Genomic DNA, 57,671 nt, shown 5'->3' with positions numbered 1-57,671 from the left:
ACGGTCATACAATTATTACCCTTTTAGAACACTATTCCTATCAAGCACCAAGCCTAGCAAATTTAAGTAGAAATAAACGAACACTAAAAAGGAGAATTGTTATGATTAAAAAGTTTCAAAAGAAATCGTATCGTCTTTCTTTACTTGGATTTATTGTTATAGTTGCTATAGCATCCCTTTCTTTATTCAACGCACGCGCAACGGAAGGGAAAGAAAAGCAAGAGGATAAAGTAGAGCAGTCAAAGGATGCTTTCCAAAATGCTATAGATATGCTGTATGGTACAGAAGAAAATGCGAAAAAAGAATATCATTATTCAGCAAGAGTGTATGAACAAAAGACAGATTATATATATTTAGCTGAAAAGGCTTTAACAAAAGATGAATTCCAGCAGTACATAAAATTATCTAAAGAAATTATTAATATACAGAAAAAAGGGGCTCCGAGAGATTCTGACTACGAGTCAACATTTTTTAGAGAAGAGCGTTTATCAAAAGCCGATCGTGACAAATTATATGCACTTTATGATCAAGCAAAACCATTTGATGACAAAGTATACGAATCTTTAAATTACACGGTAAAGGAAGCACAGCAACATGTGGATTTTCAAATTAAGAAGCCGACGTACACAATTGAAGGATACAATCTGAAGAATGAAAATGTAAGTTATTTTATTAAGAGAAGACCTGAATTAATTATTAATTTAGAATATAAAAACGGAAAAGGAAATTATGCAATTTCTCAATCACAAGTTTTTGGGGAAAGCAAAGACACATTTAGCCACCAATTTATCTTGCCTGAAAATATTGAACAGTACGAATTAGAAGGGAATCAAATATTCTACGCTACTGATCACTCGGATAGTAATTTACAAGGTATGAAGATGATTGTTCCAGCAAAAGGGAAAGATAGTGCATATCAAATTGTCATTATTAATCATAGTTTAGAGAAGCAAGGAGAAGCAGTATTTGATAAGAATGTAAATAAAGAAGAGTTAGAGAAGGTTATGCTTTCTATGTTGAAATAATAAAAAGGTGTTCTTAAGATGTATATCTCAAGAACACCTTTTCCTTTTCTCTTTTCTTCTGATAAACTATGGACAGTATGATATACACTGACTGAAATTTTTTATACTGGAAATAATAAAAAAAGAGAACTTGTATAGAATGTAAGCGTGTGGTAATATCAAAGATGTACTGATTGACTATATTATCCAATTGGTCATTTTTGGAGGTGATGATGTGGCAATAGATCGAAAACGTTCTATTATTGAGGCTGCAACAAAGTCTTTTTCAGCGTTCGGTTATAAAGCAACAACGATGGATCAAGTAGCGAAGTTAGCGAATGTAGGAAAAGGAACGATTTATACTTTTTTCAAAAATAAAGAAGAGCTATTTGGTGAAATTATTTCTAATTTAATTACAGAAATGAAGCAAGTTGCAGAAAGTGCAATTCGTTCAGATGTTTCATTTTTTGAAAATGTACATAGAGCATTATATAGCATCTTGGAATTTAGAAAAGAACATCAGCTCATGATTAAATTAATTCAAGAAGAGCGCGATATGGGAACGAAAGAAGTACAAGAAGTCATGCAACAAGTTGATGTGGAAATCGTTTCTGTTATTCAATCGTATTTAAAGATTGCGATTGAAAAAGGTGAAATTAGCAAATGTGATCCAGAAATTACAGCATTTATTATGCTTCGTCTATACGTATCGCTTATTTTTGATTGGGAAAAAAATCATGAACCGCTAGAAAAAGAAAAAATTGCAGAGTTATTTGAACTGTATTTACTAAAAGGATTGTCAAACTAAGATAATCCTTTTAATTTTATAAAAAAATGACCAAATGAACAATGTGGTCATATATTTAATTTAAGGGGGGATATAGAAAAAGTATAATCAAAATGAGAAAAAGTTGCATAGTAATAAATTCGGGGATAAGGCATATGTATGAACAAGTATAGCCTTTTTGTTTGGGTAAAAATGACCGCATGAACGTTTTGGTCATTTTATAAAAGGGGGAGAAATTATGAAAGGGAATCAGTTACTTCGTAAAGAGTTCACGGAAATTATAAAAAGTAAAAAAATATTAATTCCAATTATCGCGGTTTTATTCGTACCGATTTTATATGCGGGGATGTTTTTGTGGGCCTTTTGGGATCCGTATAAACAGTTAGATGACTTACCAGTTGCAGTAGTCAATTTAGATAAAGGCGCAGTATTTGATGGGAAACCAATTGAGGTTGGAAAAGGGCTCGTTGATAATTTAAAAGATAATAAAAGTTTTAAATGGGAGTTCGTAAGTGAAAAAGAAGCGAAGAAAGGAATGGAAGGTAGAAAGTATTACATGTTGGTTCGTATTCCTGCTGACTTCTCAAGTAACGCTACAACGTTACTAAAAGACAATCCAAAGCCATTAAACTTAGAGTACATTCCAAACGAAAGTTTAAACTTCTTATCTTCACAAATTGGCGGAACAGCCATTGAAAAAATTAAAAGTGAAGTATCAAGCACGTTAACGAAAACATATGCAGAAAAAATGTTTGATTCCATTAAAGACGTCTCAAAAGGATTAGCAGATGGAGCAGAAGGGGCAAGTAAACTACACGACGGATCAAGTGAATTGCATGATGGTTCAAGTAAAGTGACGGACGGTCTTCATACGCTTCAAGGGAAGTCTGGGGAGATGAAGGATGGAGTTCAGAAATTAGCAGACGGATCTAATAAATTAATAGATGGCTCCGGAAAAGTGACAGCGGGTTTAAATACGTTAAATAGTAAAACAGGTGAGATGCAGACAGGTATAGGGAAATTGCAAGATGGCTCCGGAAAAGTAACAGGCGGTTTAAATACGTTAAATAGCAAAACGGGTGAATTGCGTGATGGATCTGAGAAAGTGACTGGTGGCTTGAACAAACTAGTAAGTAAATCCGGCGAATTACAAACAGGAACAACTAATCTATCAAATGGTATGGGAAAACTTGTTGAAGGGCAAAGTCAATTAGAGAAAGGTTCTCAAGCGATTCAAAAGGGATTGCAAGACTTAAATAGTAATGTACAAAAGTCTGCTGCAGGATTAGAGGAAATGCAGGCGAAAGTTCCTTCTATATTAAATACAGTAAATGAGAAAATAGATGGAGCTGGGGCGAATGTAAATCGGTTAAATGAACTTACACAATCAACAGCAGGAGATGCCAAAAATGCAGCACAAGAGGTAGCGAATTTACAAAAGCAAATTGAAAGTTTACCGAAAGAATATCAAGAGCAGTTACAACCATTCATAACAAGTGCTGTAAAAAGTACAGAGACAGTTCAGCAAAAAGCTGCCGGAGTAGCAGGTGGAACAAATAAATTAAATGAACAAGTAAAACAATTAAAAGGCGAAATAGATCAAAAAACAAGTGGATTGCAAAATAAATTACCAAATTCAGAAGGAGTAAAAACTCTAGCAGATGGTATTGAGAAACTAACAAATGCTCAAAATGAATTTGTTAGTAAGTTTTATGGATTTGGTGAGGGATTAGATAATGCAAAAATAGGTGCCGATAAATTAAAAGATGGATCAGTTCAATTAATTGATGGAGTAACGCAATTACAAAGCGGATCAGGAAAGGTGACAGCAGGATTAGGTCAATTATCTGCAGGAGTAAATCAATTAGTAGATGGCTCAAGCCAAGTAACCGGCGGTTTGGGTACATTATCTGTAGGAACAAGCCAAATGACAGGTGGCATAACGCAATTAGCAGACGGTTCAAGCCAAGTAACAATTGGCTTAGGTACTTTAAATGGTGGCTTAAATAAAATGTCAACGGGCTCAACCCAGCTAATCGACGGCGTAAATAAACTAGCAAACGGATCAGGAAAAGTAACTGATGGACTAGTGAAAGTAAACGATGGTTCAGGTGAACTTGCTGAGAAACTTGGTGAAGGGGCAGAGAAAACTGGGGAAGTGAAAGGGACAGATAAAACGTATGATATGTTTGCAAGTCCTGTAAAAGTGAAGACAGAGAAAATGGCGGAAGTTCCTAACTACGGAACTGGATTTACGCCGTATTTCTTATCACTCGGTTTATTTGTTGGGGCATTATTATTATCTATCGTATACCCATTACGTGATACAGTAGGCGTTCCAAAATCAGGATTTAGCTGGTTTATTAGTAAGTTCGGTGTTTTATTATCAGTCGGTATTATTCAAGCGATAGTAGCAGATGTCATATTACTGTTCGGATTGGGTGTAGAAGTACAAAGCATTCCATACTTCATACTCTTTAGCATCATTACAAGTTTAGCGTTTATTGCATTAATTCAATGTTTAGTAACAGCATTCGGTGATGCAGGGCGTTTTATCGCCATCATAACATTAATTATACAGCTTACAACAAGTGCTGGAACATTCCCACTAGAGTTGATTCCGAAGTTTTTACAACCATTTCATGCTTGGTTACCGATGACATACTCTGTATCAGGATTTAAAGCAGTCGTATCAAGTGGAGACTTTAACTTCATGTGGCAAAACATAGGAATACTCATGATTTTTATCGTTGTATTATCACTTGGAACGATCGTTTCCTTAACTTTGATGCACAAACGAAAATTTAAAAATGTGGTTGAAAATCAATCGGTTGAAGCGTAGAAAAAAGCATCTTTTTGGTGCTTTTTTCTTTTAATAGAGGGCATCTTCTCCTTAGTTCATCTATAAATCTTTCTAAAAGCTATAGAAACGAAAGAAAAGGAATTACAACAATTTACAGAGAAACATAGGGTAGAGGAGCTGATATGATGAGAGGAAATCTTACTTATTATTTTATCGTAAATCCGCTAATAATCTTTCTTGTTTATGCCCTTTCACCTATCTTGTTTCATAAAGAAAAATATACAAGTATGAAAGATGCAATAGGGATACTTGTATTTTACTATGTGTTAATTAGTGGATATTACTTTATTGATATTTTAAGTGAAAGAATAAAGAAAAACGGTAAAGAAAAATAATAAAGTTGTATTACATAAAAGCTGATGGAGGATAACAAAATGACCGAAAGCGAAATGAAATTTAGGGATACGACCATTCGTAACTTTTTTGATAAAGAGAATCGTTTAAAATCGATTCCAGGTCAAAAGAAGAAAAAACTAGTATTGTTAGAGCATTTAGTTAGCAAGTTAAATGCTGAAAATCAATATACAGAAAAAGAAATTAATACATTCATAAAGCAATATCATGATGATTTTTGTACGATTAGACGCGAATTTATTGTGCATGGATTTATGGACAGAGATGATAATATGTACCGTATAAACGTGAGAGAAGTGTGGACGAAGTGGGAGGAGTTAAAATAATGAATCAGTGAGGGGGGATCCCCACTGATTATAAGTCTGTGCTAGTCTTGCTGTTTCTTTGTAGTAAGTCTATGAACGCTTCAACATTCGAACTTGTAATGTATCCAAGCGTTATATATTCATCTTCATAGTAAAATATTATTTTTTTGTCAAAGATTCTTCTCTTCGTTTCTATGGATAGAATTTTTTCATAATCAAATTCGGCAATGAATGTGTTTTTATATTGGCTAAAAAAGAGAAGTCTTTGATTAGTAGCAAGTAACATGCCAGGATAAGGCACATTATGTGTAATTATATAGGCAGTAAGTGAACAATTTAAAGTAGATACAATAACTTCGTCTTTATGTAATAGTTGTTTTGCAGCTGTTAAGATTGGATTCATTGCATACATTCCTTTTATTTTGATGTATGAATATTGTATCAAGAGTAAAAAGATTCTCAATATGTAATATTGCATATTGGGCGTTTTATAGTTTTAATATTATTTTTTAAAAGAAAAAGTACGAGGTGATTCAGTGATACGATTAGCAAAAGAGAGTGATGCAGAAGCAATAATGAATATTAGAAAAGAAATTATATTATCGGAAACTACTACAAAGTTTTTCATAGTATCTCCAAAGAAATTACCAAATGATATTGATGTAGAAAGAGAAAAGGTACGGAAAAGCAATGAGAAAGGTAATCTTTACATCGTGTATGAAATAGATAGTAAGGTAGTCGGCTTTTTACTCTTTAATCGATATGAACTAGAAAGGTTACGACATGCAGGCACAATGGGAATGGGGATTAAAGAGGCGTACTGCAATCAAGGCATTGGTACGAAGTTAATTGAATTTCTTATTAGTTGGGCTAAAGAGCAGAAAGATTTAGAGAAAATTTGCTTAGGCGTAGTTTCTGTTAATGATAGGGCGATTAAGGTGTACAAACGTATGGGATTTGTAGAAGAAGGCAGACAACGAAAGCAAATAAAGTATGAAGATGGGTCATATGGAGATGATGTATTGATGGGGTTTTATATTGAATAAAGGAGATATGGTATTAAGGAAATGAATATACCTGCTGTAAGTTGTTAAAAGCAGTATATTTCCCTTCCCATTAAACAGACTTTTACCTATGTATAATATCAATATAGTAAAATCATAAGAACCTGTATTGCAGTTTCCAATAATATACTATATAATCAATTTAAGAAAACGTTTTCATGCAAAGGGGGAGAATTTCGTGTCGACTATAGAGGACGTGGCGAAATTAGCGGGGTTATCAAGAACAACGGTTTCTAGGGTGATTAATAATCATCCATATGTTTCAGATGAGAAGAAAAAAAGGGTACAATTAGCAATGAAGCATTTAGGCTTCGTTCCTAATTCTGCGGCGAGAAGGCTTCGTAAACAAAAGACGGAAACAATTGCGGTGCTCGTTCCAAGGATTACAAATCCTTTCTTCAGTAGATTTATCGAAGCAATCGAGATTGCTGCTTCTGAACATAAATATAAACTGATTATTTGTCAAACAAGATATTTACCAGAAAAAGAGATGGAGTATTTACAATTATTATCTACGAAACAAGTAGATGGGATTATTCTATGTTCACTAGAAAATCCGTGGGAAGATGTAGAGCCATACTTACAGCACGGTCCAATCGTGTTATGTAATGAATATATTGAGGAAGCAAATATTCCAACAGTGAAGTTTGATCATGCGCAAGGAGCATACATAGCTGCGAAGCATGTGTTAGATCAAGGGTATCGTAATCTTATTTTTTGCCGTGGTAACGAAACCAAATTAGTTAGTCAGCAGCGAAAAATGGGCTTTTTACGTGCAATAACTGAGAAGAGCCGCCAAGTAGAAGCGATTGATTTTCTTGAAAACGCTTTCTCTTGGGAGGATGGAAAACGAATATTCCATGAAGTATTAAAGGACAAAAAAAATCCTACCGCGATTTTGGCAGGAGGCGATGAGGTAGCAGCTGGAATTATCTCAGAGGCGAAGCACCATAACTTGAGCATTCCAGATGATCTCGCTGTTATCGGTTTTGATAATCAAATATTATCGCAGATTACAGAACCAGGTATTACGACAATTGAACAGCCAATTGATGAAATGGCCCGAAAAGTTGTCGACCTGATGATGGATAAAATCCATACGAAAAATTATCGAAAAAAAGAATTGTATGAGTTTGAACTGGAGCTCTTGGTGAAAGGTTCAACGATGAAGGATAAGATGTTATTAGCCTAGTAGACTATGTCTGCTAGGTTTTTTTACGTTCACAAACTACTATTCTTCGTGAACGCAATCGTCACATTTGTTATGGTATGCTTCGTGTTGCTCATCAATTTCTTTCCCGCAGTGTGCACAAGTTTTCGTCGGTAAATTTCTGAAAAACTCCATTGGTTGATCGATCATGTCAATCCCTCCATTTCCATTTCTTACTATCATTGTATTAGTACAAAAAATAAAAGTCAACAACTGTTTTATAACAAAATTGAAAATTAATGAAAAAGTTTAGGAAATGGATTATAGTTAACAATGTAGGATGTAAGTAAAAAACTTTCTTAAGTACGGAGAAAAACTGCATTCCTACTCGGTTTTAGAAAGGATGGATACATATGAAAATGACTGTTGTCGGCTTTTGGGGCGGCTTTCCAGAAGCGGGAGAAGCAACGTCGGGGTATTTGTTTGAACACGATGGTTTTCGTTTACTTGTAGACTGTGGTAGTCGTGTACTAGCACAGCTTCAAAAATATATAACACCATCTGATATAGATGCAGTTGTACTGTCACACTATCATCACGATCATGTTGCAGACATTGGGGTATTGCAATATGCGAGATTAATTATGAGCGGGGCGAAGGGACAACTACCGGAATTACCAATATACGGTCATACGTTTGATGAGAATGGATTCAATTCTTTAACGCATGAACCACATACGAAAGGAATCGCGTACAATCCAGAAGAAACACTTCAAATTGGACCGTTCTCCATTTCATTCTTAAAAACTGTTCATCCTGTTACATGCTTTGCGATGCGTATTACAGCAGGTAGTGACGCTGTAGTATACAGCGCTGATTCAAGTTATATTCCTGAATTCATTCCATTCACGGAAGATGCTGATCTTTTCATTTGTGAGTGTAATATGTATGCACATCAAGAAGCTGCAAAAGCAGGGCATATGAATAGTACAGAAGTAGCAAGTATTGCAAAAGATGCGAATGTAAAAGAACTTTTATTAACGCACTTACCGCATACAGGCAACACATCTGATTTAGTAACAGAAGCAAAACAAATTTTCAGTGGCCATATTACGCTAGCGCATAGTGGTTACGTTTGGAATTCATGAGGTGATACGATGTTATTTATTGATAATAAAGGGATTACAGATCCTACGATAAACTTAGCAATTGAAGAATATTGTGTGAAGAATCTAGATATTAACGAAACATATTTACTGTTCTACATTAATGAGCCTTCGATTATTATTGGTAAAAACCAAAACACAGTAGAAGAAATTAATGCAGATTACGTAAAAGAACAAGGTATTCATGTTGTTCGTCGTCTATCAGGCGGAGGCGCAGTATATCATGATTTAGGAAACTTAAACTTCAGCTTTATCACGAAAGATGATGGAGATAGTTTTAGCAACTTCAAAAAATTCACAGAGCCTGTAACGAAAGCACTTGGTAAATTAGGCGTAAATGCAGAACTAAGTGGTCGTAACGATATTTTAGTTGAAGGAAGAAAAATTTCAGGTAACGCACAGTTCTCAACGAAAGGTCGTATGTTCAGTCACGGTACGTTACTATTTGATTCTGAAATCGATCACGTTGTATCAGCATTAAAAGTAAAAATGGATAAGATTCAATCAAAAGGAATTAAATCAATCCGTAGCCGCGTTGCGAATATTACAGAGTTCTTAAACGAAAAAATGACGACAGAAGAGTTTAGACAACTTCTTCTAGAAACAATTTTCGAAGGTGAAACAGAAATTCCAACGTACGAATTAACAGAAGAGGATTGGAAAGAAATCTACAAACTTTCTGAAGAACGCTACCGCAATTGGGACTGGAACTACGGAAAATCTCCGAAGTTCAACTTACAACATTCACACCGTTTCCCAGTTGGACAAGTGGACGTTCGTCTTGAAGTGAAAAAAGGAACAGTAACAGAATGCAAAATTTACGGTGACTTCTTCGGTTCATTAGACGTTCATGACATTGAAGAACGTCTAACAGGCGTACAGTTTGATAAAGATGCATTCACTGCAGCTTTAGAAGGCGTAGATATCGCACGCTACTTCGGTAATATTACAACAGAAGATTTCTTACATTTATTCTTCTAAAAATAAGGGAGGCTGCCATAAAGGCAGCCTCATTCTTTTTGTAGTTTTGTCGATACAATTCCATTTACCACAAAATGTATACTTACAGGACATCTGCCTCTTATAAAGGAATATATATATGAAAAGGAGGCGAATCGATATGAAAAGGGTTATACACATTGTAATATTGCTTGGATTCGTCATTGGGATTGCAGCGTGTAACAGTGAAACTTCCTCAAGTCGTACCCTTTTATCTATCGGAAAGCCAGCGCGGGATAATGTTATATATTATACGCATACAGATAACAAACGAAAGATACATGATATACAAGACATGTTTCAAAATAAGAAGTGGAAAAGAAATGAAACATTCAGCACTGTTAATAAAACACCAGATGTCGTCTTATCAATAGATGAAAACAACAAAGGGTTACCGACGTTATATGTTACCGTGTATTTTCATGAAAATGGAGCGGGCGTTTTGAATTTGTATGGGGAGTATACGAACTTAAATAAAGAGGAACTTGAAAAGCTTAGAGAAAAGATAAGTGCATATTATCCTAAAATGATTTTGGCCCACGTTTCATAATTTGCGGGTGAATAAATTCACCTTATCCTTCCAAAGTAAACTAAGAGGAGGTGATTCGTGTATATGCAGTTAATAGAATATCACTTGCCACTTTAATTTTCTTTTAATATAATTAATTTAGAATTTTTAAATATTCTAAATTTTATAAAGGTGGGGTTTTTGTGAATCTCGTTCAATCTTTGGCTGAAACGGCAAAAAAGAAGGGGGATAAACCGGCTTATATATTTATGGATCAGTCGGTCTCATATGACCAATTAAACAAAATGGTCACAAGGTTTTCTAGCAATTTAGCAGAAATGGGCATTGGAAAAGGGGACAATGTCGCATTAGTTGTTGGGAACTCACCACATTTTTTGGTCGGTTTATACGGAACAATGAAAGCTGGAGCAACTGTTATTCCAGTTAATCCAATTTATACAGCAGACGAAATGCATTACATTTTACAAAATGGAGATGTAAAAACAATCATCGTACTCGACGTCCTTCTACCTGTTATACAATCTCTTACAACAAGACTTCCTTCATTAGAAAACATCATCATATGCGAAACCTCATCAGATTTTAACCATACAGAAACCAAAAAAATGAAAACGTTTACTAGTTTTGTGGGGGCTGGAGATTTACAATACGAAGGCCCTGAACTAGATGAAGAAGATGTAGCAGTTATCCTATACACTTCAGGTACAACTGGAAAACCAAAAGGCGCTATGTTAACACATAAAAATTTATATAGTAATGCGAATGATGTTGCGTCTTATTTACAATTTACTGCTGATGACCGCGTCGTTGCGGCACTACCAATGTTCCATGTATTCTGTTTAACAGTTGCGGTAAATGCACCGATTGTGAACGGAGCAACGATTTTAATGTTACCGAAATTTAGTCCGAAAGAAGTATTCCGGATTTGTCGCACGTACGAACCAACGATTTTTGCTGGTGTACCGACGATGTACAATTATTTATATTTATTTGAAGAAGCAAGCGCAGAAGATGTGAAGACGCTTCGCCTTTGTATTTCCGGTGGTGCATCTATGCCTGTTGCCCTTCTGCAAAACTTTGAAAAACGTTTTAACGTTATTGTTTCAGAAGGATACGGTTTATCAGAAGCATCACCAGTTACTTGTTTCAATCCGCTAGATCGTCCACGTAAACCAGGATCAATTGGTACAAATATTTGGCATGTAGAAAATAAAATTGTGAATGAACTTGGGGAAGAAGTACCTGTCGGCGCAGTCGGTGAATTAATTGTTCGCGGACCTAACGTTATGAAAGGGTACTATAATGCACCAGAAGATACAGCTGCGACGTTAAAAGATGGCTGGCTATATACAGGTGACTTAGCAAAAATGGATGAAGAAGGTTACTTCTACATCGTTGATCGTAAAAAAGATATCGTCTTAGTTGGCGGTTATAACGTATATCCTCGTGAAGTAGAAGAAGTATTATATACGCACGAATCTGTGGCTGAAGTTGTTGTAATCGGTGTCCCGGATGAAAACTTAGGAGAAGCCGTACGAGCTTACGTCGTTTTGAAGCAAACGAACGTAACAGAAGAAGAACTAATGCATTACTGCACGTTACATTTAGCGAAATATAAAGTGCCGAAAAGCATTGAGTTTTTAATAGAATTGCCGAAGAATACGACGGGTAAATTGTTAAGAAGAGCATTGAGAGAGAAAGCGATGCAAGTGTAAAAATGAGGCAACCATCTTTGAAGGTGGTTGCCTCATTTTTTTGTGTATTGATTAAGCGGTGGTGCCATATCTTATTTATGACATTATGGATGAAATGAACTCTGAAAATGAGAAGAACGATAATTTTAATCCAAATGGAGTAATGAACCGTGAATCAATGGCTACGGTGTTAGTAAATGCATATAAATTAGAAAGGAATGAAAATAGTAAGTTACCAAAAGAATTTGCTGATTTGAAAAATCATTGGGCGCGGAGTATGCCAATATTTTAGTTTAGTAAGAAAATTTAAATTCCAAGTTGACACATGTGAATTACAGAATTAAAATGAAAAGAAATCGAATAGAATACATTAGAAGCTAATCAGATAAACTGAAGGCGCACAATGTTCACATTTGTGAATATATTGTGTGCCTTTTTCTATTGTATAAACTAAGGGGGCTTAACGATGAAAAAGTGGGGTAAGACAGCGTTTATGAAAAGTACAGGTGTTTTATTATCAGCAGTTGTACTTTTATCAGGGTGTGGTTCGGCAACATCCACTAGTAATTCTGAAGGAAGTGGAGATAAAAAAACAGTTGAGCTTTTAAATGTTTCTTATGATCCAACGAGGGAGTTATATCAAGATTTCAATAAAGATTTTGCGAAGTATTGGAAAGAGAAGCATGGGCAAACAGTAAATGTAAAACAATCACACGGGGGATCTGGAAGTCAAGCGCGCTCTGTTATTGATGGCTTAGAAGCAGACGTTGTTACACTAGCACTTGCTTATGATATTGATGCCATTAGCAAGAAAAAACAACTAGCAGAAGATTGGCAGAAGCGACTTGCGAATAATTCCACTCCATACACGTCAACAATTGTATTTCTTGTTCGAAAAGGAAACCCGAAAGGAATTAAAGACTGGGATGATTTAACGAAAAAAGGTGTGTCTGTCATTACACCAAATCCAAAAACATCAGGCGGAGCACGTTGGAACTATTTAGCGGCGTGGGGATACGCATTGAAAAAATATAATAATAGTGAAGATAAGGCGAAAGAGTTTGTTAGCCAAATTTATAAAAACGTAGAAGTATTAGATTCAGGAGCGCGCGGAGCAACGACAACATTTGTTGAAAAAGGAATTGGTGACGTATTAATTGCATGGGAAAATGAAGCGTTATTATCTCAAAAAGAGCTTGGAAAAGATAAATTTGAAATTGTAACCCCTTCTATTAGTGTACTTGCAGAACCACCAGTAGCGGTTGTAGATAAAGTCGTTGATAAAAAAGGAACGAAAAAAGTAGCAGAAGGGTATCTTGAATATTTGTACTCAGAAAAAGGACAGGAAATTGCGGCGAAAAACTTTTATCGTCCGCGTAATGAAAAAGTAGCAGAAAAATATGCATCCCAATTTCCGAAAGTTCAATTATTTGCAGTAGATGAACTATTTGGTGGCTGGAAAAAAGCACAGGAGAAACACTTTAATGACGGCGGCGTATTCGATAAAATTTATCAAAAATAATGAGCGCTGCTAAAGGGGGATGAGGTGAAAGAGGATGAGGAAGAAACGTGTTTTACCAGGGTTTGGATTATCGCTTGGATTTACAATGCTGTACATGAGTTTATTCGTACTTATACCACTTTCTATCGTATTTATTCAAACTTCACAGTTAGGCTGGAAGAAGTTTGCTGGGGTTATAACGAACGAGCGTGTGTTGCATTCCTATCAAGTTAGTTTTACAACTTCATTTGTAGCGGCTGTTGTAAATGCCATTTTCGGTTTATTAATAGCTTGGGTGCTCGTACGCTACAAATTTCCAGGGAAACGACTATTAGACGGACTCATTGATTTACCGTTTGCACTTCCGACAGCTGTAGCTGGTATTACACTTACAACGCTTTATGCGGAAAATGGATGGATTGGGAAAATATTGAGCGTATTTCATATAAAAGTAGCATTCACATCACTCGGAATTATCGTCGCGCTTACTTTTATCGGCTTACCGTTTGTCGTTCGAATGGTGCAACCAGTGCTGCAAAATATTGATAAAGAAGTAGAAGAGGCGGCCTCGAGTTTAGGTGCATCTCGCTTGCAAATATTTGTGAAAATCATTTTACCAGAGATCTTTCCCGCTCTTCTTGCAGGTTTTTCACTCGCATTTGCAAGAGCATTAGGAGAATACGGATCTGTCGTTTTCATCGCAGGTAATATGCCGATGAAAACAGAAATTGCACCACTGATGATTATGACAAAACTAGAACAATATGATTACGCGGGGGCAACAGCTGTAGCGACCGTGATGCTTATTATTTCTCTCCTTTTCCTTCTGCTTATTAATATGATTCAAAGCTGGAGTAGAAGGCATGAACTAAAAAGTGAATAGGAGGAGAGAAAATGGAACCAACAGTATTAGAAAAGAAAATAGTAAAAAACGTGTCACCTAAAAAAGAATCTAAGCTTGTACCAGGCTTATTAATTACGATTACAGTTTTATTTTTATCTCTCTTTCTATTACTGCCGCTCATAACTATTTTTCTAAAAGCTTTTGAAAGAGGGATTGATGTATACATTGCCGCTATTACAGATCAAGAAGCATTTTCAGCAATTAGGTTAACGCTTTTCGTTGCGTTAATCGTTGTGCCGCTTAATACGATATTTGGGATAGCGGCCGCATGGCTTATTACAAAGTTTCAGTTTAAAGGAAAACAAGTATTACTATCCCTTATTGAATTGCCGTTTGCTGTGTCACCAGTAATCGCGGGATTAGTGTTCGTTTTACTTTTCACACCGCGTGGGGCTCTTGGCGAATGGTTACTCGAACATGGAGTGAAACTCATTTTCTCTGTACCAGGCATTATTATCGCAACAATCTTTGTAACTTTCCCGTTCGTTGCACGTGAACTAATTCCGATTATGCAGGCACAAGGGAAAAGTGAAGAAGAAGCAGCTTTATCACTTGGCGCAAGTGGCTGGAAAATGTTTTGGCGCGTTACGCTTCCAAATATAAAATGGGGTCTTTTATACGGCATGATTCTATGTAATGCCCGTGCTATCGGTGAGTTTGGAGCCGTTTCTGTCGTATCAGGTCACGTGCGCGGTATTACGAACACGATGCCGCTTCATATTGAAATTTTGTACAATGAATATCAATTTTCAGCAGCATTTGCAGTAGCGACGTTAATGTCATTAATTGCAGTGTTTACACTCGTTATAAAAAACTGGATTGAATGGCGAATGGAAAAACGACAATAAGGGGGATTACGGTGAGTATTCAAATTCAAGGTGTATCAAAGCAATATGGTACATTTCAAGCACTAACAGACATTCATTTGGATATTCCAAAAGGTGAACTTGTGGCCTTATTAGGCCCATCAGGTTCTGGGAAAACGACGTTATTACGCATTATTGCAGGATTAGAAGAAGCGGATGGAGGCTCTATTTCATTTGATGGGGAAGATTTAACAGACATTCACGTGAAAAACAGGCAAGTCGGTTTCGTCTTTCAGCACTATGCGCTCTTTAAGCATATGAATGTATTTGAGAATGTCGCTTTCGGTTTAAAAGTAAGAAAGAAAAGCTTAAGACCGTCAGCAGAAGCGATAGAAGAAAAGGTAACAGAATTATTAAAGCTCGTAAAAATGGATGGCTTTGCTAAACGTTATCCAGCGCAATTATCTGGTGGACAACGTCAACGTATTGCACTAGCCCGGGCACTTGCAGTCGAACCGAAAATTTTATTACTCGATGAACCGTTCGGTGCACTCGATGCAAAGGTGAGAAAAGAATTACGAAGATGGCTCCGGAAATTACATGACGAATTTCAAATTACGAGCGTATTCGTAACGCATGATCAAGAAGAAGCGTTAGACGTTGCAGACCGCATCGTTGTAATGAATGAAGGCTGCATTGAACAAATGGGAACACCGGAAGAAGTATATGAAAACCCAGCAAGTCCGTTTGTATATGACTTTTTAGGAAATGTAAATTTATTTCACGGCCGCGTTCATAAAGGAAAGCTAAATGTAGGATCGGTCGAACTAGAAGCACCAGAGCATAAGCACGTTTCCAACGTAGAAGGAATAGCCTACGTAAGGCCGCATGACTTATCAATCTCTCGTACGAAACAAAGCATAGATGCAATCCCAGCAAAAGTATCTTATTCTCACGCAGTCGGACCTGTCGTATATGTAGAATTAAAACGAGACGAAACAGATGAATATTTAGAAGCAGAAATTACGAAAGAACAGTTCAAACAGCTGAACATTCAAGCGGGTGATTTCGTATACGTACAGCCGAAAGAAGTGAAAGTGTTTATTCCGGAGGATTTTGTAATTTAAGAGTGTTTACTCTTAAATTACAAAATCTATTAATAAGAAAAGGTCTCCTAAAAGATATTTTAGGAGACCTTTTCTTTGTTTATCGTAATAACTTTTTCTCATATGAAATGTAGTCGGAAGTTTGCATATATAATAGCGGAGCGTGTTCACACAACTATTTGATACGAGTAGTAATGAAGATATTCTTCCTACTTTCTTACATAAAATTTTTAATTTTGGATATTTGTATCATATGTTTCTGCAACAAACACAAAGTCTACATGCTCTTTATTAATAAAAATACTTGTTTTAGATGGAAGACCTGTTATGGTAGAAACAATATCAACCTCAACAAGGTCAAATCCTACACGATAAGCATCTTCAATTTCAATTCCACCAGTTAGAAAATGTAATCCATCCCCAAATGACTTAAATACAAATACATTTTCTTTCAAACTTTTATTATCCATTTCAATCCATTCTTCGTTAATATAAATCTTAAATGTCGTGCACTTTGGAACACATTCGATGTGATGTATCCCTTTATAACTATTAAGTGAAAACATATAGGTATGAGTTTCTTTAAAGTTAATATCTATCCCGTATTTAAAAGCAAAAGTTTTATATACCATCTCATAAAACAATGGCATTACAATATCATCCCATGCGTCATAGGCAAAAGCATGAATTGGTATTAGATGAGGATATAAACTTACAATCGCTTTTTGAAAATTAAGTAAGATGGTTGTATCTGTAATTTCTTTTAAAGAATCATCTATTTCATGATCATAATCTTTCGAAATTCTGTTATCAATCATATGACAAACTCCTTACATAGTCTTCTATATACTACGTTTTTCCGCATCATCAGTTTGTTCCTTCTTCAACTAAATTGCAAGTTTAACCGATGATTCCAAAAAGGCCCTTGTCTTATTTTATCAATCGTTAAATGGGGTGGAAAAAATATAAGAAACAATGCTATTACATGGGGCGGGATTTGGAGTAGGGAGGGTTCCTCTTTGGTTCAAAGAAAAGTAAATAAACAAAGAGGATAATAAAATATTGTTAATTGATTAAAGAGTTTCGCAGATGTAAAATAACTTTAAAAATGTAAGAATGTATTTTGAGAACGTATAATTATATATTATATCTATTGATTTGAATATTTAAAAGGAGGGGGAACATGGGGAAAATAATAGGGATTATTCTGATTATAGGTGGTATGATTCCATTAATTTATGCAATGATGCAAATCTATCGTCAATGGAAAGAAAAAGGGCCTTCTTTTGCTCTTAAATCAATAATTTTCCTAGTCGTAAGCATTTTGCTAGATACTGCAACAACTATTATATTGTGTATAGTAACAGTATTCATTGGTATTTGTTTAATTATCTACACATAATAAGTTCAAGAAGGCTAACTTATCGATTGTTACTAATTGGAGGGATTGGATGAACTTCATTTTACATGGATCTAAACATACAGTTTTAGCTTCCGTTTTTGACGCATTTCAACGTAGGGAAAAAGAGTATAATTGGCTTATAACAGACATGGAGATTGTCGCACATCAGGAAGAGAAACTTATCCGAGATTATCCTAAAATGTCGCATCCAATAGTTTGGATAGCAGGTGAAGATCTTTCAAATCTCGTAAAGAAATATAATCCTCAATTTATTTGGGGCGTACTATCTGCTTTTGATAAGTCTATAAACATTGATATTAATAACTTGCTTGTAGAACCCTATGCAAATGGAAACGAAGAACTCTGGGTACCAAGTCCAAAGATTCAGCATCCCCAAGCAACAATTGAGATTGTTTGTTGGGATTCGTATGTAACGCTTTTTTTTAGTAAAGATGAGGACATCGATGATAAATTTCAAGAATATTTCAAGTCCGCTAAAAAATTGGATTGTTAAATAGGTCGTCCTTAAGTAATAAAATGAATGTATGAATAATAATCTCTTTGATGATTATTGGAATATTAGCTAGTATTTTTGAAAAAGTAACTTGTAAAATTTCGGAGTGAATTGTTAACTTTTGATGCGATAGGAAATCGTAAATAAATTTATGAAGGAGAATTTAGAGTTGATAGAGTTTTTGGGATTTATTATGATTTTGGTTTTGAATATTTTAGTAGCATCTATTATTCTTTTGCAAGATTACTATGTGGGTAGTATAAAACTATTTTATTATCAGAAAATCGGTGCTATGTTTGTAATTATACGTTCGTTGTTGAGTATATGGATTACCTATTCTATGATAGCCACACTATTGGGGACATTAAAAATTTTAGCAGTTCAATCAGTTATATTACTTTGCCTTTGGGGGCTTGTGCAGTGTGTAAAGAAGTACGGAGGAAAGTGGTATATTACAATGATTGCACTTATTATTTATGGTCTTAGCTGTTATTTTCATATTATGTATGCGAAAACTGTATAGATAATGAGAGGGTATTTGTAGACCTAGTTACATGATAGTAAGAATCTTTAATGAAAATTAAAAATGATGTCAAAAGGGAGACTAAAAGTGCTTATAGAATTTTTAGAATTCATTTCTATCTTGGCTTTAGTAGTTGTATTAACATTAACTGTTATGTTGCAAGATATATTTTTTATAAATATAAATAAACAATATACTGAAACACGTATTGGGGCGATTATTTTTTGTATTCGGATGTTGTTCGGGACATGGGTAGTATTTGTTACAGAAACTACTATAATTGCTGTCTCAAAAGTGATTGCAATTCAATTAATTATTTTACTTCTTTTTTGGGCATGCTCGAAGTATGTACAAAAAACTCGTGAAAATTGGCTAATTACTATAGTTGCTTTTGTTATTTATGGTGTTGGTACATACATGTATATTCAGTTTGCTTTTAGAGGCTATTAATATATCACCAGAAAAGTTAGTGGTTAGAAAGATCTATTCATTAGATGTGTGTATGAAGGAAGAGCGAATATACGCTCTTCTTTCTTTATATATGTCAGGGTGATGACGAACTATAAGTAGTATTTCTAATAACCTAAAATCATCTAGATAGGATGTAAGCTTAAATTAGGGAAATATCAAGCGGATTTTCAGTAAGATTACCATAGTGCTTTTATAGGTAAAAGAGAACAGCTAAGAAATTATCATGTAATTGTTAAAGGGAAAAAACGAAAAAATAAAAAGGAGATGTTTCATGTTAACGCCAAAACTTTTTGATTTGTTAATTTTGGAAGAAGAATGGGGAAATGAGAATGAATTTAAAATCAGTATTATTTAATGAATTGAATCATACGTTACAAATCGGGAAAATCCGTATGTTTATACCAGATTTTAGTTCAAAGGAATATATCATTTTAGAGGATTTAGCTGAGCTATTAGATTTAGATACAAATTATGATGCAATGAAATTTGTAAGGAATCGAGTTAAAGAAACTGGAATAAAAGGTAAGGTTCGTTTTGATTCAGAGAGCGATTGTGTAGAAATATATTCAACCAATGGAAAGACGTTGTTACAAGTTGCGATTTTAGTGAATGAACTTATAGACGAAGAATTTACATTTGCGAATAAAAGAGAGTATGAACAGTTCATTGGATCTTGGAAACGACCTAAAAAGCAAAAATGGAAAGTTGGAGATGTATTTTCTATCTCATTACCAAATGAAACGTACTTCTTTGGACAAATTGTTGAGTTGATGGAAGATGTGTTTCCTTTATGTGTTATATTCAATTTGCAATTAACAACATTGCCTACTAAAGAGGATATAGATAATGCAGACATTTTAACAGCATTGATGCTTAATGGAATGGTATTTGACGATTATGCTCTTAAGGTTATTTTTGAAATGGAAATAAGGGGAGAGATAAATGAAAATACTAGGAGAAATCCAGTTCGAAATGTGACTTGGTCTATTTCTCATTTAGTGGATTTCTGTATGGAATATAAATTAGAAGAAAAACATGAATTTGTAGAAAAGATACTTGCTAATAGAAATTTTGTAATTGAGTATAAATGAGGATAGTAACTTTTATCCGTACTATAAAGTGATTTAAGGGAGATTTATAAATAACAGAAAAAATTCATGAAAGACAAGAACGAGAAAATCAGGATATAGAAACATTAGTAGCTTTGAAGGATGCAGGATCTAATTTAACGAAAGTACACTATCTAGAACATTACTTTTTAGTAGATACAATAGAGATTGCAGAGAAAATCGCAGATGTACTACATGGAAAAGGTTATGATATTTATGAACCGTCTGAACAAATATCAGAAGATGGGTTAAGTTTTTATGTATTTATAGTCGGAAAAAATTGTATACCAACAAAAGAAAATGTTTGGGAAGAAACAAAGCAAATGGCGGAGTTAGCGATTTTACATAGTGGAACAAGGTATAGATTTTAATAAAAAACACATAGTAGATTTCTTTGTTGCAATTCCTGATCAAGGTAATGGAGAAAAAATAATTGGTAGAGTACAAGCGCTGGGCTTAAATTGTGAGTTAGATTATAATGAAGAATTTGAAGATTGGACATGTACTTGTTCTAAAGAAATGTTCTTAATTTATGAGGATATCGTAGAGATGCAAAAGGAGTTGAATAAACTGGGTGAAGAGTTTGGTGGATATACAGATGGTTGGGGTGCATTTGTGTAATATTGAATTTATTTATCGTGATAAAATAAATTGGACTGAGTAAAGAAACTATTTATGGAAACAAGAGCTTATATAAGCTCTTGTTTCTTTGTATATATTAAGATAGCTTAGTGGTAGAAACGTATATGATATGTGGGGGGCGGGCTGCCTGTAAAAGCCCAATTGGTAAGGGCTGATTAAAGTTTCACTTTATATAGGTTTTGAGAGAGTAAGATATATTGTTTGTAGCGAGGATCTTGAAGGAAGGAAGCGTGTGATAATTGGCAATGACGGATGAACAATTCGAGAATTATCTTGTTATGTGTTATGACAAATTAGAAAGTAAACAGCAAAAATTCATTTCGGATTATAATATCGATAACTTTGATGAGTATTGGTATGATCAAGATCAATGTATATTACAGTTTAAAAAAAATGGTCAAGTGTTACTTGAATTTAGTGTTGTTTTTATAGGGTCCTGGTCTGGAAAGAGTAACAGTTGGATGTGGTCTTGGGCTAATGAGAATGTGGCTGATTATACAAGAAGTAAGTCTAACTGTTTGAAAGATTTACAAAAGATTACAGGAAGTGAGGTTTTTATAAATCCACTTTTTGAATGCGATCAAGAAATGGCGTATGAGCTAGCAGCCTTTTCCATTGAATATTTAGATGCAGAAGGAGTGTATATAGCACCGGATGAGAGAAGTGATATATTTATGGCTGTTATGTCACCGCGTGCATTGTGAGTAGAGGATATTAAAAATATAGATAAGGTAGAATGAAAAAGGAGTACAGTTTAATAAATTAATAAAAGGTATTATAGTGACCGAATACCATGGTGATAAATGTAAGGGGGATTATATTGCTTGAAGTAAAGTTTTACGATTGGAAAAAAAAACGTCCTAAAAAACATTATTTGCTTGTACATGAAATTAGAATTTTTGAGCTAATTTTCTCAAAGAAAGTTAGCGAGTTTGAGATGGGATTAAGAGAGATTGAAAAAGTAACTGTCTTTTGTTTAGCTAATGAAAACACTGATATTTCATATGAAGTGAATAGAGCTTTGGGTGAAATTCGTATATATGTTCCATATGATTTTATGGACTTTTTAGCATTAAATTCAGTTGAAGAGAAATACAAAGAGTTTTGCAAATTAGTACGCCAATATGTTGTCCCTGGACTTGAAGAAAACTCTACTCTTTCATCATCTATTGTTAAAGGGTATATAGAGGAAACTTTAGAAGAGATTGTGAAGCAAAACTATGAAGGGATATTTTTAGTTGGGAAGACACCTAAGAAAAGCCCAAGCCGTAAGAAGATAGCGATATTAAAAGGAATTCATCGTGTTAAAGGTTTCCAGCTACGATGTGAAGTGTATGATGAAAAGGGATTAAAGATTCGAGATCAATTATTGGTGGAAGAGGTAGGGAATGAAATGGTATATTCTAGATTCTTAGGGACATTAAAATGGGAAAGTGAAAATCTAATAGTAGTTCAATCTAAATCCAGTAGTTGGAAAGAAGAAATCTATCTTTAATAACAAGGTTGTATAGTAGAAAGAGGATTGTAGAGCATAAATGAATTTTTTTCGGAAAAATAAATTAAGTGACATTCAGAAAAAATACTATGAACATTTTGGAGAGCCTAGTCAGATTTTTGAATATACCTGGGGTGAAAGAGGCGCTAAAAGAGTAGAATTAGATAATACCGCTCTAAAAAAAGGAATGCTATACGTTTTAGAATTCCCGAAAAATGAAGATAGGCCAGTATGGACATATGTGACATTAGGGATGTCAGCTGAATATATGACCAATGGTGCTAAAGGAGAATTAATTTGGTTAAATGCAAATCAAAATGATGAAATGATTGATTTGCTTGCTGGATTGGCACACTATCCATTTATAGATGAAACCTCATTTGATTACGGGGATACAATTTCTAATGCGGATGCTGAATCTAATTTTTCAATGAATGTGCTTTTAGTAAGCCCGGCAGTTATTGAGGCAGGAGAGTCTCCAGAGCTAATGGAGTTTTTTGAAGAAAAAGAGCTTGATTTATTTTGGTTATTGCCTATTCATCAAGAAGAGAAAGAGTATATGTTGGAACAGGGAGATATTAGTGCGCTCTTTGACCTTTGGCTGGAAAAAGAGATTGATACAGAAACTTTCTGTGATCCACATCGTTTATCTACGGTTTGATAAAAATATTTTAAATAATAATTGTGAGTAAGCATCAAACTTATTAATATTAAGGAAGTTTGATGCTTATTTTTTATGTTTAGAATAAACGGGAGGTTTTTGATATATATGAAAGATATTGTATGTAAAGAATTAATAAGTTTTAAATCTATTGTTGAAGCCTATCAATTTAAAAAAATGAGTTTGGATTATAAACAAAATGTAATTTTACTAGTACAAGACGATCAGAATCGACCTTGTATTATTTATTTAGATAAAAATAATAAAAATATTTTCAATTTAAATGTAGATATTGATGTTGAATCAGTGTTATGTATGCAACGAATCGGCGAGAACTGGTTACTGATATTTCATTATGAAGATGATAATGCGGTTATTTACAATGCGGATGGGAGTGAACATGTTAAGTTCTATATCGGGGAAGGGGTTCAAGATTGTCAGGTTGATGTGAATGAAGATATATGGGTTAGTTATTGTGATGAAGGAATTTTTGGCGAGTCCCCAATTGGAGCAAATGGTATAGTTGCTTTTGATTCTACAGGTCAATTAATTTTTGATAGCTATGATCAATATGTAGAAAAATATAATATACCGTATATAGATGATTGTTATGCAATTAATGTTATAGATGGAGATGTTTGGCTTTATTATTATTCCGAATTTCCTTTAGTTCAAATGAAAGATAAAAAATTTCATATGTCGTGGAATGAAATACATGTAACGAGGGAAATATGGTCGAAAAGTTTTGCGGTTGCTCAAGGTAAAGTAGTATTCATTACTCAAGATAAAAAATTGGTTGTTTATGATTTAAACAATAATCAAGTGTATGATAGTAATCTTTGTAATGAACTAGGAGAGCAGGTTCAATTTGTTAATTATTATAGCCGCGGATCGGTTATGTATTTTCAAACGGATGATACGCTTTATTATGTTAATTTACTGAATGTATGAGTTAGCTAATGGTGTAGATTCAAAAGAAAAATTAGTAGAATTCCTGTTTTATTTTCAAAAAGATTTCAAAGAAAATAAAGATGAGTGGGAGAATATAACATTAGAAGATTATTTAGAATCAATGGAAGCATGGCTAAATGATTGTGATAGTGCTTTTCAAAATAAAGATGAAGAGATGCCTAAAAATATATCATGGAATTTCATAGCGACGGTATTACTCGCGGGATCTTATTATGAATAAGTAAAAAAACGAAGAGTCTAAATAGTCCCTTCGTTTTTTTACTTATTTTTTCTCTACTAACTTTTTATTCTTCCAATCTAGTGTAAATGATTTATTAAATGTTTTTTGATCAACGTCTTTTACGTTGTTTCCAACCCAGTTTGCAGTTCCGAATGTGTAGCCTGGACGAAGTTGGTAATCGTCAGCGTGTTTTGTATAAGCGACTTGTAAGTTAGATTGATCTGTATTTTTTTCAGAGATAACAACAGCGATCATACCAGGAGAGAAACCGCTATTTGCTAATGCTGGAAGTTGATCCATCGGTATTAAATTACCTTTTGCATCGGATTCATATAGGTATGTGCGAGAGTACATGAACAGTTGGTTTCCATATAAAGAATGATAGGAGTCACGTGTGTAAATACCCCAGTTTTGATTGTTATATCCGTTAAAGAATACGTTCCATTTTACGTTTTTGTTTGTTTGGTCAATTAAATTTGTTTTATAACTAGTTTGTTTATAGCTTACAGAGTCCGACCAAGTGACTTGACCAGTTGCACCAGCTTCACCGCTAGGGCCATTAGGCGTTACAGAAGCCTTAACAGAGCCACCAAGTTGATAAGATACGCTAGATGTTACAGTCGTTTCTTCTACAGCATTTGTAGGTGCTACGTTAAAGAAACGAGCGCTGTTATCTTGAAGGTTAAATGCAACATCATATTGTGAAGGATAACGTAATGTTGCACTAGCACCAGGGATTGGGTAGTTATCAATAGGTGCATCACTTATAGTAGGATTTGCTTTTAGAAAACTACCAGTTGTATTAATAACGGCAATCTGTTTATCTGCGCTTGGATCATCGATAAAAGTTACTTTTAAAGACATTGTCATATTATCAGATTGATCATTATTAAATGTATTATAGCTCGTATGTGTTTTTGCGTTTTGTCCGATATCTGTTACAACTTGTGATGTTGTTTGAGCATAAGCAGCAGGTGTTGAAAGAGTTACAGCGCTACTAGCAAAAACAGCGGATAATGCTAAACATTTTAAGTATGTTTTAGAACGTTTCATACAATCACTTCCTTTTATCTTTGTCGATATATGTCGTATTGTATTTATATCGTAACATGAAAATAAAGCGGAATGGATGCATATGCATAATTGCATAGGTGAGTTTTGAAGGATAAAGATAATAGAATTTCATCCAACACGTAAGACTCTAAAATACCCATTACAGCCGTTCCTAAAAATGTAAAGACGATATGTTTATCAATGTTTTTATTGGGAAGATTGAAGTGCTTAATATTTACGTTATAAGTGCATAACAAGTTATAATAGAAGAAATCAATAAGGAGGCTGGCTGTGAAGAATCTTCGTTATTTCAATATATTTACTATGTTACTTGTATACACACTACTTATGTTTTACATAGGCTGGAACGGATGGGTTTGGCTTCATGCGGTATTCGGCTGGGAATCTTGGGGATATTACGCTTTCGTAGTCGCATTTATTTCATATGCGTATATTCTCGTGCAAGTGTTTAAGTTTTTGCCATTTCTGCGAACGATTGGTTCAATATGGTTTGCGGTAATCCAATATGCGCTTATGTTGTTGCCACTGGCTGATATTACAGTTTTCCTTTTTCAATTTTCGATGGAGAAAGAAACAGCAATAATTTGGACAGGGGCGGCTGTGATAGCTGCATTTATCTTTATCTTTGCGTATGGAGTATTTAATGCGTATAGTCCAGTAGTAAGAAAATACGAAGTGCACATACCGAAAAAGGTAGAGGGGCGTAAAAGTTTACGTATTGCGATGGCTTCTGATATGCATTTCGGTAAACTGTCTGGCGTTTCGCATTTGAAAAGACTTGTTCGTCATGTAAATGAAATGGAACCTGATATTATTTTACTGCCAGGTGATATTATCGATGATCATCCAGGAGTATTCATTCAAAAAAACATGGGTCATATTATGAAACAAATGAAAGCTCCATTAGGCGTATATGGTGTTTTAGGAAACCATGAATACTACGGCAGAGCGGTTCCAGAGTTTTTACAAGAGATGGATAAGATTGATATTCGTATTCTTTTAGATGAAGTGATCACAATTGAAGATGACTTTTATCTCGTTGGAAGAAGAGATAAAACAGAGCGAGATCGCCAAAGCTTTGAACAATTAATGAGTACGGTAGATAAATCGATGCCTGTTATCGCAATGGATCACCAGCCATTCGAGTTAAAACAAGCAGCAGCGGCAGGGGTAGACTTATTATTATCCGGTCATACGCACCGCGGACAAATGGCGCCAAATCATATTGTAACGAGAAGAATGTACGAGCTAGACTGGGGATACGCACAAAAAGGCGCGTTCCACGCGATTGTTTCTTCTGGATTTGGATTTTGGGGACCGCCGCTTCGACTTGGTAGTAGGTCGGAGATTGTGCAGGTTGAGGTTACTTTTGAATAGGGGTTATGAAATAGAGAGCTGACGGCTCTCTATTTTTTTCAATAAAAACAAATAGCAAGAAATATTTCTGTTGTAATTTCATAAAAGAGATACGATTATAAGACTCGATTAAAATAAAGGGGGATTGTAAGTGATCATATCAGATGTACTATACGGAGAATTTGAAGTGGATCAAGTGTTAGAAGAATTAATCTTAAGTAAGTCTGTGCAAAGACTAAAAGGGATCCATCAAGCGGGCGCAAGTTATTTAATGAACGAGAAATGGAATGTAACACGCTTTAATCATTCAGTTGGTGTTATGTTGTTAGTGAAAAAACTTGGTGGTTCAGTAGAAGAACAGATTGCTGGTTTACTGCATGACGTATCGCATACTGCTTTTTCCCACGTAATTGATTACGTTTTTGATAATGAAGATGAAAGTTATCATGAAGAGATATTTAGTTCTGTTGTGAAAAACTCAGAAATTCCAGCGATCCTTGCGAAGCATGGTTATAACTATGAAGATATTTTATTAGATGATTTGAAGTGGACATTACTAGAAAGGTCAGCACCAGAATTATGCGCAGACCGAGTGGATTATACATTACGAGATATGTATACATATGGGTATATTTTTTTAGAAGAAGTTCACAGTTTTTTAGAGGATGTCATTGCAGTAGAGGGGAAAATGGTTCTTCAAAGTATTGAAATGGCAGAGTGGTTTACAGAAACGTATTACAAAGATGTAATCGATTTCTTTATGAAGCCAATTAATATTTACGGAAATGAGATGTTAGCGAAAACGTTAAAGTTAGCTCTTCATAAAAAGGTCATTCATGCAGATGATTTTCTCCTTGAAGATGATGAGCTTATTTCGAAATTGCAGCAATGTAGTGAGCCAGAAGTGCATGCTTTATTAAGTAAAGTTCATCCGAATGTAATAGTAAAAGAAGATAGAAACGATTATGATTTACATCAGAAAAATAAAGTGCGTCTTATTGATCCGCCGTTACTTCGTGAAGGGAAAATCGTTCAGTCGTCTGTTGTGTCAGAAAACATAAGACAGATGAGTGATATTGCTTATGAAAAAGCGGTGAGAGGGATGTGTGTGAAAGTGATTTCGAATTAAAAAAGAAGTAGCGCATCGTTTTTAGAGCGCTACTTCTTTTTTATTAATTATCAAACCAATTCCAAATCTCAATATCTCCAAGAGTCGCATAACGTACGTGCGGGGAGTTTTGTAATTTTAATAACTCTTTCGATGGGCCCGTAATAACAATTCCGTATACTTTTACACCGTTATCTTTTACATATTGATAACGTTTATCTAAGTTTAATTCTTTCTCAGAAAGCGCTGCTATTTTGCTTACCGTTTTTTTATGGATAGAAAGGATGCGCATCATTTCGGTTACTTTGTCTTCTTGCGTTTTCTGCCCGTCAGTTTCATTATCGAGGAATCTTACATGTTCTGGAAACCCTATAGCTTCTCCGCCATGTAGGATATAGTCATCTACATTTTTTCTTTCTTGTCCTGTATCTAAAGCATACCATAAAGGAGTTGGAGGGAGTTCTTGTGCCTCGAATATGCTATATAAAAGCGGTTCTAATTCTTTTAAAGTGTAAGCTTTATCAAAAGAAATTGCTACTTCTGCAACGGTTCCATCATGTACTTTTGCAAGTGTATCCCATACTTTTTTTGATGAATCCTTTAAATAATCACCCTGCTCTGTTTTTGGATGAACAAAGAAGAGTTTTGGTTGATAGAACGGATTCATCCAAGTTCGCTTCGTAACATCTACAGATGATAAGAAGCTTTTTGTTTCTATTGTACCGAGGGGCATTTCTTTTTTTCCGACGGTTCGTACTAAATCAAATTGGCTATTCGTACGGAAAAAAGCTTCTACACTTGTTCCGCCTCCCATAACACGGCTATTTGGGATCGTTGCTTCAAGTGCAAGCGAAGGAACCTCTCTAATTTCTTCTAGCTTTTTATCATTATTAGCTTGAAAATAAAAGGCTGATAATACCCCGCCGATTATATATATAACAATGCAAATTGATAATATAAAACCAAACGTGTGTAAACGATGTTTCCACTTAATTCTCCAAAAAGGAATTTTAAAATCTTTTGGAGGTAACTTTTTCTTAATGGGTTCTGTCTTTGTTAACAGCTCATCTAAGTAAGCTTCACACTCTTCACAGGTCTCAATATGATTTTCTAACTGTTCTTGTTCATTATGGGTGAGTGTCCCTTTTTCATATTTCTCCCACAGTTTTTTGAATTCTGCACAACCCATCTGTATCACTCCTCTATGTTTCTCGCTTCTTTCCGTCCGCGGTGTAATTCAATTTTCACTTTCGCTAATGAGAGAACGGTCATTTCTGCTATTTCCTTATAGGAGAATCCGTAGTAATCTCGTAGTAGTAGGACATTTCGTCTTTCGAGCGGAAGAGAAGATAAACTGTCTAACCAACTAGCAATCTCATGTTTTACGAAATATTCATGTTCTGTACTTGGCACGTTTGGTAAATGGAATTCTTCCACTTTAGTTGTTTTATATTTTTTTCTTTTCGATACCAATCGATAAAGGCGTTGTAGGCTATTGTAAATAACCACGGCCTAATTTCTTCGCCTTTATAATAATCAATATGGACGAGCATGCGGTAAAAGGTTTCCTGCATAAGATCTTCCGCATAGTGGGAATCTCCGGCTAGGGAGGGAAGATAGCGAAATAAAGTGAAACTTTAATCAGTGGGGGGGTTCTTCATCCCCCACTGATTATTAGTTGAACCAATCGGACTTTTATGGGCAGTTGATCCCCACCTAACTTCTTTGCTTTCGCTGCATTTTAAGGTGGGGGTCTTACTGCCCATTAAAGCGGGATAAATCATGCATATGATCTGAATAAATGTCTTCTAATGACTGTTTGCGTTTCACTAATTTCCCTCCCTTCATACATAACAACGAAATACATATAAAAAAGTTACAATTTTTTATGGAATTATAGTAAAAAACGTCAAGAATTGGATTGCGTTCTCTTTTATCATAATACATATAAGGCGGGTGAACAGAGATGGAAAGCTATGAAACACAAATTCAAAGGTCAATTGATTATATTGAGGAAGATGTAATGGAAAAACAAACGCTGCGTAAGTTAGCGCAAGTTGCAGGTTTTTCTGAGTCGCATTTTCATCGTGTATTTCAGGCGTTAGTAGGTGATACAGTAATGGAGTATGTTCGAAAGAGGAGGTTAGCCCGGGCAGCTTATCAACTTTCTCATACGGATGAAAAAGTTATTGATATCGCATTTGAACATGGCTTTCAATCTCACGAAACGTTCACGAGAGCCTTTAAAAAATTATTTCAAATGACACCGAGTGAATATCGAAAACAAGAAATCGAAACACCGATGTATTACAGCGTGAATGTAAAGCAAAGAAAATTAAATCCGTATTTAGGAGGCATACAAATGGAATATCGTATTGTAAATAAACCAGAATTTTTAGTGGCGGGTTATGAACTGAAGACGACAAGTAAAGAGGGGAAAAACCATCAAGACATTCCAGTATTTTGGCAAGAATATTTACAAAAAGATCTTGGAACGACGATTCCGAATCGTAAAGATACGAGTCAATGGGTAGAGCTTGGATTATGTACTGATTTTAATTTAGAAACAGGGGACTTCACTTATATTATCGGAATGGAAGTTACAGACTTTGAAAATGTACCAAATGAAATTGCGAAGCGTACTTTCCCGGCAGCAACATATGCAGTATTTACAACGTCGAAAGTTCCTCATGAAGAAATGGTATCGTCTATTCACCAAACTTGGAATGCAGTATTCTCAGAATGGTTCCCGCATTCAGGCTATGAACATTGCGGCGTTACAGAGTTTGAACTGTACGATGAGCGTTGCCACGAAGATAAGAGTGAGTTCGCCCAAGTAGAGCTTTGGATACCGGTGAAGAAAAAATAATAGGGTAAGAGCGAATCATTGGGAGATGGTTCGCTTTTTCATAAGAGGGGAAATGGGAGAGAAGACATAGTGAAAATTAACATGGAACTTCGTCAAAAGCTTGAATATTTAAAAGAAGCGTTAGAAATACCATACCCATCAGAAGATATAGAAAGAATAGAAGAGGAATATAAGACAGGTTCTTTTATAGATGATTTTTACAGTTATACGTCATTAATAGATGGAAGTTTGAGTTATGTCCTTTCTTCTAAAAAAATTCCGGAATTGCAAAGAGAGTTGTTGTATAAAAGTTTTTTACAAGCGTATCCGGAATATTTATAGGTAATCTGGAACAATATGTGGAATTGAATCGTCAACTAAGCATATATGAACAAACCCGGAAGTTATTAATTGTTATCATAGAAGAGTATTAAAAAAAGGTGCTTTTTAAAGCACCTTTTTTACGAACGAAACGGAAACACAAGAATAATCGTCGTTCCTTTTCCGAGTGCACTATCAACGGAAATTGTCCCATTATGTGCATGAACGAGCTGCTTTGTAATGGCTAAGCCAAGCCCAGTTCCTATATTGCTTTCTTCTGTATTTGTTCCTCTGTAATATCTCTCGAATAGAAGCTCTTTCGTTTTATCATCCATTCCTTTTCCGTTATCTGAAATAGAAAGTGTGAATGAAGTAGCGTTTTGCGAAAGTTTTACGATTACGTTCGTCGTTTCATTATTATGTTTTACAGCGTTTACGAGCAAGTTTTCGATAATACGCTGGAACCATTTTTCTTCAATGAAATATTGAATTTTATTTGAGCTCGGTATGAATTCAATATTTTGATTTTGAAGTGTTGGATTATTAATAAATTGTAATAATACTTTTTGGACGAACTGATTGATTTCAACGTTTACGTGCTGGGCAGGGAGGCTGTTATTTTTTAATTGATACGTTAAGCTTAAATCATCAATTAATGTAGTCATATATTGAGATTTCTCTTTCATAACGCTGCCAAATTGCTTAATGTCACGATCAGTCCAGTTGTATTGATTTGATTCTAGTAATAATGCGTAGCCATATATAGAGCTAAGTGGTGTTTTTAAGTCGTGCGTTAGACCGGTAATCCATTCTTCTCGTGTTTGCTGGAGTACTTGTCTCATCGCGTCATTTTTTTTGAGTGTAATAGAAAGGTGTTCTAGTGAACTTGTCACATCTCTAAATAAGCGAAATGACCATTTTTCTTTACCAGACTTTCGGAATCGAACAGGTCGCCCTTTTTTATTAACAGGTTCTTCATACTTTCCACCAGCGATATTTTTAAGCCAGCGCATCGCATGTAATAACGGTTTCCCAAATTTATTACCGTACCAAATAGAAAGAATGACTAAATAAACAAATACAATAAGAAGGATTAATCCGCATCCGATTAGAAACTTTTTAGCAAATACATCTTCTATTTCATCATCTGGATAGTAGTGCTTATTTTTTGTAGTTACGACAAGAAGGTGTCCGCTATTTGCATCGTAAAAACTAGATGTGTTTTCTTTATGATTCCATGGCTCTTTTTCGTTAAGAGCGGCTTGTATCGCAGAAAAAGTTTTTTTCTTTCCATTTGGATAGGAAAATACTTCTTCACCATCATGATTAAATATTTGTAGCGTTGCTTTTTCTTTAGAGAGCAGCTGCGTTTCTTGATCTGTTAATGCGAACGCATCCATTGTTAAAGAAGGATGTTCTTTTTGAATGGTTTTCAGTAACGCATTGCTTTTTAACATACCACCATAAATAACAAGTACTTTCTTTTCTTCTACTTCAATTTCCCAATATGTAAATTTATAATTACTTTCGATATGATGTTGTATATATGCGACTAAAGATGTTTTCGTATAAGAATTTGGAACATCATTTGGTGTATTAAAGTGGTAGAGGACTTTTCCGTTTTCATCTACAACTTGGAGCCAATCATTCTTCTCTTTCATTAAATCTTGCACTTCAGATTGTAACGAAATATGACCATCTTCTGAAGAGATGTATCTTGAAATTGTGAAACTATCAGAATCCGGAATGTTAGGTTCGTATAAAGTACTAGTAAGGAGGAAAATTAAATAAGTGAAAGCAGCTACTACAGCGATAAGTAATGTAACTAAAACAAAAACGTGTTGTATTATAAATTGGATGATAAGTCGTTTATTAAAATTCATATCGTCACCCTACTTTGTAACGAACTTATAGCCAAGTCCGCGAACAGTTTTTATATATTCTGGTTTACTTGGGTCTTGTTCGATTTTTTCACGTAGTTTTCGAATGTGGACCATAACGGTATTGTCATCGCCGTTATAGGCAGGTGCTCCCCAAACTTTTTCATATATTTCTTCTTTCGAAAATACGTAGTTCGGATTCTCGCAAAAGAAGAGTAGTAGTTGAAAGAGTTGAGCGGAACATTCGACAATGTGACCATCTACTGTCAGTTCAGCAGAGTGTTGATCAATTTCAAATCTTCCAAATGAAATAGAGTGTGATTTTTGTTCAGGTGGTATTGTTTGTTTCATATGTCTACGAAGTTGTGCTTTCATACGTGCTACTACTTCTAATGGATTAAATGGCTTCGTAATATAATCATCTGCCCCGTAGGAAAATCCGGATATTTTATCTAAATCAGATGCTTTTGCTGATAGGAAAAAAATCGGACAATCTGTTTGTTGGCGAATGATTGGACAAATATCAAAACCAGATTGTCCAGGAAGCATTACATCTAAAATAATTAAATCGTAATTGTTTTGTTCAGTTAGAGATAAAGCTACTTCAGCTGATGTTGCAGTTGTAATTTGAGAAAAACCTTCTTTTTCAAGAATGGTAGTTAGTAATTGTAAAATTGCTGTTTCATCATCAACAAGTAAAATATTTGCTTGGTACATAAACATCCCTCCTAATTTCCTCGAATATCATATCATCATTTTGTAACTTATGGAATTTTTAAGGAAATTTTAAGGTTTTCTTTCTCAAAAAATTAAGAATCAAATGATATGATAAAAGTAACGTGGGGGAGGAGATGAGTGTGAATCCGTTTCAAATGATGCGAGCTAGATATTTTTTAATTGTATTTGCACTATTAATTTTAATAGCGAGAAGTAGTGGCGAGTTGCTAACAAGTACATTTCATATACAAAATTCTTCTTTTATAAATATCCTCATATTCTATATCCTTCCGATGGTATGGATTTTTTATGAGTATAGAAAGCATCGCATTTCATTTTCATTGTTTGTTAATAAAAATGAAACATTTAACTTGGTGCAAGTTTTATACATTGCGGTTATGTTATGCATGTTTAGTTACGGATATCTTATTTTGTATATGTATAGTTTTGCATGGATTACACCGGACTTTATTATGAATGCCCTGCATGAACCGATTGTAGATAGTGCTGGGGGATATGTATATCAAGTCATTATGGTCGTATTCATCGCACCAATTATCGGGGAGTTTGTTTTTCGGGGGTTTTTACTTCAACGCTTTGCAACAAAATGGGGAACGAGCATAGCGATGATTGCGGTATCCTTTTTATTTGCGATGTTACATATCGATTTCCTCGGTGCAGCCATATTCAGCATCGTATTGTCGATCGTATATATTCGTACGAAAAGTTTACTCATGCCAATTGCAATACATATGTTAAACAATGCATTTGTAATGGGTGCGTCTTTTCTAATAAGTAGAGAAAAAATTATGAGTTTTGCAGATTTCTCAAATTATACGACATTCTTTCCTGGACTTATTATTTTTATAACAGGATTAAACTTAGTACTCATCTTCTTATTTGTTAACCGCAAATATTGGAGTAAAGAAATGCCAGCTATATATGTAGAGCAGGAAAAGAGCTTTTCAGATGTAGTGGGGAGTAAATGAGATGAAGAAGACGATTGAAAAAATATTGAAAGACATTATAGATGCTACGTCTATTACAGATATGTGTGATAGAAACGTTTGCCATTGGCTTCAACCTGTAGTAGATACGATTGTGTTTCCAGAGTATTACTTATTTTCTAGTGCTCATTTAAAAGAAAATATTATTTCTCTTCTTATTGTGTTCGGGGTTTTACTAATATTTGGTCTAATTGTAGAAGAAATGATGAAGCGCATCTTCAGAAAAAATGAAGAGAAGTATATGTGGGTTCATAAAGTATTCGAGAAAGTAATAGTGGCTTTCCTTTTGTTTTATAGTATGAAAACAATCATTTACTTTATAGCTTTGAAACATCATTAATTCTAAATTTGAAAGGGATGTATAAAATTATATGAATGAAACGATATCATCAAATAAGTTTTTTTATTTGATTTTACTTAGTTTAGTGTTAATAACGACAGTGAATGTTATTTTGCGCTGGGAGGAAGCCTACTTTTTCATGTATTTAGCGCTTCATTTGTTAGGGATTTTATGTATAAGTGGTGGAGTGGTTACTGAAAAAAAGAGTGAAGAAAGTGTTAACTATATGTGTGTGATCGGTCTTATTTTACTTTTAGCTGTACAGGGTATTATGAAATATAGTTCTTTCTCTTTACAAGATTTTAGTTTGTTAATGGATGTACTTCCTTAAGGGGATACGTACTAGTTTTAATCGTATTTTTCACGTTATTTTGTCAAGACTATGAATATATACGCTAAGTAAAAAGCGCTGGTTTGCAAGTGCAATCCCTATTCCGGATTATGAACCGAGGAAAGTGCTTAAAGATAGGTAAAACTCTTCTTATGTAGAAGAGTTTTTTTATGTAAATAAAAAGATCTAGAGCAATTCACATAATAAGCTTGTTCTAATTTAGCGTGTACGAACTTACAATAATAATAGATAGGCAGCATAGAGGAGGGAATAGCGTGAGGAAGGTTATCGGTTGGTCGCTTTTTTTGTACGTTGGATTTGCGTTACTTATATATTGGTATTTATTTGGATGGAGTCATGAACTGATTCCGGACATGTATAAAGGAACGAGTGCAGATCCAGAAACGTTTATGAGTGCGAGAGAGCTTACGCTAAGCCAAGATTATTCGCGCATGAAAAATTTACTATACTTTTTAGCGACGCCTCTTGAATGGATTATTTTATTATTTGTACTTGTGCTCGGTATTTCAAAAAAGTTTGAGAAATGGTCGAAGGAAACGACGAAAATAAGTGTCCTGCAAGTTGCGATTTATTTCTTTTATTTATCATTACTCACAACAGTTCTTGCCCTGCCGATGCAATGGATTAGCCGAAAAGTGTCCGTTGATTACGGCATTTCAACGCAAAGTACACAAAGCTGGATAAAAGATCACGTTATCGGTTTTTGGGAAAGTTATGCGACTATGTTAATCGTAGTTACCGTTCTATTATGGCTTATACGTAAATTCCCGAAGAGATGGTGGCTAGCAGGCTGGGCACTCTCTGTTCCATTTACAATCTTTCTAACATTCATACAGCCTGTCGTTATTGATCCACTTTATAACGACTTCTCGACGCTGAAAAATAAAGAATTAGAAACGAAAATTTTAGAGATAGCAGACAAAGCTGACATTCCTGCTAAACACGTATATGAAGTAAATATGTCAGAAAAAACGAATGCATTAAATGCTTACGTAACAGGAATTGGGCCTAACGCCCGTATTGTAATGTGGGATACAACGCTTAAGCAGTTAAAAGATAAAGAGATATTATTTATCATGGCTCATGAAATGGGACATTATGTTATGAAGCATATATACTTTGGCGTTGCAAGTTATGTGTTGCTATCGTTTATAGGTATGTTTTTAATTAGTCGTATTATAAATATGTGTATTCGCAAATGGGGAGATACATTGCAAATTTCAAAAGTAGCATGTTTCTCCATTTTACCTTTATTTTTCTTAATTTCTTCTGTACTCTCTTTTGCGGCACAACCAGCAACAAACTACGTTTCACGTATAGAAGAAAGAGCGGCAGATCAATATGCTTTAGATATGACAAAAGATGGGAAGTCTGGTGTGAAGACCTTTCAATATTTATCAAAAACAAGCTTAAGCCAAGTAAATCCACCTGCTTTAGTGAAATTTTTCTTATACACACATCCACCAATTTTTGAAAGAATTCATACGTTTGAACAATATGAGAAACAAAGAAAAAAGGAGTAGCTATTATGCTACTTTTTTTTATAGAAATATAAGTTTTATATTGGAAATATTTATCCATTGCTTTTTATTGCGATTTTGTAAATAATAAACTATAAAATTCTAAAAATCTATATATATAAAGGAATAAAGGTGAAAAAATGTATTTTTTACAAAATTTAAAAGTGAAATATAAATTATTATCGCTTATTTCATTAGCAGTTTTAGGTATGGTAATTATGAGCAGTGTAGCAATTAATTCTATTAATAAGATTAAGCATGATACAGGAATTGTAGTAGAGGATTATCAAAATTCTGCAATTTTATTAGAAGGAATGCTTCGTACACAAACTTCACTAGAATATAACTTACTAGAATTAATTACGGCGTCACAAAATGAGAGGGCAAATAAAGAGGGGATTATTGATAATATTGAAAAGGATCTTAAAAAATATGATTCTTTATTAAAAGAATATGATGATGGCGTTAATTTAAGTAAGCAAGAGGATGAGTTGTTTCAAAAGATGAAGAAATCTTTGCCAAGTTATATGGAGACATATAAGAAGTTGTTTGACAAAGCGAAGGTAACAAATGAATCTCAAGTGGTAAACGAATTTCAAAAAGACCTAAAACCAAAGGGAGTAGAGTTAGCTGGTTATGCTGTAGAATTAGAAGCATATGTTTCTAATTTAGCTGACCAAGTATTTAAAGATTCTCAAAAAATGATTGATCGGTCCGTTATTACCTTTATCATTCTTGTAGTAGTTACTACAATCGTTATATGTATAGTAAGTTATATTATTAGCAAGCTTATAGTTGCTCCTTTACAAACGGTTAGTCGTATGATGGAAAGAGCAAAAGAAGGAGATTTAACTGTACATGGTGATTATAATGCTAAGGATGAATTAGGTGTATTAGTAAGTGATGTTAACGAGATGATTGCAGGGCTAAGAACAAATATGCAAGAAGTAGAGAATAATATTCAGCTTTTATTCCAACATGCGGACGGAGTAGTATCTGCATCAGAAGTATCTAGTAGTGCAGCGAAGAAAATCACAATGGATATTGAAGAAGTTGCAAATGGTGCAGAGAGTCAAATGCAAGCAATGGAACAAACTGCGGGTGCGATGGAAGAGTTGACACAAGGAATGCAGAGTATAGTCGATACATCATCCTCAGTAAATGAATTGTCTGCGCAATCAGCATTAGATGCAGAGAGTGGTAACAAATTAATGAAACAAATGATTCAACAGATGGATACAATCCAAAGTTCAGTACATAGCGGTGTTAAACAAGTAGAGACTATGAAAGAACAATCAGAAGAAATTGTTAAAATCATTGATGTTATGCAAGGTATTACCTCTCAGATTAATTTACTAGCATTAAACGCCGCAATTGAGGCTGCACGTGCTGGAGAAAGTGGTAGAGGATTTGCAATTGTGGCAGATGAAGTGAGAAAATTAGCAGAACAATCTAGTGATTCTGCAAAACAAATTGAGAATCTTATTACTCAAGTTATGGGAACAACGAACCATACGGTAGATATGATGGGGAAAGTAGATAATGAGGTACAGGCAGGTACACAAGTAGTAATGCACACAGAAAAAGTATTTGGAACAATTACAGAAAAAGTGCAGCAAGTATCTGAGCAAATTCAAACGGTATCTATGTCAACAGATGAAATTGCAGCGAGTAGTGAGGAGATTTCTGCTTCTGCAGAAGACATGGCTCAAATTTCCCAAAGGTCATCTGACCGAACTGATAGGGTAAAAGAGTCTATTCAACAGCAAGAGAAATCTGTTCAAGAGATCTCGGTTTCAATTGAACATCTGCACAGTGTAGCGGGAGGATTAAAACAGATAGTTTCCCAATTTACTCTTCAAAAGTAGTAGCATATTTGAGTGTTAATAAATATAAAAAAAGCATCCTCTTTTAATAAAAAAAGGATGCTTTTTTTATTGCTACTATTCATAGATTTCGGGCATTTTCAAGGTGATGATCTATACATACTAGATTTGTATATTACTTATTTTTTGACAGTTTAAGAGATTTATCGACGAGAATTATTTCTGTATTAGTGTTTTTAGATTCTGCTGTTGCAAAACTATTAGATACTGTCTTGACCGGATTTATACCAACTAGTATGCACGTAATAGGGATTATCCTTATATTTGTAGGAATGGCAGTAAATTTTCGCAAGGGAAGAGAAGGCGAGTTATCAGTGAAGGGGAATGCTATCTCTGAAATATAAATTATGAATATAGTAACTTCAATAACGAAACAAAAACATACATGTAAAGATATTCCAAAAGGCCACTGGGCAGAAGATGCAATTAGTGCGTTACAATCTAATAATGTTGTGAGAGGAACTGGGAATGGCATGTATGAATTAAATCGCCCTGTACCTAGAGAACAATATGCTCAGTTTATCAATAATGCGATTATTAATTATCATTTGAAAGAGGACTGGAAATAGAGCGAAATATGAAAGCAAAAATAGAAATATTTGTGCTTTTTGTTTGTGTAAAAAAGAATTATTATTCGTTTTTGTGTATTTTTAATGTTATACACAAACTTTATAATCAACCCCATGAAAAAGACATGATATGTAATATGATTCACAAAACCGTCACGAAATGTGTCGAAAAATATGTTGTTACTATATCATTTGTTATGTATATTTAAAAAAACATATACATAGCGGGGGGATAATGTAATGAGCAAAAAATTATTAAAAACAGCTACAGCATTAACAATTATGGGTGGGGTGTTATTCTCAGCAGAGAGTAACAATGTAAAAGCGGAAAGTGCACCGTTGCAAAATGCGAATACAATTGTATTTAAAGATGTACCAAAAGGACATTGGGCATATGAGGCAATTCATGAATTAGCGAAACAAGAAATTATTTTGGGATATGGCGATGGGATATTCGGTTTTGGGGATAATGTAACACGTGAGCAAGTTGCAGCTTTAATTTACCGTGTGTTTGATATGGAAGAACAAGATGAATATGAAAACCCATATGGAGATATCGATGAAAATTCAACAAGCTTTATCGAGGAGATATTGGCTTTAACGGAAATCGGAATTTTCCAGGGAGACGAGAATGGAAACTTTAGACCGAAGGCGACGTTAACGCGTGCGGAAATGGCACAAGTTCTTACGAATGCTTTTGACTTACAGGCAAAGGGATCTCATAACTTTAATGATGTTTCAGCAAATTCATGGGCAACGAATGCAATTAGTGCAATACAAACAAATGGTATTACAATGGGAATCGGAGAAGGTAAATTTGGTCCGTCTATGAAAGTAACAAGAGAACAATACGCACAGTTTTTACATAGAGCAATATTGCATGATATGGAACAAGGGCAGTAATAAAGTTTAACTAGTCAAAGTGAAATTTAAAAATAATACAAAAAAGGTCGTTGTTGTATAACAGTGGCCTTTTTTGTATGAAATAAAGCGCGAAAGCATGACGTTTTGAAAAAAAGCGAAATGAATTTTCAAAAAAAACTTCCTTTTCTGAAGATTTGTTATATAATATAAAACATGAAATCAAATCTGTTATAAAACAGTTTAAGAAGGGGATGCTAATATGTCGACGCAAACTTCACGGGTTACACTCGTTGGAGAAATGTTACCAGCGTACAACGAAATATTGACACCTGAGGTGCTTAGTTTTTTGAAGGAATTACATGAGAATTTTGATGAGCGCCGCATAGAACTTTTACAAAAACGTGTAGAAAAACAAAAGAGAATTGATGCAGGGGAGTTTCCGAAGTTTTTAGAAGAAACAAAACACATACGTGAAGCGGATTGGACAATTGCCAAGCTGCCAAAAGATTTAGAGGATCGCCGCGTAGAGATTACTGGACCGGTAGATAGAAAGATGGTCATTAACGCTTTAAATTCAGGAGCGCATCTTTTTATGGCGGATTTTGAAGACTCGAATTCACCAACTTGGGAAAATGCGGTTGAAGGTCAAATCAACTTAAGAGATGCAGTAAAGGGAACGATTTCACATGAAAATGATAAAGGGAAAGAATATAGATTAAATGAGAAAACAGCTGTACTCATTGTACGTCCAAGAGGATGGCATTTAGAGGAAAAGCATATGCGAGTTGATGGGAAGAATATGTCAGGTAGCTTAGTAGATTTCGGATTGTACTTTTTCCATAATGCGAAAGCTCTTTTAGCAAAAGGGAGCGGCCCATACTTTTACTTACCAAAAATGGAAAGTTATTTAGAAGCGAGATTATGGAATGATGTATTCGTATTTGCTCAAAAATATATCGGCATTCCAAATGGAACGATTAAAGCAACTGTGTTACTGGAAACGATTCACGCTTCGTTTGAAATGGATGAAATTTTGTATGAGCTAAAAGATCATTCTGCTGGCTTAAACTGCGGAAGATGGGATTATATTTTTAGCTTTTTGAAGAGTTTCCGTAATCATAATGAATTTCTACTACCAGATAGAGCACAAGTCACGATGACGGCGCCATTTATGCGTTCATATTCTTTGAAAGTAATTCAAACATGTCATCGCCGTAATGCACCAGCAATTGGAGGGATGGCGGCACAAATTCCGATTAAAAACAATCCAGAAGCGAATGAAGCAGCTTTTGAAAAAGTGCGTGCTGATAAGGAGCGCGAAGCTTTAGATGGTCATGACGGGACTTGGGTTGCCCACCCTGGACTTGTACCGGTTGCAATGGAAGTATTTAATCACATTATGAAAACACCGAATCAAATTTTTAGAAAACGTGAAGAAATATGTGTAACAGAAAACAATTTACTAGAGGTACCGGTGGGAACGATTACAGAAGAGGGCTTTCGCATGAATATTAGCGTAGGTATTCAATATATTGCATCTTGGTTAAGCGGACGGGGAGCAGCACCCATTTATAACTTAATGGAAGATGCGGCAACTGCTGAAATTTCAAGAGCACAAGTATGGCAATGGATTCGTCATGAAGGTGGAAAACTAAATGATGGTCGTAATATTACGCTTGAATTAATGGAAGAGCTAAAAGAAGAAGAATTAGCAAAAATAGAAAGAGAGATTGGTAAGGAAGCCTTTAAGAAAGGGAGATTCCAAGAAGCGACAACGTTGTTTACAAATCTCGTTCGAAATGATGAATTCGTACCATTTTTAACATTACCGGGTTATGAAATTTTATAAAAATGAAAAGGGGATGGAACAAATGAAAAACGAAAGAATCGAGAAATTACAAGAGAGCTGGGAATTAGATGAGCGTTGGAAAGGGATCACACGTCCATATTCGGCAGAAGATGTAATTCGCCTGCGCGGATCGATTGATATTGAACATACATTAGCGCGCCGCGGTGCTGAGAAGCTTTGGACATCGCTTCATACAGAAGACTATATTAACGCACTTGGCGCATTAACAGGAAACCAAGCGATGCAACAAGTAAAAGCTGGGTTAAAAGCGATTTACTTAAGTGGTTGGCAAGTAGCAGCTGATGCAAACCTTTCTGGACATATGTATCCAGACCAAAGTTTATATCCAGCGAACAGCGTACCTGCTGTAGTGAAACGAATTAATCAAACACTTCAACGTGCGGATCAAATTCAGCATATGGAAGGAAGCGATGATACAGACTATTTCGTACCGATTGTAGCAGATGCAGAAGCTGGATTTGGTGGACAATTAAACGTATTCGAACTGATGAAAGGTATGATTGAAGCAGGTGCATCAGGTGTGCATTTTGAAGATCAATTATCTTCAGAGAAAAAATGTGGCCATTTAGGCGGAAAAGTACTACTACCAACGCAAACAGCAGTACGCAATTTAATTTCTGCACGCCTTGCAGCAGATGTAATGGGAGTGCCGACAATTATCGTTGCAAGAACAGATGCAGATGCAGCTGATTTAATTACGAGCGATATCGATCCTGTTGATAAAGCATTTATTACAGGAGAAAGAACACCAGAAGGATTTTACCGTACGAATGCAGGTCTTGATCAAGCAATTGCGCGCGGTTTAGCGTATGCACCGTATGCAGACCTCGTTTGGTGTGAAACGTCGGAACCAAATGTAGAAGATGCAAAACGATTTGCGGACGCAATTCATAAGGAGCATCCGGGAAAGCTACTTGCTTACAACTGCTCTCCGTCATTTAACTGGAAACAAAAACTAGATGAAAAAACAATTGCGAGCTTCCAAAAGGAAATCGCATCTTACGGTTATAAGTTCCAATTCGTAACGCTTGCTGGATTCCATTCATTAAATTACGGTATGTTTGAACTAGCACGTGGCTATAAAGAGCGCGGCATGGCAGCATACTCTGAACTACAACAAGCAGAATTCGCAGCTGAAAAACATGGCTACTCTGCAACACGTCATCAACGCGAAGTAGGAACAGGTTACTTTGATGAAGTTGCACAAGTAATTACAGGCGGAACTTCATCAACGACAGCGTTAAAAGGATCTACAGAAGAAGCACAGTTTACGAAATAAAAGGAAGGGCACCTTTTTGAAGGGTGCCCCTTGTTATTTTGTGAACGATTCGAAAAGAAATATCGATTTATCGGCAAAAAACGATACTAACTTTTCTTTATTACTAAATCAACTCCACTCAGCTCTATGCTCACGAATAAACTCCATATCTTTTTCATAATGCTCTAAATGTCCCTCATCAATCATTCTTTGGAAATTCACATCGCCCTCTTGAGCTTTTCTTTTCATATATGTACATAACCCTTCTAACCGAAGCAACACCATTCCTAAGTAATCTTCATCCATATTTTTACCATAGGACTGAACAAACAACTTCATTCTCTCTTTAATACGACCTGCATGTTGTGGTGAGTCATAATGAACTGCTTCACCTGATTCTGTATAATATACTCTACTTAAAGGTACACAAGTATAAAGTGTATAAGCGATATCCCATAGTCTTGGACCAGGAGCAGCAACATCGAAATCAATAATGCCTACTGGCTTCTCATTATTAAAAATAATGTTATATATGGCAAAATCATTGTGGCATAAAACCTCAATGTTATTTGGCGTGTGATTCATCGGTTTCCAATCATCTAATAAAGGAAAATCACTTACAGCATCATGGTAAAGGCGGAGCATCTTTGCGATTTCTTTTAATACATCATTAGATCGCATATATTCTTTTAAAGGATAATTGCCAGCTTCTCCTTCAATAAAGGATAAAATCTCTCTATCTTTTTCATCTACACCTAAAAACTTTGGCGCATGATGAAACCCTTTGTTTTCTAAGTGTTGTAATAGCTTATGGATCTTTGCACTATCTGGCTTTAACTCTCGACGAACAGTATTTTTAGAACGATATACGTTCGAAACGTTTCCGCCTGTTAGCTTTTCTTCGTTATCGTAGTTTGACATGTGAAAATTCCCCCTATAATTAAAAAATCCAATTCCAAATAGTGAATAGACCAACAATGGCAGAAAAGAGAAGGGAAGCAAGCAATGCTAGACAGCCAAAAGGGACTAGCTTATCTTGCCATGTTTCTTTATACTCATAAATTAACTCCTCTGCTACTTTCTTCTGCACTGAAGATGAAGTTTGATCTTTATACAAACTTTTTATATGGTTAGAATCGCCTTTAAACTTTAAAGCACGTGCAATATGATGAGGACTATTTCCCATTGATTTTTCAAATAATAAACATGATTTATGCATAATATCTGTTTTATGCTCCTCTAGATACCAGTAACGTCCAGCCATTTCTGGATATTGTAATTTATAATAAATATCTCCGAGTTGTTTTCGAAGGTGTAATTCATTTGGGTATGTAAAGATGAGGCCATGCAATCTGTCTCTTGCTTTTCCAAGATCATTATTTTCAATATCCTTTTCAATTCTTGTTAATGTTTTTTTAGGAATTTTGGCTGTCATGAATACCTCCTTATTTGGAATAGAGATAATTATATTTTATAAGAAATACTAAAAATTAGAAATTCCATTTTCAAAAAAGATTGTACATTTCATTTTAAGTATGCTATGATGATGTCAGTTGAATAGTTAAATTAAGCAATCCATATGTTATCAAGTGCTGAAAACGAACGAGAAAAAGTATGTGAGAACTAGTTTATGTTTCGTATTTGATAATGTGTGGATTCTTTTTTTAGACAGGAAGACTAAAAAAATTAAATTTGTATTTTCTTAGGAGGAAATAATCATGGCAGTAACAGGACAAGTAAAATGGTTTAACAACGAAAAAGGCTTCGGTTTCATCGAAGTTCCAGGCGAAAACGACGTATTCGTACATTTCTCTGCAATCGAAACTGAAGGTTTCAAATCTCTAGAAGAAGGCCAAAAAGTTAGCTTCGAAATCGAAGAAGGTAACCGTGGACCTCAAGCTAAAAACGTAATCAAACTATAATTTTATAGTTGATGATGGAAAAAAGGATGGCTAATGCCATCCTTTTTTTGTTGTGGAGAAAGTTTTTCCAGAGCCTGTTTTTATATCTAAATCTCTTTTTTTATGTTAAAACTGGTGAAAAATCATCGGGAATGCGTATTCGTTTCTGTAGAAGAATTAGTTCAGCAAGAGCATTTGCTTCGTAGGATAGTAAATAACTATAAATTTGTATTCTTTATTGAAATGGAGAAATCTTTTCCAGATAGACCTTGAGTAACATTTTTTTTGTTAGCATTGTTGTTGGAATTTTGTTCGTTTTGAGATGATGTTTCTAACATTTGTTCTTGTTCCTTACTAGGGGTATTCAGAGCATCTGAGGGGATGCTATTAACCTGCTGGCTTAATAGATTTTCTTTATCCATAGTATACAGCTCCTTTTTGGAATTCGATAAAACGCAATGTAATTATACATAGCCACTTATATATATTGTGTTTTTGAATGAAATGATATACAAAACTTATATTACAAATCAAAAAAGATGTAGAGAACCTTTGAAGAAAATATAGTTGGTTCTTTTGAGGGTGAAGAAGAATAAATAAAATGATACTACAAATGTAAAAAGGCATTCCATAAAGGAAGGCCTTTTATTGTTCTTGCCCTGATTTTTTCTTCTCACGTTTTTTACATTCTGGACATTTTGATTTACGAAACGGTTTGGCGAAGAATAGCAGGATGAAAAATAAACCGAATATAATACTAGCTGAGTTTTTCACGATAATGACGCTACTATTTTTCATTTGAATCGATGGTTGGATCTCTTTTTCTTCCATAATGGCCCTCCATATATTGGATTTATATTTTAATTATAGCAAAGTTAATTGTTTTAATGATGTGAAAATAGGAAGGGATAATAAATATTTATAGGTAGTATAAATGCTGCTTTTATAGTTTTGAAATTATTTTATTTCTATATTTTGATTTTTATATTTGACAAATGTTTAATAAATGATAAAAAATTGTAAAAAAGCGGAACTTGTAAGCTATTTCTTTTTCATAGGTGCTAAAATTATATATGCAGCTGCTAATATAAATGGAAAAAAGGAGATAATGGAGTATGGAAAGTAAAGTGGAACGCTATGTCGAAAATTATGTTGTAACGAAAAATACGATGGCCTTACTTCCTGTTATTCTAAGTGAAAAGAAAATTGTTACGCGAGTCGTTGAAATGAATGATTCTTTTTTCGTATTTCAAAAACCTCTAGATATTATAGAAAGAAGTTGCCGCAAGCATGGCTCTAGTTTCTTAGGCAGAAAAGAAGGAACGAAAGAGTTAACTCATATTACACATAAAGCACCGATTGCGATTAGTCCAGCAGATCAACTTTATTTTTTCCCTACCTATTCTTACTCTAGAAAAGAGTGCGCTTGGTTGTCCCATTTTTATATTGAAAGTAACAAAGAATTAAAAGATGGAAATCTAATTATTAGATTTATAAATGGTTTTGCTGTGAAATTAGAAATATCAAAAACTAGTTTTGAAAATCAACAAAATCGTACAGCGAAATTGCGTACTGAATATGAAGATCGTAGGAAAAAACAAGGGAGCCCTTGTTTTAAAGAGATTGATAAAAAAGCGGAATCAACATTAAGACCCGCTTATGAGAGAGTGTATTTTGTGAAGGAAGGCGAAGTGTGAAAGGATGGGGGAAACCCCATTCTTTTTTTATTTATCAGTCTTTGCCGATAAGTCGATATATGAGAAAAATCGAGTTGTAATTGATATATTTAGAAAAGTGCCTATATAATTTCATTTATCGATAAAAATATTGGAAAAACCACCTGAATAACAAAACGAACGACATGTCCTGTCGAATATTGATAGATTATCATAGCTAAATAATGAAGGAATTCTTATGAATGATATGGAAACTTTAATAAATACATCTCCATATGTCGTATCTACCATTTCCTCTTTCATATAAGCAATGATACAGTAGGGATAGTATTTAGAGTAAAGGGGTAAAGTGTAGAATGGATTTTCAGACAATCAAAGAATATTTTTCACCAGAAAATATGGATCATATTGTTGAGAGTTATAAAGCGTTCGGACCACTTCTTGGTATTGGTTTACCGATGATAGAAGCGTTGATTCCAGCATTACCGCTTATTGTATTTGTACTGGCGAATGCTGTTGCATTTGGGTTTTGGCTCGGTTTTCTTTATTCATGGCTTGGATCAGTAATGGGTGCCTTACTTGTATTTTTCATCATCCGCCATTTTGGCCGCAGTCGTTTCTTTTCATTTGTAAATAAGCATGAGAGAGTACGAAAAGCAATGGGGTGGATTGAAAGGAAAGGGTTCGCACCGATTTTTGTTATATTTTGTTTTCCATTTACACCGTCAGCGCTTATAAATGTTGTCGCTGGTTTATCTCGAATTAGTGTAAAACAGTTTGGGCTAGCGTTAGCATTCGGAAAGCTTGTGATGATTTTTATTTTAACGTATATCGGTCATGATTTAATGTCGTTTATTCATAATCCGGTGAAATCGGTCATTGTAGCGATTGGTATTTTTATTTTATGGTATGTCGGTAAGAAAATTGAAGTAAAGTTAGAACTACATTAAGAATAGTCTTCTTTGTAAAGGAAAGCTTCATTATTAAAGGATAAGGGGAGAAGCAGATGAAGAAAACTTTGAAAAAAGAAGGCATAGAGTGGATACGAACAATTTTAATTGGGGTATTATTAGCTGTATTTTTTCGAACGTTTTTCTTCTCAACGTACGTTGTAGAGGGGAAGTCAATGATGCCGACATTGCAAGATGGCAATATGCTCGTTGTAAATAAGGTGAGTTATCAAGTTGGGGACTTGAACAGATTTGACGTTGTGGTGTTTCATGCGAATAAAAAAGAGGACTATGTAAAGCGAATTATCGGTTTACCTGGAGATCATATTGAATATAAGCATGATAAGCTATATATAAATGGACAATTTATTGATGAGCCGTATCTAGAGAAGTATAAGAAAGAGATAAACGGAAGGCAACTAACAGGCGACTTTAAATTAGAAGAGTTAACGAAAGAAAAGCTTGTGCCACCTGGGTTTATTTTTGTAGTAGGTGATAACCGGCTCGGGAGCTGGGATAGTAGACACTTTGGTTTTGTAAAAGCTGATACAGTCGTCGGTAAAGTTGATTTACGATATTGGCCAATTCAAGAGGTGCAAACGAATTTTTCAAAAGGTTGATATAATAGATAGAAGTATAGAAAAAGACAAACAGCTCAGTTTGTCTTTTTTCGTGTCCTATAATACAATTATAGTAGCAAACTAACGTTCGTTATGTAAGTGAAAGGTGGGGTTACATGTCACTTCGATTTGTGATTGGTAGAGCGGGAAGTGGAAAAAGTACACTTTGTCTACGCGAAGTACAAGAAGAGTTAAAACAGCGTCCGAGAGGGAAAACAATATTATATCTTGTGCCAGAACAGATGACATTCCAAACGCAGCAGGCGTTAATTGGAAGTGAGGATGTAAGAGGTTCTATTCGGGCACAAGTTTTTAGTTTTTCACGATTAGCGTGGAAGGTATTGCAAGAAGTTGGTGGAGCAAGTCGTCTTCATATTGATGAAGCGGGCGTGCATATGTTACTTCGTAAAATTGTAGAGTCTCGTAAAGATGGATTATCAGTGTTCCAAAAAGCTGCGGAGCAAAACGGTTTCTTTGAACATCTTGGCAGTATGATTGCAGAGTTTAAACGTTACAATGTAACGCCATCTAACGTATATGAAATGTGGCAACAATTAGATGCGCATAGTAGCGGTGCCGAACAAAAGCTACTAGCCAATAAAGTGTATGATTTACAACTACTATATGATGATTTTGAACGTGCTTTAATTGGAAAATATTTAGATTCAGAAGACTACTTGCAATTGCTAGTGGAAAAGCTTCCGCAGTCTGAATATGTAAATGGTGCGGAAATTTATATAGATGGATTTCATTCATTCTCCCCGCAAGAGTTAGAGATTTTAAGACAGCTTATGATTTGCGGAGCGAGAGTTACGATTACGTTAACAATAGATGAAAAAACGTTAGCGCAGCCAGTAAATGAACTTGATTTATTTTATGAAACGACGTTAACGTATGAAAAAATAAAACAAGTAGCGCGTGAAGAGAAAATAGAAATTGAAAAAACAATTCCACTTATGGAACAGCCGCGTTTTCATTCGCCAGCATTAGCTCATTTAGAAGCTCATTATGAAGCGCGTCCGAATGAGAAATTTAACGGTGAAGCAAGTGTAACGATTCGTACAGCTGCGAATTTACGAGCGGAGGTAGAAGGTGTTGCTCGTGAAATTCGTAAACTTGTGGCGGATGAAAAATATCGTTACCGAGATATTGCAGTGCTTCTGCGTAACGGGGAAAGTTATTACGATGTGATGCGAACGTTATTTACAGATTATAATATCCCGCACTTCATCGATGAAAAACGCCCGATGTCACATCATCCATTAGTAGAATGTATTCGTTCTGCTTTAGAGATTATTAGCGGGAATTGGCGTTACGATGCGGTGTTCCGCTGCGTGAAAACAGAGCTTTTATATCCATTAGACGTAAGAAAAGAAACGATGCGCGAAGAGATGGATGAGTTTGAAAACTACTGTTTAGCGTACGGTGTACAAGGAAAGAGATGGACTTCAGAAGATCCGTGGATGTATCGCCGCTATCGTTCTCTTGACGATACAGACGGGATGATTACAGACAGTGAACGTGAAATGGAAGAGAAAATAAATCGACTACGCGACGTTGTAAGAACGCCTGTTATTCGTATGCAAAAAAGATTGAAGCGTGCGGGAACAGTTATGCAAATGTGCGAAGCTGTTTATTTATTTTTAGAAGAGCTTGATGTTCCGAAAAAACTAGAAGCATTACGTGTTCGTGCAGAAGAGAGCGGAGATTTCTTATTTGCGACAGATCATGAGCAAGTATGGGAAGAAGTAATGAGTCTTCTTGATACGTTCGTTGAAATGCTAGGCGAAGAGAAAATGTCACTTTCTATGTTCACAGACGTTATGTCGACAGGTCTTGAGGCGCTTCAATTCGCAAACATTCCGCCGTCATTAGACCAAGTGTTAATTGCGAATATTGATCGTTCTAGATTATCAAATGTGAAAGCAACATTTGTCATTGGCGTGAATGAAGGAGTAATTCCAGCAGCACCTATGGATGAAGGTATGCTTTCGGATGAAGAAAGAGATGTTCTTAGTGCTGCAGGTATCGAATTAGCACCAACGACGAGACAAACTTTATTAGAAGAACAGTTCGTTATGTACCAAATGGTAACGAGAGCGACTGAGAAATTATATATTTCTTGTCCGCTAGCAGATGAAGAAGGAAAGACGTTACTTGCGTCTAGCTTTATTAAGAAAATAAAAAGAATGTTCCCTGATGTGAAAGATACATTTATTACGAATGACGTAAATGATTTATCACGTTCGGAACAAATTTCATACATAGCAACGCCAGAAGTAACGTTGTCATATGTAATGCAGCAACTTCAAACGTGGAAGCGATACGGATTTGAAGGGAATTTAGACTTTTGGTGGGACGTATATAACTTCTACGTTACTTCAGATGAATGGAAGCAAAAAAGTAGCCGCGTATTATCAAGCCTATTTTACCGAAATCGTGCGCAAAAGCTAAGTTCAGTTGTAAGTAGAGATTTATACGGAGACACAATAAAAGGAAGCGTCTCTCGTATGGAACTATTTAACCGTTGCGCATATGCTCATTTCGCGCAGCACGGTTTATCATTAAGAGAGCGTGATATTTTCAAGCTGGATGCACCGGATATTGGCGAGTTATTCCATGCAGCGCTGAAGAGAATTGCAGACAGGCTATTACGTGAAAACCGTACTTGGGCGGATTTATCAATAAAAGAGTGTGAGCATCTTTCTGCTGTAGTAATAGAAGAGATTGCACCGTTATTACAAAGACAAATTTTATTAAGTTCAAACCGTCATTTCTATTTAAAGCAAAAACTACAACAAATCATTTTCCGTACCTCAATCATTCTTCGTGAGCACGCGAAATCAAGTGGTTTCGTACCAGTTGATTTAGAAGTGCCATTCGGTATGGGCGGTACAGGATCACTTCCGCCAATGGAATTCTCATTACCAAATGGTGTGAAGATGGAAGTAGTTGGCCGTATTGACCGTGTTGATAAGGCAGAAGATGAAAGTGGTACGTTCCTACGTATTATTGACTATAAATCAAGCTCAAAAGCATTAGACTTAACGGAAGTGTATTACGGATTGGCACTTCAAATGTTAACGTATTTAGATGTTGTTACTTCAAATGCACATACGTGGATGAAAAAAGGTGGCACGGCTTCACCTGCTGGTGTACTGTACTTCCATATTCATAACCCGATTGTTGAGATGAAGGGTGATGCATCTGAAGCGGAAATTGAGAAAGAAATTTTAAAGAAATTTAAAATGAAAGGACTCGTGCTAGGCGATGCTGATGTTGTTCGTTTAATGGATAACAAACTTTCAACAGGAAGCTCTGATATTATTTCTGCGGGTCTGAAAAAAGACGGTAGCTTTAGTGCGCGTTCGAGCATTGCAAGTGAACAAGAGTTTAACGTATTGCAAAAATACGTACACCATACGTTTGAAAATATCGGAAAAGATATTACAGAAGGCGTTATCGATATTGCTCCTTACAAAAAGGGGAATAAAGCGGCATGTACGTTCTGTAACTTCAAATCTGTTTGTCAGTTCGATGAATCACTTGAAGATAATCAATTCCGTACGCTAAAAGATATGAAAGATAGCGAAGCGATGGAGAAAATTAGAGAGGAGGTTGGCGGAGAATGATTGAAAATTGGCCTAAAAAACCAGAAGGTAGTCAGTGGACAGATGACCAGTGGAAAGCAGTTGTAGCGAACGGACGTGATATTTTAGTCGCAGCAGCAGCTGGATCAGGGAAAACAGCAGTATTAGTTGAACGTATTATTAAGAAGATTATTAATGAAGAAAATCCAGTCGATGTCGACCGCCTGCTCGTTGTAACATTTACGAATGCAGCGGCGCAAGAGATGAAAAACCGAATCGGGGAAGCGTTAGAAAAAGTATTAATTGATGAGCCAGGCTCTCAGCACGTAAGAAAGCAGCTGAGCTTGTTAAATAAAGCTTCTATTTCAACGATTCACTCCTTTTGTTTACAAGTAATTAGAGGATACTACTACATGCTTGATGTTGATCCTCGTTTTCGCATAGCGAATCAAACAGAAAACGAATTATTAAAAGAAGAAGTGTTAGATGACATATTAGAAGCAGAGTATGGAATTGAAGATAATACGATATTCTTTGAACTCGTTGATCGTTATACGAGTGATCGTAGTGATGATGACTTACAGCGTATGATTTTAGCGCTTCATACAGAATCAAGAGCGCATCCAAATCCGGAGAAGTGGCTTGATAAATTAGTAGAAGCATACGACGTGGAAGGAAAGACGATTGAAGATTTAGTATACGCTTCTTACTTATTAGAAGATGTGAAATTCCAGCTTGAAACGGCAGAAGAGCATATTCGTAAAGCGACAGAATTCGCAATGCTTCCTGACGGTCCAGCGCCTCGCGTTGAAACCCTGCAAGCAGATGTGGCTTTACTTGGAACGTTATCATCAGCTGCTCGTGAGTCGTGGACAAGCGTGTATGAAGCGATGCAAAATGTATCTTGGCAAACGTTAAAGCGTATTAAGAAAAGTGATTATAACGAAGATATTGTAAAACAAGTAGACTCTCTTCGTAATAAAGCAAAAGATGAAGTGAAGAAATTACAAGAAGAGCTATTTAGCCGTAGACCAGAAAGTTTCTTACGAGATTTTCAAGATATGCACCCAGTATTAGAAAAGCTCGTTCAGCTCGTAAAAGTATTTACAGAGCGCTTCCAAACGATGAAGCGAGATAAAGGAATGGTCGATTTCACAGATTTAGAGCATTTCTGTTTACAAATTTTAAGTGAGCAAAGTGAAGACGGTGAAATGAAACCGTCAGCAGTAGCACTTCAATATCGTAATAAATTTGCTGAAGTATTAGTCGATGAATATCAAGATACGAACTTTGTACAGGAATCCATTATTAAATTCGTAACGAAAGATTCTGAGAGTGAAGGAAACTTGTTCATGGTTGGTGACGTAAAGCAGTCGATTTATCGTTTCCGACTAGCCGAACCAGGACTATTCCTAGGGAAGTATAAACGCTTCACGCAAGAAGGATTGGGCGGCGGAATGAAGATTGACTTAGCGAAAAACTTCCGTAGTCGTCATGAAGTGTTAGCAGGAACGAACTTTATTTTCAAACAAATTATGGGCGAAGAAGTTGGGGAAATCGACTATGATGCTGACGCTGAATTAAAGTTAGGTGCTAGCTATCCGGAAGGCGAAGATGTAGCAGCTGAGCTATTATGTATTCAGCAAACGGAAGAAGAAGTAATAGATGGAGAAGAAGGTGCGGAAGTCGAAAAAGCACAGCTTGAAGCTCGTCTTATGGCGCAACGTATTAAAGCGATGGTTGATTCAGGTTATGAAGTGTATGATCGTAAAAATGATAGTATGCGTCCTGTACAATATCGTGATTTCGTTATTTTACTTCGCTCTATGCCGTGGGCGCCGCAAATTATGGAGGAGTTAAAGTTGCAAGGAATTCCAGTATACGCTGATCTTGCGACTGGTTACTTTGAAGCGACAGAAGTAAATATTATGATGAACGTATTCCGCGTTATTGATAATCCGATGCAAGATATTCCGCTTGCAGCAGTACTTCGTTCTCCAATTGTTGGATTAAATGATGAAGACCTTGCGACTCTTCGTGCTCACGGAAAGAAAGGCTCGTTTTATGAAGTAATGAGCTCGTTCTTAAAAGGCGCACCACTTGAAGAAGAACAAGAGCTACATGATAAATTAGAGTGGTTTTATAATTTACTGCAAGGATGGCGTGAATTTGCGCGCCAACAGTCCCTTTCTGATTTAATTTGGAAAGTGTACGGTGAGACAGGTTATTACGATTTCGTTGGCGGTTTACCAGCTGGAAAGCAAAGGCAAGCGAACTTACGCGTATTATATGACCGCGCACGACAATATGAAGCAACATCGTTTAGAGGATTATTCCGCTTCTTACGTTTTATTGAACGTATTTTAGAACGCGGTGACGATATGGGTACGGCGAGAGCTCTCGGTGAACAAGAAGATGTCGTTCGCATTATGACGATTCATAAAAGTAAAGGGCTAGAGTTCCCGGTTGTATTTGTAGCTGGACTCGGTCGTCGTTTTAATACACAAGACTTAATGAAGCGTTTCTTACTGCATAAAGATTTCGGTTTCGGTTCACAATTTATTGATCCGCGTAAACGAATTAAATATACGACATTATCGCAACTTGCAATTAAACGCAAAATGAAAATGGAATTAATCGCGGAAGAAATGCGTGTATTATATGTAGCGTTAACGCGTGCGAAAGAGAAGTTAATTTTAATCGGAACAGTTAAGGATGCAAATAAGGAAATGGAAAAGTGGCTTGATGCGAGGGAACATAGTGAATGGTTACTACCAGATCACATACGTGCCGGAGCGTCTTGTTATTTAGACTGGATTGCACCTTCATTATATAGACATCGTGATAGTGAAATGCTTCTTGACTTAGGACAGGGAAGTATTCCAGGTGAAATTTATGAATATGATACGAACTGGAAAGTAGAAGTTGTTGATGGCAAAACATTACTTGCACCAGAGCCAGTTCAAGAAGAGAAACAAGAGTTGTTAGAAGCACTTCGTGAGAAAAAGGCTGTGCCGTTAGAAAGTGAACGAAAAGAAGAAGTGTACGACAGATTAATGTGGAAGTACGGATATGAGGATGCAACATCTCATCGTGCGAAGCAATCTGTTACAGAAATAAAGAGAAATTATCAATCTGAAGAAGGTAGTGATAATGCCTTTATTAAAAAACTACGTGCGCCAATTAAAACACGTCCGCGCTTTATGGAGAAAAAAGGGTTAACGTACGCAGAACGCGGAACAGCAGTCCATGCTGTTATGCAGCATGTTGATTTGAAGAAGCCAATTACAGTTGAAGTTCTTCAAGAGCAAATTGCTGGAATGGTAAATAAGGAATTATTAACATTCGAGCAGGCGGAAGAAATAGCAATCGAAAAAGTCATTTCATTCTTTGACAGTGATCTAGGTAAAAGGGTATTAGCGGCGAAAAGTGTTGAGCGTGAGGTACCATTTACGATGATGCTTGCAGCCGAAGAAGCGTATCAAGATTGGCAAGGGAAGAGTGAAGAAACGATTCTTGTCCAAGGGGTTATCGACTGTATGATTGAAGAAGAAGATGGCATTACATTAATTGACTTCAAAACAGATACGATCGAAGGGAAGTTCCCAGGCGGATTTGAACAAGCGAAACCAATTTTAGAAGATCGATATAAAGTGCAGCTTTCGTTATATGCAAAAGCACTCGAGAAAAGCTTACAACATCCTGTGAAAGAGAAATGTTTATACTTCTTCGATGGGAATCACGTTGTAAATATTGAAGAATAGAGGGGCTTGAAAATGGTAACGGAAAAAACGTTAAGAACTTGTGAACAGGGACACGAGTACTATAAAAGTAGCGATTGTCCAACTTGCCCAATCTGTGAGAAAGAGAGAAAACCAAAAGAAGGTTTTCTCTCTCTTCTTTCAGCGCCAGCAAGAAGGGCATTAGAGCACCGTGGAATTCAAAATGTAGAAGAACTCTCAAAATATAGTGAAAAAGAAATTTTAAAACTGCATGGTATGGGACCTGCGTCTTTGCCGAAGCTTAGGAAGGCTTTGGAGGAGAGTGGGTTATCATTTAAGTAAAATAAACAAGTAATCAGTGAANNTTCACTGATTACTTGTTTATACCGCTATTTGTGGGCAGTAAAGCTCCTACTGATTACAGTTTTACTTTATATGGCGAAATTTCATTTTAATAATTTTGAATTAGATAAAAGAAAAAGTAGGAGATATTCTCCTACTTTTTTTACGCTGTTCCGATCTGATCTTGATCCGCCACATCAGAATCAAATGTATTTGTTGCACTGACGCCGTTAAATGTATTCACGACAAATCCAACATTGGAAGCCCCAGATCCGTTATAAGCTTTCGTATTTTCTTTTGGAGATACGTTATAAAAATCCCCTAAATTGAAAGAGCCATTACTGTTTTGAACGACGAGATTTCCAACAACAGAAGGCATAGCATCCACCTACTTTACTAAGCTTTTTAATTACTATATGAATTACTGTGCGGAAGGTTCATCCGTAATATATTGGCGGATTTGCATAACACGAGAGTTATTAAATGCATAATCTACGTTCCCTATTTGAAAGCAGCCAGAATTTAAAAGTGTTCGTAACTCAACGTTATTCACTTCAATAAAAGGGCATTCATTTATAATGTTTAGTTTTACATCTGTCGTTCGTTTTGGAATCGTAATGTGTTCATCTGTAAAAACTTCAAATGCATCTAAGCGACCTTCGCCTTTTATATAACAAGGAAATTCCCTGTGAACGGCAAGAGCTCTACTTTTTAATTCCATTTGGTTTGCGTCTCCAACTTGAAATACAGCGGTAATCCCTAAAGAAATAATAGAAACATTTTGGACAATAGACACATGATGTAACATAGTTTTTCAGTCTCCTTATTAACCTGGAGTAGGAGGGACATCTGTTACTAATGGTACAAATGGCCCTTCTGTAACAGATTCAAATGGTGTATCAAGAATAGAAGATAGAATGAGGAAGTTTGCATCTCCAATTAAAAAGAGTGCGGACGACGATACACCGTTCATTTTAATCTGTCCGACTTTTAACTCGCGATTTACAACGTTAAGGTTCATACATACTTACTCCTTTCGGAAATTGCCCGGTATGTGTTGAATAAAGGAGAGAAAGGCTTTGTCGATATCTTGTTTCATTGCCTGAATAATAATATCTCGTAAATAATCTGGATCCGTTGAAATTCCTTCATATGGTTGAGCTTGTGATAAATAATAAGGAAGTCGATGTTCCATCTGTTTTTTTATGTCATCCACCATCATTTGTCGATACATTTCATCAAGTGGTGTTCGCTCTTCTTGTTCAAAATGGAGAATTCGATTATATGCTTCTTCATCCAAGTAGCGATGCATTTCTTGGAGGATGTCTTGATAGAAATCTGGATTCGTATCAGTTTCAGGATTGACCTTTAATGTTTCTGTATCAACTTGAAAATCCTCAATTTGTTGTCCTTTTTTTGAGAATGGATTTAAGCCGATATTTAAAGTGCCATTTAAATTTTCTACTTTTAATTGATCGAATTTGTATTCCACTTTTCCTATAGAAGAGGAGGGGCGACTTTTTAATTCATTAAGCTCTTCTTGTAATTGGCGCACTTGATCTTCTAGATTAAGGATGGTTGTTTGTTGTATTTGGAGAGCTTGCTGAAGTTGGTGTAAGTAAGTATATATATCTTGATTCATTTTGTGAAACCTCCTTT

63 protein-coding genes and 5 pseudogenes (1 of these 68 only partly in view) are annotated in these 57,671 nt (G+C 35.4%); 50 read left to right on the top strand and 18 right to left on the bottom strand.

What is annotated here, in order from left to right:
• From COK05_RS13300 to COK05_RS13280, 5 genes are all read left to right on the top strand, one after another.
• Window positions 1–1,025, top strand: the 3' portion of a protein-coding gene (locus tag COK05_RS13300) for a M56 family metallopeptidase (protein WP_098612932.1). The gene continues 874 nt to the left of window position 1, outside the view; only the last 1,025 of its 1,899 coding nucleotides appear in the window; its start codon lies beyond the left edge, outside the window; its stop codon occupies window positions 1,023–1,025.
• Window positions 1,026–1,239: 214 nt separating this feature from the next.
• Window positions 1,240–1,812 (top strand): TetR/AcrR family transcriptional regulator, encoded by a 573-nt coding sequence (locus COK05_RS13295; RefSeq protein WP_000963381.1) that lies wholly within the window; start codon window positions 1,240–1,242, stop codon window positions 1,810–1,812.
• A 217-nt stretch (window positions 1,813–2,029) separates the two neighbouring features.
• A complete protein-coding gene (locus tag COK05_RS13290; protein WP_098612931.1) occupies window positions 2,030–4,633 on the top strand; it encodes a YhgE/Pip domain-containing protein in 2,604 nt (867 codons plus the stop codon).
• 143 nt (window positions 4,634–4,776) lie between these two features.
• A complete protein-coding gene (locus tag COK05_RS13285; RefSeq protein ID WP_098612930.1) occupies window positions 4,777–4,989 on the top strand; it encodes a hypothetical protein in 213 nt (70 codons plus the stop codon).
• 39 nt (window positions 4,990–5,028) lie between these two features.
• Entirely contained in the window at window positions 5,029–5,334 is a 306-nt protein-coding gene (locus COK05_RS13280; protein WP_141539076.1) for a DUF2087 domain-containing protein, read from the top strand.
• A 28-nt stretch (window positions 5,335–5,362) separates the two neighbouring features.
• Here COK05_RS13280 and COK05_RS13275 read toward each other — a convergent pair whose 3' ends face one another.
• Window positions 5,363–5,716, bottom strand: coding sequence for a PH domain-containing protein (locus COK05_RS13275; RefSeq protein ID WP_098612928.1), 354 nt, complete (start codon window positions 5,714–5,716; stop codon window positions 5,363–5,365).
• 133 nt (window positions 5,717–5,849) lie between these two features.
• Here COK05_RS13275 and COK05_RS13270 point away from each other — a divergent pair, with 133 nt between their 5' ends.
• A complete protein-coding gene (locus COK05_RS13270) occupies window positions 5,850–6,359 on the top strand; it encodes a GNAT family N-acetyltransferase (RefSeq protein WP_098612927.1) in 510 nt (169 codons plus the stop codon).
• A gap of 196 nt (window positions 6,360–6,555) precedes the next feature.
• Window positions 6,556–7,569, top strand: coding sequence for a LacI family DNA-binding transcriptional regulator (locus COK05_RS13265; RefSeq protein WP_016082566.1), 1,014 nt, complete (start codon window positions 6,556–6,558; stop codon window positions 7,567–7,569).
• A gap of 39 nt (window positions 7,570–7,608) precedes the next feature.
• Here the strand turns inward: COK05_RS13265 and yhfH are convergent, their stop codons facing one another.
• Window positions 7,609–7,737, bottom strand: a complete 129-nt coding sequence (gene yhfH / locus COK05_RS13260; RefSeq protein WP_000567010.1) for a protein YhfH — start codon at window positions 7,735–7,737, stop codon at window positions 7,609–7,611.
• Window positions 7,738–7,940: 203 nt separating this feature from the next.
• On the opposite strand from yhfH, the gene COK05_RS13255 reads away from it, so the two are divergent.
• From COK05_RS13255 to COK05_RS13215, 9 genes are all read left to right on the top strand, one after another.
• Window positions 7,941–8,675, top strand: coding sequence for an MBL fold metallo-hydrolase (locus COK05_RS13255; protein WP_098612926.1), 735 nt, complete (start codon window positions 7,941–7,943; stop codon window positions 8,673–8,675).
• 9 nt (window positions 8,676–8,684) lie between these two features.
• Entirely contained in the window at window positions 8,685–9,674 is a 990-nt protein-coding gene (locus COK05_RS13250; protein WP_098612925.1) for a lipoate--protein ligase, read from the top strand.
• A gap of 139 nt (window positions 9,675–9,813) precedes the next feature.
• The gene (locus tag COK05_RS13245; protein WP_098612924.1) at window positions 9,814–10,242 is read left to right on the top strand and encodes a hypothetical protein; all 429 of its coding nucleotides are present in this window, start codon (window positions 9,814–9,816) and stop codon (window positions 10,240–10,242) included.
• Window positions 10,243–10,403: 161 nt separating this feature from the next.
• On the top strand, window positions 10,404–11,936 hold the full coding sequence (locus COK05_RS13240) for a fatty acid--CoA ligase family protein (RefSeq protein ID WP_098612923.1): 1,533 nt from the start codon (window positions 10,404–10,406) through the stop codon (window positions 11,934–11,936).
• A 94-nt stretch (window positions 11,937–12,030) separates the two neighbouring features.
• Window positions 12,031–12,207 carry an S-layer protein gene (locus COK05_RS13235; protein WP_141539084.1) on the top strand — a complete coding sequence of 59 codons (177 nt, stop codon included), beginning with the start codon at window positions 12,031–12,033 and terminating at the stop codon, window positions 12,205–12,207.
• A 174-nt stretch (window positions 12,208–12,381) separates the two neighbouring features.
• Entirely contained in the window at window positions 12,382–13,437 is a 1,056-nt protein-coding gene (locus tag COK05_RS13230) for a sulfate ABC transporter substrate-binding protein (RefSeq protein ID WP_098612922.1), read from the top strand.
• 34 nt (window positions 13,438–13,471) lie between these two features.
• The gene (cysT, locus tag COK05_RS13225; protein WP_098612921.1) at window positions 13,472–14,299 is read left to right on the top strand and encodes a sulfate ABC transporter permease subunit CysT; all 828 of its coding nucleotides are present in this window, start codon (window positions 13,472–13,474) and stop codon (window positions 14,297–14,299) included.
• Window positions 14,300–14,310: 11 nt separating this feature from the next.
• Window positions 14,311–15,168, top strand: a complete 858-nt coding sequence (cysW, locus tag COK05_RS13220; RefSeq protein ID WP_098612920.1) for a sulfate ABC transporter permease subunit CysW — start codon at window positions 14,311–14,313, stop codon at window positions 15,166–15,168.
• A gap of 11 nt (window positions 15,169–15,179) precedes the next feature.
• Window positions 15,180–16,253 (top strand): sulfate/molybdate ABC transporter ATP-binding protein, encoded by a 1,074-nt coding sequence (locus COK05_RS13215; protein WP_098612919.1) that lies wholly within the window; start codon window positions 15,180–15,182, stop codon window positions 16,251–16,253.
• A 209-nt stretch (window positions 16,254–16,462) separates the two neighbouring features.
• On the opposite strand, the gene COK05_RS13205 is transcribed toward COK05_RS13215, so the two are convergent.
• On the bottom strand, window positions 16,463–17,050 hold the full coding sequence (locus COK05_RS13205; protein ID WP_016082557.1) for a hypothetical protein: 588 nt from the start codon (window positions 17,048–17,050) through the stop codon (window positions 16,463–16,465).
• 365 nt (window positions 17,051–17,415) lie between these two features.
• Here COK05_RS13205 and COK05_RS13200 point away from each other — a divergent pair, with 365 nt between their 5' ends.
• The 12 genes from COK05_RS13200 (at window position 17,416) to COK05_RS13145 (ending at window position 24,241) form a co-directional block, all read left to right on the top strand.
• Window positions 17,416–17,634: a hypothetical protein gene (locus tag COK05_RS13200; RefSeq protein WP_000516160.1), complete on the top strand. Its 219-nt coding sequence runs from the start codon at window positions 17,416–17,418 to the stop codon at window positions 17,632–17,634.
• A 49-nt stretch (window positions 17,635–17,683) separates the two neighbouring features.
• Window positions 17,684–18,148, top strand: a complete 465-nt coding sequence (locus COK05_RS13195) for a hypothetical protein (protein WP_086390221.1) — start codon at window positions 17,684–17,686, stop codon at window positions 18,146–18,148.
• Window positions 18,149–18,317: 169 nt separating this feature from the next.
• Entirely contained in the window at window positions 18,318–18,671 is a 354-nt protein-coding gene (locus COK05_RS13190) for a hypothetical protein (protein WP_086390222.1), read from the top strand.
• Between the two features lie 87 nt (window positions 18,672–18,758).
• Complete coding sequence (locus COK05_RS13185) at window positions 18,759–19,121, top strand: hypothetical protein (protein ID WP_140159739.1); 363 nt, start codon at window positions 18,759–18,761, stop codon at window positions 19,119–19,121.
• A 413-nt stretch (window positions 19,122–19,534) separates the two neighbouring features.
• The gene (locus tag COK05_RS13180; RefSeq protein WP_086395979.1) at window positions 19,535–20,233 is read left to right on the top strand and encodes an Imm26 family immunity protein; all 699 of its coding nucleotides are present in this window, start codon (window positions 19,535–19,537) and stop codon (window positions 20,231–20,233) included.
• Window positions 20,234–20,346: 113 nt separating this feature from the next.
• Entirely contained in the window at window positions 20,347–20,622 is a 276-nt protein-coding gene (locus COK05_RS13175) for a ribonuclease E inhibitor RraB (RefSeq protein ID WP_240792534.1), read from the top strand.
• Window positions 20,597–20,872 (top strand): ribonuclease E inhibitor RraB, encoded by a 276-nt coding sequence (locus tag COK05_RS13170; protein ID WP_086390225.1) that lies wholly within the window; start codon window positions 20,597–20,599, stop codon window positions 20,870–20,872. Before COK05_RS13175 ends, COK05_RS13170 begins: the two co-directional genes overlap by 26 nt.
• A gap of 260 nt (window positions 20,873–21,132) precedes the next feature.
• On the top strand, window positions 21,133–21,597 hold the full coding sequence (locus COK05_RS13165) for a DUF6882 domain-containing protein (RefSeq protein WP_098612918.1): 465 nt from the start codon (window positions 21,133–21,135) through the stop codon (window positions 21,595–21,597).
• 116 nt (window positions 21,598–21,713) lie between these two features.
• On the top strand, window positions 21,714–22,388 hold the full coding sequence (locus COK05_RS13160) for a hypothetical protein (protein WP_016124259.1): 675 nt from the start codon (window positions 21,714–21,716) through the stop codon (window positions 22,386–22,388).
• 40 nt (window positions 22,389–22,428) lie between these two features.
• The gene (locus COK05_RS13155) at window positions 22,429–23,049 is read left to right on the top strand and encodes a suppressor of fused domain protein (RefSeq protein ID WP_016082537.1); all 621 of its coding nucleotides are present in this window, start codon (window positions 22,429–22,431) and stop codon (window positions 23,047–23,049) included.
• Window positions 23,050–23,157: 108 nt separating this feature from the next.
• Window positions 23,158–24,000 (top strand): hypothetical protein, encoded by an 843-nt coding sequence (locus tag COK05_RS13150; protein WP_141539075.1) that lies wholly within the window; start codon window positions 23,158–23,160, stop codon window positions 23,998–24,000.
• On the top strand, window positions 23,993–24,241 hold the full coding sequence (locus COK05_RS13145; protein WP_098612916.1) for a DUF7660 family protein: 249 nt from the start codon (window positions 23,993–23,995) through the stop codon (window positions 24,239–24,241). The genes COK05_RS13150 and COK05_RS13145 overlap by 8 nt, the downstream gene beginning before the upstream one ends.
• A 42-nt stretch (window positions 24,242–24,283) precedes the next feature.
• Here the strand turns inward: COK05_RS13145 and cytK2 are convergent, their stop codons facing one another.
• On the bottom strand, window positions 24,284–25,294 hold the full coding sequence (gene cytK2 / locus COK05_RS13140) for a beta-channel forming cytolysin CytK2 (protein ID WP_098612915.1): 1,011 nt from the start codon (window positions 25,292–25,294) through the stop codon (window positions 24,284–24,286).
• Between the two features lie 44 nt (window positions 25,295–25,338).
• Window positions 25,339–25,551, bottom strand: a complete 213-nt coding sequence (locus COK05_RS32070) for a TetR family transcriptional regulator (RefSeq protein WP_306482863.1) — start codon at window positions 25,549–25,551, stop codon at window positions 25,339–25,341.
• Between the two features lie 34 nt (window positions 25,552–25,585).
• Between COK05_RS32070 and COK05_RS13130 the strand changes: the two genes are divergently transcribed.
• Both COK05_RS13130 and COK05_RS13125 read left to right on the top strand, forming a co-directional pair.
• Window positions 25,586–26,692, top strand: coding sequence for a metallophosphoesterase (locus COK05_RS13130; protein WP_098612914.1), 1,107 nt, complete (start codon window positions 25,586–25,588; stop codon window positions 26,690–26,692).
• 130 nt (window positions 26,693–26,822) lie between these two features.
• Window positions 26,823–27,800, top strand: coding sequence for an HD domain-containing protein (locus tag COK05_RS13125; RefSeq protein ID WP_098612913.1), 978 nt, complete (start codon window positions 26,823–26,825; stop codon window positions 27,798–27,800).
• A 43-nt stretch (window positions 27,801–27,843) separates the two neighbouring features.
• On the opposite strand, the gene COK05_RS13120 is transcribed toward COK05_RS13125, so the two are convergent.
• The 3 genes and pseudogenes from COK05_RS13120 to COK05_RS32065 all read right to left on the bottom strand — a co-directional run.
• Window positions 27,844–28,968 carry an anti-sigma factor gene (locus COK05_RS13120; protein ID WP_098612912.1) on the bottom strand — a complete coding sequence of 375 codons (1,125 nt, stop codon included), beginning with the start codon at window positions 28,966–28,968 and terminating at the stop codon, window positions 27,844–27,846.
• Between the two features lie 5 nt (window positions 28,969–28,973).
• Window positions 28,974–29,407 (bottom strand): annotated as a pseudogene (locus COK05_RS13115) (RNA polymerase sigma factor); the annotation flags it as partial.
• Window positions 29,408–29,558: 151 nt separating this feature from the next.
• A pseudogene (locus tag COK05_RS32065) lies at window positions 29,559–29,726 on the bottom strand (RNA polymerase sigma factor); the annotation flags it as partial.
• A 19-nt stretch (window positions 29,727–29,745) separates the two neighbouring features.
• Here COK05_RS32065 and COK05_RS13105 point away from each other — a divergent pair.
• Window positions 29,746–30,648 carry an AraC family transcriptional regulator gene (locus COK05_RS13105; RefSeq protein WP_098612911.1) on the top strand — a complete coding sequence of 301 codons (903 nt, stop codon included), beginning with the start codon at window positions 29,746–29,748 and terminating at the stop codon, window positions 30,646–30,648.
• Between the two features lie 69 nt (window positions 30,649–30,717).
• A complete protein-coding gene (locus COK05_RS13100; RefSeq protein WP_255290323.1) occupies window positions 30,718–30,969 on the top strand; it encodes a YxiJ-like family protein in 252 nt (83 codons plus the stop codon).
• Window positions 30,970–31,088: 119 nt separating this feature from the next.
• Here the strand turns inward: COK05_RS13100 and COK05_RS13095 are convergent, their stop codons facing one another.
• On the bottom strand, window positions 31,089–32,831 hold the full coding sequence (locus COK05_RS13095; protein WP_098612910.1) for a sensor histidine kinase: 1,743 nt from the start codon (window positions 32,829–32,831) through the stop codon (window positions 31,089–31,091).
• 9 nt (window positions 32,832–32,840) lie between these two features.
• Window positions 32,841–33,545 (bottom strand): response regulator transcription factor, encoded by a 705-nt coding sequence (locus tag COK05_RS13090; protein WP_098612909.1) that lies wholly within the window; start codon window positions 33,543–33,545, stop codon window positions 32,841–32,843.
• A 140-nt stretch (window positions 33,546–33,685) separates the two neighbouring features.
• On the opposite strand from COK05_RS13090, the gene COK05_RS13085 reads away from it, so the two are divergent.
• From COK05_RS13085 to aceA, 11 genes and pseudogenes are all read left to right on the top strand, one after another.
• Window positions 33,686–34,534, top strand: coding sequence for a CPBP family intramembrane glutamic endopeptidase (locus COK05_RS13085; RefSeq protein WP_141539074.1), 849 nt, complete (start codon window positions 33,686–33,688; stop codon window positions 34,532–34,534).
• A 1-nt stretch (window position 34,535) separates the two neighbouring features.
• Complete coding sequence (locus COK05_RS13080) at window positions 34,536–34,892, top strand: hypothetical protein (protein ID WP_141539073.1); 357 nt, start codon at window positions 34,536–34,538, stop codon at window positions 34,890–34,892.
• A gap of 31 nt (window positions 34,893–34,923) precedes the next feature.
• On the top strand, window positions 34,924–35,223 hold the full coding sequence (locus tag COK05_RS13075) for a DUF2101 family protein (RefSeq protein ID WP_098612907.1): 300 nt from the start codon (window positions 34,924–34,926) through the stop codon (window positions 35,221–35,223).
• 275 nt (window positions 35,224–35,498) lie between these two features.
• The gene (locus COK05_RS13070) at window positions 35,499–36,767 is read left to right on the top strand and encodes a M48 family metallopeptidase (RefSeq protein WP_141539072.1); all 1,269 of its coding nucleotides are present in this window, start codon (window positions 35,499–35,501) and stop codon (window positions 36,765–36,767) included.
• A gap of 137 nt (window positions 36,768–36,904) precedes the next feature.
• Window positions 36,905–37,684, top strand: a pseudogene (locus COK05_RS32175) (MCP four helix bundle domain-containing protein); the annotation flags it as partial.
• A complete protein-coding gene (locus tag COK05_RS32170) occupies window positions 37,679–38,632 on the top strand; it encodes a methyl-accepting chemotaxis protein (protein ID WP_440898751.1) in 954 nt (317 codons plus the stop codon). The pseudogene COK05_RS32175 and the gene COK05_RS32170, both read left to right, overlap by 6 nt.
• A gap of 60 nt (window positions 38,633–38,692) precedes the next feature.
• Window positions 38,693–38,994 (top strand): annotated as a pseudogene (locus COK05_RS13060) (EamA family transporter); the annotation flags it as partial.
• A gap of 24 nt (window positions 38,995–39,018) precedes the next feature.
• A pseudogene (locus tag COK05_RS13055) lies at window positions 39,019–39,219 on the top strand (S-layer homology domain-containing protein); the annotation flags it as partial.
• A gap of 240 nt (window positions 39,220–39,459) precedes the next feature.
• Complete coding sequence (locus COK05_RS13045) at window positions 39,460–40,122, top strand: S-layer homology domain-containing protein (protein WP_098612904.1); 663 nt, start codon at window positions 39,460–39,462, stop codon at window positions 40,120–40,122.
• Window positions 40,123–40,342: 220 nt separating this feature from the next.
• Window positions 40,343–41,932, top strand: coding sequence for a malate synthase A (gene aceB / locus COK05_RS13040; protein WP_098612903.1), 1,590 nt, complete (start codon window positions 40,343–40,345; stop codon window positions 41,930–41,932).
• A 22-nt stretch (window positions 41,933–41,954) separates the two neighbouring features.
• On the top strand, window positions 41,955–43,232 hold the full coding sequence (gene aceA, locus COK05_RS13035) for an isocitrate lyase (RefSeq protein ID WP_098612902.1): 1,278 nt from the start codon (window positions 41,955–41,957) through the stop codon (window positions 43,230–43,232).
• A 108-nt stretch (window positions 43,233–43,340) separates the two neighbouring features.
• On the opposite strand, the gene COK05_RS13030 is transcribed toward aceA, so the two are convergent.
• Entirely contained in the window at window positions 43,341–44,132 is a 792-nt protein-coding gene (locus COK05_RS13030; RefSeq protein WP_098612901.1) for a phosphotransferase, read from the bottom strand.
• Between the two features lie 19 nt (window positions 44,133–44,151).
• A complete protein-coding gene (locus tag COK05_RS13025; protein WP_098612900.1) occupies window positions 44,152–44,646 on the bottom strand; it encodes a DUF6584 family protein in 495 nt (164 codons plus the stop codon).
• 283 nt (window positions 44,647–44,929) lie between these two features.
• Here COK05_RS13025 and cspA point away from each other — a divergent pair, with 283 nt between their 5' ends.
• Window positions 44,930–45,133, top strand: a complete 204-nt coding sequence (gene cspA / locus COK05_RS13020; RefSeq protein ID WP_000301522.1) for an RNA chaperone/antiterminator CspA — start codon at window positions 44,930–44,932, stop codon at window positions 45,131–45,133.
• Between the two features lie 197 nt (window positions 45,134–45,330).
• Here cspA and COK05_RS13015 read toward each other — a convergent pair whose 3' ends face one another.
• Together COK05_RS13015 and COK05_RS13010 are read right to left on the bottom strand one after the other, a co-directional pair.
• Entirely contained in the window at window positions 45,331–45,534 is a 204-nt protein-coding gene (locus tag COK05_RS13015) for a hypothetical protein (protein ID WP_098612899.1), read from the bottom strand.
• A gap of 223 nt (window positions 45,535–45,757) precedes the next feature.
• Complete coding sequence (locus COK05_RS13010; RefSeq protein WP_000391373.1) at window positions 45,758–45,943, bottom strand: hypothetical protein; 186 nt, start codon at window positions 45,941–45,943, stop codon at window positions 45,758–45,760.
• Window positions 45,944–46,227: 284 nt separating this feature from the next.
• Between COK05_RS13010 and COK05_RS13005 the strand changes: the two genes are divergently transcribed.
• From COK05_RS13005 to COK05_RS12975, 6 genes are all read left to right on the top strand, one after another.
• A complete protein-coding gene (locus tag COK05_RS13005; protein ID WP_098612898.1) occupies window positions 46,228–46,809 on the top strand; it encodes a competence protein ComK in 582 nt (193 codons plus the stop codon).
• Between the two features lie 335 nt (window positions 46,810–47,144).
• Window positions 47,145–47,738, top strand: a complete 594-nt coding sequence (locus tag COK05_RS12995) for a TVP38/TMEM64 family protein (protein WP_000347517.1) — start codon at window positions 47,145–47,147, stop codon at window positions 47,736–47,738.
• 56 nt (window positions 47,739–47,794) lie between these two features.
• Complete coding sequence (gene lepB / locus COK05_RS12990; protein ID WP_000751896.1) at window positions 47,795–48,358, top strand: signal peptidase I; 564 nt, start codon at window positions 47,795–47,797, stop codon at window positions 48,356–48,358.
• A 116-nt stretch (window positions 48,359–48,474) separates the two neighbouring features.
• The gene (addB, locus tag COK05_RS12985; protein WP_098612896.1) at window positions 48,475–51,990 is read left to right on the top strand and encodes a helicase-exonuclease AddAB subunit AddB; all 3,516 of its coding nucleotides are present in this window, start codon (window positions 48,475–48,477) and stop codon (window positions 51,988–51,990) included.
• Window positions 51,987–55,712, top strand: a complete 3,726-nt coding sequence (gene addA, locus COK05_RS12980) for a helicase-exonuclease AddAB subunit AddA (RefSeq protein ID WP_098612895.1) — start codon at window positions 51,987–51,989, stop codon at window positions 55,710–55,712. The genes addB and addA overlap by 4 nt, the downstream gene beginning before the upstream one ends.
• Window positions 55,713–55,724: 12 nt before the next feature.
• Entirely contained in the window at window positions 55,725–56,012 is a 288-nt protein-coding gene (locus COK05_RS12975; RefSeq protein WP_098612894.1) for an RNA polymerase alpha subunit C-terminal domain-containing protein, read from the top strand.
• Window positions 56,013–56,175: 163 nt separating this feature from the next.
• On the opposite strand, the gene gerPF is transcribed toward COK05_RS12975, so the two are convergent.
• Genes gerPF through gerPC form a run of 4 tightly spaced genes read right to left on the bottom strand, consistent with a single transcriptional unit; the run spans window position 56,176 to window position 57,654 of the window.
• Window positions 56,176–56,391, bottom strand: a complete 216-nt coding sequence (gene gerPF, locus COK05_RS12970) for a spore germination protein GerPF (protein ID WP_001141566.1) — start codon at window positions 56,389–56,391, stop codon at window positions 56,176–56,178.
• Window positions 56,392–56,433: 42 nt separating this feature from the next.
• Entirely contained in the window at window positions 56,434–56,820 is a 387-nt protein-coding gene (locus COK05_RS12965) for a spore germination protein GerPE (RefSeq protein WP_098612893.1), read from the bottom strand.
• Window positions 56,821–56,838: 18 nt separating this feature from the next.
• Complete coding sequence (gene gerPD, locus COK05_RS12960) at window positions 56,839–57,033, bottom strand: spore germination protein GerPD (RefSeq protein ID WP_098612892.1); 195 nt, start codon at window positions 57,031–57,033, stop codon at window positions 56,839–56,841.
• A 6-nt stretch (window positions 57,034–57,039) separates the two neighbouring features.
• Complete coding sequence (gene gerPC, locus COK05_RS12955; protein ID WP_098612891.1) at window positions 57,040–57,654, bottom strand: spore germination protein GerPC; 615 nt, start codon at window positions 57,652–57,654, stop codon at window positions 57,040–57,042.
• Window positions 57,655–57,671 lie beyond the last annotated feature (17 nt).

Source organism: Bacillus cereus, assembly GCF_002567495.1.
Taxonomy (GTDB): Bacteria; Bacillota; Bacilli; order Bacillales; family Bacillaceae_G; genus Bacillus_A; species Bacillus_A cereus_AQ.
Note: the sequence above shows the minus strand (reverse complement) of the source record. Positions and strands in the feature narration are given on the sequence as shown.

What these genes read in the sequence shown, in the direction of transcription:
- COK05_RS13290 (WP_098612931.1), top strand. Translation starts at nt 2,030, where the DNA reads ATGAAAGGGAATCAGTTACTTCGTAAAGAGTTCACGGAAATTATAAAA.
- COK05_RS13285 (WP_098612930.1), top strand. Translation starts at nt 4,777, where the DNA reads ATGATGAGAGGAAATCTTACTTATTATTTTATCGTAAATCCGCTAATA.
- COK05_RS13280 (WP_141539076.1), top strand. Translation starts at nt 5,029, where the DNA reads ATGACCGAAAGCGAAATGAAATTTAGGGATACGACCATTCGTAACTTT.
- COK05_RS13275 (WP_098612928.1), bottom strand. Translation starts at nt 5,716, where the DNA reads ATGAATCCAATCTTAACAGCTGCAAAACAACTATTACATAAAGACGAA.
- yhfH (WP_000567010.1), bottom strand. Translation starts at nt 7,737, where the DNA reads ATGATCGATCAACCAATGGAGTTTTTCAGAAATTTACCGACGAAAACT.
- COK05_RS13255 (WP_098612926.1), top strand. Translation starts at nt 7,941, where the DNA reads ATGAAAATGACTGTTGTCGGCTTTTGGGGCGGCTTTCCAGAAGCGGGA.
- COK05_RS13250 (WP_098612925.1), top strand. Translation starts at nt 8,685, where the DNA reads ATGTTATTTATTGATAATAAAGGGATTACAGATCCTACGATAAACTTA.
- COK05_RS13245 (WP_098612924.1), top strand. Translation starts at nt 9,814, where the DNA reads ATGAAAAGGGTTATACACATTGTAATATTGCTTGGATTCGTCATTGGG.
- COK05_RS13235 (WP_141539084.1), top strand. Translation starts at nt 12,031, where the DNA reads ATGAACTCTGAAAATGAGAAGAACGATAATTTTAATCCAAATGGAGTA.
- COK05_RS13230 (WP_098612922.1), top strand. Translation starts at nt 12,382, where the DNA reads ATGAAAAAGTGGGGTAAGACAGCGTTTATGAAAAGTACAGGTGTTTTA.
- cysT (WP_098612921.1), top strand. Translation starts at nt 13,472, where the DNA reads ATGAGGAAGAAACGTGTTTTACCAGGGTTTGGATTATCGCTTGGATTT.
- cysW (WP_098612920.1), top strand. Translation starts at nt 14,311, where the DNA reads ATGGAACCAACAGTATTAGAAAAGAAAATAGTAAAAAACGTGTCACCT.
- COK05_RS13205 (WP_016082557.1), bottom strand. Translation starts at nt 17,050, where the DNA reads ATGATTGATAACAGAATTTCGAAAGATTATGATCATGAAATAGATGAT.
- COK05_RS13200 (WP_000516160.1), top strand. Translation starts at nt 17,416, where the DNA reads ATGGGGAAAATAATAGGGATTATTCTGATTATAGGTGGTATGATTCCA.
- COK05_RS13195 (WP_086390221.1), top strand. Translation starts at nt 17,684, where the DNA reads ATGAACTTCATTTTACATGGATCTAAACATACAGTTTTAGCTTCCGTT.
- COK05_RS13180 (WP_086395979.1), top strand. Translation starts at nt 19,535, where the DNA reads ATGTTTATACCAGATTTTAGTTCAAAGGAATATATCATTTTAGAGGAT.
- COK05_RS13155 (WP_016082537.1), top strand. Translation starts at nt 22,429, where the DNA reads ATGAATTTTTTTCGGAAAAATAAATTAAGTGACATTCAGAAAAAATAC.
- COK05_RS13150 (WP_141539075.1), top strand. Translation starts at nt 23,158, where the DNA reads ATGAAAGATATTGTATGTAAAGAATTAATAAGTTTTAAATCTATTGTT.
- COK05_RS13145 (WP_098612916.1), top strand. Translation starts at nt 23,993, where the DNA reads ATGTATGAGTTAGCTAATGGTGTAGATTCAAAAGAAAAATTAGTAGAA.
- cytK2 (WP_098612915.1), bottom strand. Translation starts at nt 25,294, where the DNA reads ATGAAACGTTCTAAAACATACTTAAAATGTTTAGCATTATCCGCTGTT.
- COK05_RS13120 (WP_098612912.1), bottom strand. Translation starts at nt 28,968, where the DNA reads ATGGGTTGTGCAGAATTCAAAAAACTGTGGGAGAAATATGAAAAAGGG.
- COK05_RS13105 (WP_098612911.1), top strand. Translation starts at nt 29,746, where the DNA reads ATGGAAAGCTATGAAACACAAATTCAAAGGTCAATTGATTATATTGAG.
- COK05_RS13095 (WP_098612910.1), bottom strand. Translation starts at nt 32,831, where the DNA reads ATGAATTTTAATAAACGACTTATCATCCAATTTATAATACAACACGTT.
- COK05_RS13090 (WP_098612909.1), bottom strand. Translation starts at nt 33,545, where the DNA reads ATGTACCAAGCAAATATTTTACTTGTTGATGATGAAACAGCAATTTTA.
- COK05_RS13080 (WP_141539073.1), top strand. Translation starts at nt 34,536, where the DNA reads ATGAAGAAGACGATTGAAAAAATATTGAAAGACATTATAGATGCTACG.
- COK05_RS13075 (WP_098612907.1), top strand. Translation starts at nt 34,924, where the DNA reads ATGAATGAAACGATATCATCAAATAAGTTTTTTTATTTGATTTTACTT.
- COK05_RS32170 (WP_440898751.1), top strand. Translation starts at nt 37,679, where the DNA reads ATGATTGCAGGGCTAAGAACAAATATGCAAGAAGTAGAGAATAATATT.
- COK05_RS13045 (WP_098612904.1), top strand. Translation starts at nt 39,460, where the DNA reads ATGAGCAAAAAATTATTAAAAACAGCTACAGCATTAACAATTATGGGT.
- aceB (WP_098612903.1), top strand. Translation starts at nt 40,343, where the DNA reads ATGTCGACGCAAACTTCACGGGTTACACTCGTTGGAGAAATGTTACCA.
- aceA (WP_098612902.1), top strand. Translation starts at nt 41,955, where the DNA reads ATGAAAAACGAAAGAATCGAGAAATTACAAGAGAGCTGGGAATTAGAT.
- COK05_RS13030 (WP_098612901.1), bottom strand. Translation starts at nt 44,132, where the DNA reads ATGTCAAACTACGATAACGAAGAAAAGCTAACAGGCGGAAACGTTTCG.
- COK05_RS13025 (WP_098612900.1), bottom strand. Translation starts at nt 44,646, where the DNA reads ATGACAGCCAAAATTCCTAAAAAAACATTAACAAGAATTGAAAAGGAT.
- cspA (WP_000301522.1), top strand. Translation starts at nt 44,930, where the DNA reads ATGGCAGTAACAGGACAAGTAAAATGGTTTAACAACGAAAAAGGCTTC.
- COK05_RS13015 (WP_098612899.1), bottom strand. Translation starts at nt 45,534, where the DNA reads ATGGATAAAGAAAATCTATTAAGCCAGCAGGTTAATAGCATCCCCTCA.
- COK05_RS13010 (WP_000391373.1), bottom strand. Translation starts at nt 45,943, where the DNA reads ATGGAAGAAAAAGAGATCCAACCATCGATTCAAATGAAAAATAGTAGC.
- COK05_RS13005 (WP_098612898.1), top strand. Translation starts at nt 46,228, where the DNA reads ATGGAAAGTAAAGTGGAACGCTATGTCGAAAATTATGTTGTAACGAAA.
- COK05_RS12995 (WP_000347517.1), top strand. Translation starts at nt 47,145, where the DNA reads ATGGATTTTCAGACAATCAAAGAATATTTTTCACCAGAAAATATGGAT.
- lepB (WP_000751896.1), top strand. Translation starts at nt 47,795, where the DNA reads ATGAAGAAAACTTTGAAAAAAGAAGGCATAGAGTGGATACGAACAATT.
- addB (WP_098612896.1), top strand. Translation starts at nt 48,475, where the DNA reads ATGTCACTTCGATTTGTGATTGGTAGAGCGGGAAGTGGAAAAAGTACA.
- addA (WP_098612895.1), top strand. Translation starts at nt 51,987, where the DNA reads ATGATTGAAAATTGGCCTAAAAAACCAGAAGGTAGTCAGTGGACAGAT.
- COK05_RS12975 (WP_098612894.1), top strand. Translation starts at nt 55,725, where the DNA reads ATGGTAACGGAAAAAACGTTAAGAACTTGTGAACAGGGACACGAGTAC.
- gerPF (WP_001141566.1), bottom strand. Translation starts at nt 56,391, where the DNA reads ATGCCTTCTGTTGTTGGAAATCTCGTCGTTCAAAACAGTAATGGCTCT.
- COK05_RS12965 (WP_098612893.1), bottom strand. Translation starts at nt 56,820, where the DNA reads ATGTTACATCATGTGTCTATTGTCCAAAATGTTTCTATTATTTCTTTA.
- gerPD (WP_098612892.1), bottom strand. Translation starts at nt 57,033, where the DNA reads ATGAACCTTAACGTTGTAAATCGCGAGTTAAAAGTCGGACAGATTAAA.
- gerPC (WP_098612891.1), bottom strand. Translation starts at nt 57,654, where the DNA reads ATGAATCAAGATATATATACTTACTTACACCAACTTCAGCAAGCTCTC.